General features: G+C 64.5%; 56 protein-coding genes, 1 tRNA gene and 1 riboswitch (2 of these 58 only partly in view). Of the genes, 23 read left to right on the forward strand and 34 right to left on the reverse strand.

Features of this window, described 5'->3' with window-relative positions; all coding sequences use genetic code 11:
* A protein-coding gene (gene leuS, locus NLM33_RS30030; protein ID WP_254101569.1) for a leucine--tRNA ligase crosses the window boundary here: on the reverse strand, positions 1-1193 show its 5' end (the start). Its footprint begins 1432 nt before the window's first position; only the first 1193 of its 2625 coding nucleotides appear in the window; the start codon lies at positions 1191-1193; its stop codon lies beyond the left edge, outside the window.
* A 112-nt stretch (positions 1194-1305) separates the two neighbouring features.
* The gene (locus NLM33_RS30035; protein WP_254101571.1) at positions 1306-3003 is read right to left on the reverse strand and encodes a diguanylate cyclase domain-containing protein; all 1698 of its coding nucleotides are present in this window, start codon (positions 3001-3003) and stop codon (positions 1306-1308) included.
* A 109-nt stretch (positions 3004-3112) separates the two neighbouring features.
* On the opposite strand from NLM33_RS30035, the gene NLM33_RS30040 reads away from it, so the two are divergent.
* Positions 3113-3802, forward strand: coding sequence for a YggS family pyridoxal phosphate-dependent enzyme (locus tag NLM33_RS30040; protein ID WP_254105954.1), 690 nt, complete (start codon positions 3113-3115; stop codon positions 3800-3802).
* 153 nt (positions 3803-3955) lie between these two features.
* Here the strand turns inward: NLM33_RS30040 and NLM33_RS30045 are convergent, their stop codons facing one another.
* Both NLM33_RS30045 and NLM33_RS30050 read right to left on the reverse strand, forming a co-directional pair.
* Complete coding sequence (locus tag NLM33_RS30045; RefSeq protein ID WP_254101573.1) at positions 3956-4741, reverse strand: 2-keto-4-pentenoate hydratase; 786 nt, start codon at positions 4739-4741, stop codon at positions 3956-3958.
* A gap of 6 nt (positions 4742-4747) precedes the next feature.
* A complete protein-coding gene (locus NLM33_RS30050) occupies positions 4748-5308 on the reverse strand; it encodes a L,D-transpeptidase (RefSeq protein WP_254101575.1) in 561 nt (186 codons plus the stop codon).
* 199 nt (positions 5309-5507) lie between these two features.
* On the opposite strand from NLM33_RS30050, the gene NLM33_RS30055 reads away from it, so the two are divergent.
* Positions 5508-6194, forward strand: coding sequence for a response regulator transcription factor (locus tag NLM33_RS30055; protein WP_027525091.1), 687 nt, complete (start codon positions 5508-5510; stop codon positions 6192-6194).
* Between the two features lie 59 nt (positions 6195-6253).
* Positions 6254-6697: a Crp/Fnr family transcriptional regulator gene (locus NLM33_RS30060; RefSeq protein WP_254101577.1), complete on the forward strand. Its 444-nt coding sequence runs from the start codon at positions 6254-6256 to the stop codon at positions 6695-6697.
* A 125-nt stretch (positions 6698-6822) separates the two neighbouring features.
* Here the strand turns inward: NLM33_RS30060 and xth are convergent, their stop codons facing one another.
* The 4 genes from xth to NLM33_RS30080 form a co-directional block, all read right to left on the reverse strand.
* Entirely contained in the window at positions 6823-7638 is an 816-nt protein-coding gene (xth, locus tag NLM33_RS30065; protein ID WP_254101578.1) for an exodeoxyribonuclease III, read from the reverse strand.
* 141 nt (positions 7639-7779) lie between these two features.
* Positions 7780-8535 (reverse strand): outer membrane lipoprotein carrier protein LolA, encoded by a 756-nt coding sequence (locus NLM33_RS30070; protein ID WP_371930143.1) that lies wholly within the window; start codon positions 8533-8535, stop codon positions 7780-7782.
* Positions 8536-8717: 182 nt separating this feature from the next.
* On the reverse strand, positions 8718-11186 hold the full coding sequence (locus tag NLM33_RS30075) for a DNA translocase FtsK (protein ID WP_254101579.1): 2469 nt from the start codon (positions 11184-11186) through the stop codon (positions 8718-8720).
* A 4-nt stretch (positions 11187-11190) separates the two neighbouring features.
* Positions 11191-12405 (reverse strand): aminotransferase class I/II-fold pyridoxal phosphate-dependent enzyme, encoded by a 1215-nt coding sequence (locus tag NLM33_RS30080; RefSeq protein WP_254101580.1) that lies wholly within the window; start codon positions 12403-12405, stop codon positions 11191-11193.
* 300 nt (positions 12406-12705) lie between these two features.
* Between NLM33_RS30080 and NLM33_RS30085 the strand changes: the two genes are divergently transcribed.
* Entirely contained in the window at positions 12706-13491 is a 786-nt protein-coding gene (locus tag NLM33_RS30085) for a GGDEF domain-containing protein (RefSeq protein ID WP_254101581.1), read from the forward strand.
* A gap of 24 nt (positions 13492-13515) precedes the next feature.
* Here NLM33_RS30085 and NLM33_RS30090 read toward each other — a convergent pair whose 3' ends face one another.
* From NLM33_RS30090 to NLM33_RS30120, 7 genes are all read right to left on the reverse strand, one after another.
* On the reverse strand, positions 13516-13920 hold the full coding sequence (locus NLM33_RS30090) for a GFA family protein (RefSeq protein ID WP_254101583.1): 405 nt from the start codon (positions 13918-13920) through the stop codon (positions 13516-13518).
* Positions 13921-14124: 204 nt separating this feature from the next.
* Entirely contained in the window at positions 14125-15573 is a 1449-nt protein-coding gene (locus NLM33_RS30095) for an ammonium transporter (protein ID WP_254101585.1), read from the reverse strand.
* A gap of 37 nt (positions 15574-15610) precedes the next feature.
* The gene (locus NLM33_RS30100; RefSeq protein ID WP_027525082.1) at positions 15611-15949 is read right to left on the reverse strand and encodes a P-II family nitrogen regulator; all 339 of its coding nucleotides are present in this window, start codon (positions 15947-15949) and stop codon (positions 15611-15613) included.
* A gap of 400 nt (positions 15950-16349) precedes the next feature.
* On the reverse strand, positions 16350-16952 hold the full coding sequence (locus NLM33_RS30105; protein WP_254101587.1) for an ATP-dependent Clp protease proteolytic subunit: 603 nt from the start codon (positions 16950-16952) through the stop codon (positions 16350-16352).
* 40 nt (positions 16953-16992) lie between these two features.
* Positions 16993-17346, reverse strand: coding sequence for an SRPBCC domain-containing protein (locus NLM33_RS30110; protein ID WP_254101589.1), 354 nt, complete (start codon positions 17344-17346; stop codon positions 16993-16995).
* A 44-nt stretch (positions 17347-17390) separates the two neighbouring features.
* Positions 17391-17705, reverse strand: coding sequence for a helix-turn-helix transcriptional regulator (locus tag NLM33_RS30115; RefSeq protein ID WP_254101591.1), 315 nt, complete (start codon positions 17703-17705; stop codon positions 17391-17393).
* Positions 17706-17999: 294 nt separating this feature from the next.
* The gene (locus tag NLM33_RS30120) at positions 18000-18338 is read right to left on the reverse strand and encodes a P-II family nitrogen regulator (protein WP_254101593.1); all 339 of its coding nucleotides are present in this window, start codon (positions 18336-18338) and stop codon (positions 18000-18002) included.
* 244 nt (positions 18339-18582) lie between these two features.
* Here NLM33_RS30120 and NLM33_RS30125 point away from each other — a divergent pair, with 244 nt between their 5' ends.
* Positions 18583-19482, forward strand: coding sequence for a DUF4339 domain-containing protein (locus tag NLM33_RS30125; protein WP_254101594.1), 900 nt, complete (start codon positions 18583-18585; stop codon positions 19480-19482).
* 3 nt (positions 19483-19485) lie between these two features.
* Here the strand turns inward: NLM33_RS30125 and tesB are convergent, their stop codons facing one another.
* Positions 19486-20349 (reverse strand): acyl-CoA thioesterase II, encoded by an 864-nt coding sequence (gene tesB / locus NLM33_RS30130; RefSeq protein WP_254101596.1) that lies wholly within the window; start codon positions 20347-20349, stop codon positions 19486-19488.
* A gap of 223 nt (positions 20350-20572) precedes the next feature.
* On the opposite strand from tesB, the gene NLM33_RS30135 reads away from it, so the two are divergent.
* Positions 20573-21793 carry a ubiquinone biosynthesis hydroxylase gene (locus tag NLM33_RS30135; RefSeq protein ID WP_254101598.1) on the forward strand — a complete coding sequence of 407 codons (1221 nt, stop codon included), beginning with the start codon at positions 20573-20575 and terminating at the stop codon, positions 21791-21793.
* A 213-nt stretch (positions 21794-22006) separates the two neighbouring features.
* Here the strand turns inward: NLM33_RS30135 and NLM33_RS30140 are convergent, their stop codons facing one another.
* Positions 22007-22204, reverse strand: a complete 198-nt coding sequence (locus tag NLM33_RS30140) for a Trm112 family protein (RefSeq protein WP_254101600.1) — start codon at positions 22202-22204, stop codon at positions 22007-22009.
* Between the two features lie 257 nt (positions 22205-22461).
* On the opposite strand from NLM33_RS30140, the gene NLM33_RS30145 reads away from it, so the two are divergent.
* Both NLM33_RS30145 and NLM33_RS30150 read left to right on the forward strand, forming a co-directional pair.
* Entirely contained in the window at positions 22462-22809 is a 348-nt protein-coding gene (locus tag NLM33_RS30145; protein WP_256570566.1) for a cupredoxin domain-containing protein, read from the forward strand.
* A gap of 10 nt (positions 22810-22819) precedes the next feature.
* Positions 22820-23650: an FTR1 family protein gene (locus NLM33_RS30150; RefSeq protein ID WP_254101602.1), complete on the forward strand. Its 831-nt coding sequence runs from the start codon at positions 22820-22822 to the stop codon at positions 23648-23650.
* A gap of 31 nt (positions 23651-23681) precedes the next feature.
* Here the strand turns inward: NLM33_RS30150 and NLM33_RS30155 are convergent, their stop codons facing one another.
* Positions 23682-24239 (reverse strand): TetR/AcrR family transcriptional regulator, encoded by a 558-nt coding sequence (locus NLM33_RS30155; protein ID WP_254101603.1) that lies wholly within the window; start codon positions 24237-24239, stop codon positions 23682-23684.
* Positions 24240-24345: 106 nt separating this feature from the next.
* Here NLM33_RS30155 and NLM33_RS30160 point away from each other — a divergent pair, with 106 nt between their 5' ends.
* The 3 genes from NLM33_RS30160 to NLM33_RS30170 are packed head-to-tail and all read left to right on the forward strand — an operon-like array spanning position 24346 to position 25981.
* Positions 24346-24696, forward strand: a complete 351-nt coding sequence (locus NLM33_RS30160; protein ID WP_254101604.1) for a hypothetical protein — start codon at positions 24346-24348, stop codon at positions 24694-24696.
* A gap of 10 nt (positions 24697-24706) precedes the next feature.
* On the forward strand, positions 24707-25165 hold the full coding sequence (locus tag NLM33_RS30165; RefSeq protein WP_254101606.1) for a PaaI family thioesterase: 459 nt from the start codon (positions 24707-24709) through the stop codon (positions 25163-25165).
* A gap of 3 nt (positions 25166-25168) precedes the next feature.
* Positions 25169-25981, forward strand: a complete 813-nt coding sequence (locus NLM33_RS30170) for an SDR family oxidoreductase (protein WP_254101608.1) — start codon at positions 25169-25171, stop codon at positions 25979-25981.
* A gap of 10 nt (positions 25982-25991) precedes the next feature.
* Here the strand turns inward: NLM33_RS30170 and NLM33_RS30175 are convergent, their stop codons facing one another.
* Both NLM33_RS30175 and trxA read right to left on the reverse strand, forming a co-directional pair.
* Positions 25992-26669 (reverse strand): LON peptidase substrate-binding domain-containing protein, encoded by a 678-nt coding sequence (locus NLM33_RS30175; RefSeq protein ID WP_254101610.1) that lies wholly within the window; start codon positions 26667-26669, stop codon positions 25992-25994.
* Between the two features lie 127 nt (positions 26670-26796).
* Positions 26797-27720 carry a thioredoxin gene (trxA, locus tag NLM33_RS30180; protein ID WP_254101612.1) on the reverse strand — a complete coding sequence of 308 codons (924 nt, stop codon included), beginning with the start codon at positions 27718-27720 and terminating at the stop codon, positions 26797-26799.
* 275 nt (positions 27721-27995) lie between these two features.
* On the opposite strand from trxA, the gene NLM33_RS30185 reads away from it, so the two are divergent.
* Positions 27996-28070: transfer RNA gene (locus NLM33_RS30185), tRNA-Gly, on the forward strand.
* Positions 28071-28253: 183 nt separating this feature from the next.
* Here the strand turns inward: NLM33_RS30185 and NLM33_RS30190 are convergent.
* Entirely contained in the window at positions 28254-28652 is a 399-nt protein-coding gene (locus NLM33_RS30190) for a helix-turn-helix domain-containing protein (RefSeq protein ID WP_254101614.1), read from the reverse strand.
* A 95-nt stretch (positions 28653-28747) separates the two neighbouring features.
* On the opposite strand from NLM33_RS30190, the gene NLM33_RS30195 reads away from it, so the two are divergent.
* The 5 genes from NLM33_RS30195 to NLM33_RS30215 all read left to right on the forward strand — a co-directional run bounded on the left by NLM33_RS30195 (position 28748) and on the right by NLM33_RS30215 (position 33624).
* Entirely contained in the window at positions 28748-29773 is a 1026-nt protein-coding gene (locus NLM33_RS30195; protein WP_254101616.1) for a zinc-binding alcohol dehydrogenase family protein, read from the forward strand.
* A gap of 80 nt (positions 29774-29853) precedes the next feature.
* Positions 29854-30303 (forward strand): heme-binding protein, encoded by a 450-nt coding sequence (locus tag NLM33_RS30200; protein ID WP_254101618.1) that lies wholly within the window; start codon positions 29854-29856, stop codon positions 30301-30303.
* Between the two features lie 10 nt (positions 30304-30313).
* Positions 30314-31300, forward strand: coding sequence for an NAD(P)-dependent oxidoreductase (locus NLM33_RS30205; protein ID WP_254101620.1), 987 nt, complete (start codon positions 30314-30316; stop codon positions 31298-31300).
* Positions 31301-31579: 279 nt separating this feature from the next.
* Positions 31580-32854, forward strand: coding sequence for a sorbosone dehydrogenase family protein (locus NLM33_RS30210; RefSeq protein WP_254101622.1), 1275 nt, complete (start codon positions 31580-31582; stop codon positions 32852-32854).
* A 170-nt stretch (positions 32855-33024) separates the two neighbouring features.
* Entirely contained in the window at positions 33025-33624 is a 600-nt protein-coding gene (locus NLM33_RS30215) for a c-type cytochrome (RefSeq protein WP_254101624.1), read from the forward strand.
* A 175-nt stretch (positions 33625-33799) separates the two neighbouring features.
* On the opposite strand, the gene panE is transcribed toward NLM33_RS30215, so the two are convergent.
* The 3 genes from panE to NLM33_RS30230 all read right to left on the reverse strand — a co-directional run bounded on the left by panE (position 33800) and on the right by NLM33_RS30230 (position 36116).
* A complete protein-coding gene (panE, locus tag NLM33_RS30220) occupies positions 33800-34723 on the reverse strand; it encodes a 2-dehydropantoate 2-reductase (protein ID WP_254101626.1) in 924 nt (307 codons plus the stop codon).
* Positions 34724-34822: 99 nt separating this feature from the next.
* Positions 34823-35428, reverse strand: a complete 606-nt coding sequence (locus NLM33_RS30225; RefSeq protein ID WP_254101628.1) for a 2-hydroxychromene-2-carboxylate isomerase — start codon at positions 35426-35428, stop codon at positions 34823-34825.
* A gap of 103 nt (positions 35429-35531) precedes the next feature.
* Positions 35532-36116 (reverse strand): DUF2239 family protein, encoded by a 585-nt coding sequence (locus tag NLM33_RS30230; protein WP_254105962.1) that lies wholly within the window; start codon positions 36114-36116, stop codon positions 35532-35534.
* Positions 36117-36269: 153 nt separating this feature from the next.
* On the opposite strand from NLM33_RS30230, the gene NLM33_RS30235 reads away from it, so the two are divergent.
* Complete coding sequence (locus NLM33_RS30235; protein ID WP_254101630.1) at positions 36270-36935, forward strand: glutathione S-transferase family protein; 666 nt, start codon at positions 36270-36272, stop codon at positions 36933-36935.
* Positions 36936-37105: 170 nt separating this feature from the next.
* Here the strand turns inward: NLM33_RS30235 and ggt are convergent, their stop codons facing one another.
* On the reverse strand, positions 37106-38857 hold the full coding sequence (ggt, locus tag NLM33_RS30240; RefSeq protein WP_371930000.1) for a gamma-glutamyltransferase: 1752 nt from the start codon (positions 38855-38857) through the stop codon (positions 37106-37108).
* Between the two features lie 115 nt (positions 38858-38972).
* Between ggt and NLM33_RS30245 the strand changes: the two genes are divergently transcribed.
* Complete coding sequence (locus NLM33_RS30245) at positions 38973-40358, forward strand: MFS transporter (protein ID WP_254101632.1); 1386 nt, start codon at positions 38973-38975, stop codon at positions 40356-40358.
* A 271-nt stretch (positions 40359-40629) separates the two neighbouring features.
* Here the strand turns inward: NLM33_RS30245 and purH are convergent, their stop codons facing one another.
* The 3 genes from purH to NLM33_RS30260 all read right to left on the reverse strand — a co-directional run bounded on the left by purH (position 40630) and on the right by NLM33_RS30260 (position 45611).
* Positions 40630-42222 carry a bifunctional phosphoribosylaminoimidazolecarboxamide formyltransferase/IMP cyclohydrolase gene (purH, locus tag NLM33_RS30250; RefSeq protein WP_254101633.1) on the reverse strand — a complete coding sequence of 531 codons (1593 nt, stop codon included), beginning with the start codon at positions 42220-42222 and terminating at the stop codon, positions 40630-40632.
* 24 nt (positions 42223-42246) lie between these two features.
* Positions 42247-42328, reverse strand: a riboswitch (ZMP/ZTP riboswitch).
* 60 nt (positions 42329-42388) lie between these two features.
* A complete protein-coding gene (locus NLM33_RS30255) occupies positions 42389-44107 on the reverse strand; it encodes a heparinase II/III family protein (protein WP_254101634.1) in 1719 nt (572 codons plus the stop codon).
* Between the two features lie 157 nt (positions 44108-44264).
* Entirely contained in the window at positions 44265-45611 is a 1347-nt protein-coding gene (locus NLM33_RS30260; RefSeq protein WP_254101635.1) for an RsmB/NOP family class I SAM-dependent RNA methyltransferase, read from the reverse strand.
* A gap of 189 nt (positions 45612-45800) precedes the next feature.
* Between NLM33_RS30260 and NLM33_RS30265 the strand changes: the two genes are divergently transcribed.
* Both NLM33_RS30265 and NLM33_RS30270 read left to right on the forward strand, forming a co-directional pair.
* Positions 45801-46001 (forward strand): DUF1674 domain-containing protein, encoded by a 201-nt coding sequence (locus NLM33_RS30265; RefSeq protein ID WP_254101636.1) that lies wholly within the window; start codon positions 45801-45803, stop codon positions 45999-46001.
* Positions 46002-46051: 50 nt separating this feature from the next.
* Positions 46052-46645 (forward strand): thermonuclease family protein, encoded by a 594-nt coding sequence (locus NLM33_RS30270; protein ID WP_254101637.1) that lies wholly within the window; start codon positions 46052-46054, stop codon positions 46643-46645.
* A gap of 46 nt (positions 46646-46691) precedes the next feature.
* On the opposite strand, the gene NLM33_RS30275 is transcribed toward NLM33_RS30270, so the two are convergent.
* From NLM33_RS30275 to acs, 3 genes are all read right to left on the reverse strand, one after another.
* Positions 46692-47207, reverse strand: a complete 516-nt coding sequence (locus NLM33_RS30275) for a L,D-transpeptidase (RefSeq protein WP_254101638.1) — start codon at positions 47205-47207, stop codon at positions 46692-46694.
* Between the two features lie 343 nt (positions 47208-47550).
* Positions 47551-48492: a transposase gene (locus NLM33_RS30280; RefSeq protein WP_254098909.1), complete on the reverse strand. Its 942-nt coding sequence runs from the start codon at positions 48490-48492 to the stop codon at positions 47551-47553.
* Between the two features lie 249 nt (positions 48493-48741).
* A complete protein-coding gene (gene acs, locus NLM33_RS30285; protein ID WP_254101639.1) occupies positions 48742-50694 on the reverse strand; it encodes an acetate--CoA ligase in 1953 nt (650 codons plus the stop codon).
* A gap of 391 nt (positions 50695-51085) precedes the next feature.
* Here acs and NLM33_RS30290 point away from each other — a divergent pair, with 391 nt between their 5' ends.
* A complete protein-coding gene (locus NLM33_RS30290; RefSeq protein WP_254101641.1) occupies positions 51086-52255 on the forward strand; it encodes a DNA topoisomerase IB in 1170 nt (389 codons plus the stop codon).
* 6 nt (positions 52256-52261) lie between these two features.
* On the opposite strand, the gene NLM33_RS30295 is transcribed toward NLM33_RS30290, so the two are convergent.
* Positions 52262-52720 carry an SRPBCC domain-containing protein gene (locus tag NLM33_RS30295; protein WP_254101643.1) on the reverse strand — a complete coding sequence of 153 codons (459 nt, stop codon included), beginning with the start codon at positions 52718-52720 and terminating at the stop codon, positions 52262-52264.
* Positions 52721-52834: 114 nt separating this feature from the next.
* On the opposite strand from NLM33_RS30295, the gene NLM33_RS30300 reads away from it, so the two are divergent.
* A complete protein-coding gene (locus NLM33_RS30300) occupies positions 52835-53917 on the forward strand; it encodes an adenylate/guanylate cyclase domain-containing protein (protein ID WP_254101645.1) in 1083 nt (360 codons plus the stop codon).
* 126 nt (positions 53918-54043) lie between these two features.
* Here NLM33_RS30300 and NLM33_RS30305 read toward each other — a convergent pair whose 3' ends face one another.
* A complete protein-coding gene (locus tag NLM33_RS30305) occupies positions 54044-54457 on the reverse strand; it encodes an EVE domain-containing protein (RefSeq protein ID WP_254101647.1) in 414 nt (137 codons plus the stop codon).
* A 2-nt stretch (positions 54458-54459) separates the two neighbouring features.
* A protein-coding gene (locus NLM33_RS30310) for an NAD(P)H-dependent glycerol-3-phosphate dehydrogenase (protein ID WP_254101649.1) crosses the window boundary here: on the reverse strand, positions 54460-54527 show its 3' end. The gene runs 913 nt beyond the window's last position; only the last 68 of its 981 coding nucleotides appear in the window; the start codon falls outside the window, past its right edge — the gene reads right to left on this strand; the stop codon is at positions 54460-54462.

Consider the following 54527-nt stretch of genomic DNA (forward strand, 5'->3'; position numbering starts at 1 on the left):
CCGTCGAGGAAGCGCGAATTGATCATGCGGCCGTCACCGTCATAGGCGGTGTCGGAGATCACGAACGTCTTCGGATCCTGGCCCTCGGGGCACACCACCGGAATGTTGCCGAGATTGTACTTGTTGACGAAGTCGAGGTCGCGCTGGTCGTGCGCGGGGCAGCCGAAGATCGCACCGGTGCCGTATTCCATCAGCACGAAGTTCGCGACATAGACCGGCAGCTTCCAGGAGGGATCGAACGGATGGACGGCGCGGATGCCGGTGTCAAAGCCCTGCTTCTCGGCGGTGTCGATGATCTCCTGCGCGGTGCCGATCTTCTTGATCTCGGCGATGAACTCCGCGAGCTTCGGATTCTTGGCGGCGGCCGCGATCGCCAGCGGATGATCGGCCGAGATCGCCATGAACTTCGCGCCGAACAGCGTGTCGGGGCGCGTCGTGAAAATCTTCAGCTCGCTCTCGCCGGCAGGCGTCGTTGCCTGATCCAGCGCGAAGCGGACCAACAGGCCCTCGGAGCGGCCGATCCAGTTGCGCTGCATCAGCCGCACCTTGTCCGGCCAGCGGTCCAGCGTATCCAGCGCGCTCAGGAGCTCCTGCGAGTACTTCGTGATCTTGAAGACCCACTGGTTCATTTCCCGCTGTTCAACCACGGCACCCGAACGCCAGCCACGGCCGTCGATCACCTGCTCGTTGGCGAGCACGGTCATGTCGACGGGGTCCCAGTTCACCTTGCGCTTCTCGCGCTCGGCGAGGCCTTCGTGCAGGAAGTCCAAAAACATCTTCTGCTGGTGCTTGTAGTAGGTGGGATCGCAGGTCGCGATCTCGCGGCTCCAGTCCAGCGACAGCCCGATCGAGCGGAGCTGCTTCTTCATCGCGGCGATGTTGTCGTAGGTCCAGGCCTTCGGCGCGACCTTGCGCTCGATAGCGGCGTTCTCCGCCGGCAGGCCGAAGGCGTCCCAGCCCATCGGGTGCAGCACGTTGAAACCCTTGGCGCGCATGAAGCGGGCCAGCACGTCGCCGAGCGTATAGTTCCGGACATGGCCGATATGGATGCGCCCGGACGGGTAGGGGAACATCTCGAGCACATAGTATTTCGGCCGCGAATCGTCGTTTCGGGAGACGAAGATCGCCTTTTCGTCCCAGGCGGCTTGCCAGCGCGGTTCGGAATCGCGGGCGTTATAGCGTTCGGAGGTCATGGAATCGTTGGGTTTCTAAGGTTCGGCCGTCGTAAAGACGGCGGACTAGGCCATAAAAACCGCTGTGGGGTCAACGTCTAAGGGCTTCAAAACGGCCTGAGCGGGGGCTGTTTCAGCCCACCATCGCCATCTCTGCGGCGCCTTCGCTCTCCTGCACCAAACCGTGCTCGACGACGGTGTTGCGGCCGCGATGTTTGGCGGCGTAGAGCGCAGCATCGGCCGCTTCGATCAGATCGCCCGGACGCAAGGCCTCGTCGGGCCGCGCCGCGGCGACGCCGATCGAGACGGTGACGATCATGTGGCTCGAGGTGATGTGCGGCAGGCACAGCCGCAGCACGGCGGCACGCACGTTCTCGCCGATCTCGATGGCGCGCGTGAGGTCCGTGTTCGGCAGCAGGAGACAAAACTCCTCGCCGCCATAGCGCGCGGCAAAGCCCATGGTGTCGGCAGCGATCCCCGACAGCGTCTCGCCGAGCCTGGTCAGGCAGGAATCACCCTCGAGATGGCCATAGGTGTCGTTGAAGAGCTTGAAATGGTCGACGTCGATCATCAGCAGCGACAGGTTGCTGTCGTATTGCTGCGCGCGCATCCATTCGAAATCGAGGCGGCTCTGGAAGCCGCGGCGGTTGGCAAGGCCCGACAGCATGTCGATCGAGGCCATCACCGTCAGCCGGTCGTTGCTCGCGATCAGCTCGCGCTCGCGCTGGCCGAGCTGGGCTGCCATCGCGTTGAAGGCGCGGGCGAGCGGCACGAACTCGGCGGGCAGGCGGTTGCGCGCGGCGCGGGCCGAGAGGTCGCCCTCGCCAAAGCGCTTGGCCATGTCGGCGAGCATCTCGATCGGCTTGATCACGAGTTTTTCAGCCGCGATCAGCGCGCCGAGCAGGACGAAGACGACGACGAAGGCGAGCTGGAGATAGGCGGTGCGGATGTCGCGGCTGACAGCGGCGGACACCTTGTCCTCGTCGATGCTGGCGATCAGGCGCGCATTGGTGCCGGCGATGCGGATGTAGCTGACCGCGCGGTGCGAGCCGTCGACCGCCAAAAAGGACAGCGATCCCTCGTCCTGATCCGAGCGCAGCGCCATGTCGGCGATCGCCGACATCAGCGGCAGATTGTCGAGCGGGCGTCCGACCGCGCTGGACTGATCGGCGGGCGCGGCCAGCACCGTGCCGGCGCTGTCGACCAGCACGGCCGAAATGCCGGAGCGGCCGCCCAGATTGTTCATGATCTTCGACATCCAGTCGAGGTTCACGGTCGCGAGCACGACGGCGTCAGAGGTGCCCGAGAGTGCGGAGACCGGATAGACCGCCATCACGGTCGGCGTCTGCGCGGGCTTTGACAGCAGGAAATCGGAGAGCACGAAGCGGCCGGTCTCCTGCGCCTGCTGGAAATAGGGCCGGTCACTCAAGTCGAGGCCGACATACATGTTGTTGGTCGAGCACTGGATGCGGCCGTCCTGGCCGGCGATCAGCAGCGTGCGGATCCAGGGCAGGCTGGTCGGCAGGCTCGCGCGCAGCACGTCACAGCTCTTGCTGACGCCGCCGGCGGAAGCGCGGATGAAAGCCTCGGATTTCAAAATCGTCTCGACCGACGAAATCACCTCGCGCTGCGCGTCCGCGCTGTGTCTCGCGACGGTGGTGAACTCGGTTGTTGCCTGCGCGATCTGCTTGACGCGCGCGTCCTCGAGCGAGCGGATGCGCTCCAGCATCAAGGGCGCCACCAGAATCACCGCGAGCAACGCAAGCCGGGCCCGGATTCCGAGAACCTGCTTGAGTTTCGCGCGTTTGCGGTTGAGACTGACGTTGGCCATTTGTGCTACCCACCCCGCGCACAACATAGTTCCAAGGGTTCAAGAAGCCTTTCTTGAACTCGGTAAAATTGGAACTACCTCCGTAGAGACACGGGTCTCGAGCGACGTCATGACAGAAGCCAACGCCTTGCCGCTAACCGGGCATTCACCAAATGCGCTCGCCGCCGTGGAGCAGGAGATCGCGCGCGCCTGCAAGGACGCGCAGCGCGATCACGCTGCGGTGACGCTGATCGCGGTGTCGAAGACGTTTGCTGCGGATGCAATTACACCGGTCATCGCGGCCGGGCAGCGCGTATTCGGCGAGAATCGCGTGCAGGAAGCCAAAGCGAAGTGGCCGGCGTTAATTTCCAGTTACTCGGATCTAGCACTGCATCTGATCGGACCGTTGCAGTCGAACAAGGCGAAAGAGGCTGTCGCGCTGTTCGACGCCATTCACTCGGTGGACCGTCCGAGCATTTGCCAAGCGTTAGCCAAGGAAATCGAATCCCAGAACAGGCACCCGCAGCTCTTCGTCCAGATCAACATCGGCGAGGAGCCGCAGAAGGCCGGCGTCGCGCCCGGCGAGGCCGACGCCTTCATCGCAAGCTGCCGCGACACCTATGGGCTCAACATATCCGGCCTGATGTGCATCCCGCCGGCGAACGAGCCGCCGGCTGCGCATTTCGCGCTCACTGCCAAGATCGCCGCGCGCAACGGATTGAAAAATCTCTCGATGGGCATGAGCGCCGATTTCGCCACCGCCATCATGTTAGGTGCCACGCATATCCGCGTCGGCTCGGCGATCTTCGGGCATCGCTGATCACGAGCAAAGTCGTTTTTGGTCGTCCTGGCGAAAGCCAGGACCCATTAACCCAAGCGTTGGTTTGGCGAAGATCATAGCAACCACCATCGTGCCCATTGCATAGATCACGCGGTATGGGTCCTGGCTTTCGCCAGGACGACATAGAGGCGTCTACACGAATCTCACCGACACCTTCCCAAGCACGCCAAAATCCGCCGCCAGATGATCGCCGGCCTCGATCGGCAGCGGCGGATGGCAGGTGCCTGTCGTCACCACCTCCCCTGCCCGCAACGTGATGCCGAGCGCGCGCAGCTCGTTGACGAGCCAGGCCAGCGCGACATGGGGATCGCCGAGCACGTTCTTGCCATGGCCGACATAGCGCTGGCCGCGCAGCGTGATCTCCGGCCGCTCCTCAACGAGATCCATCGCACGCCAGTTTGCCGTCGCCGGCGGCCCCAGCACGAACAGATGCGCGCAGGCATTGTCGGCGATGAGCTGTGCCTCGCCGGCGCTGACGAAATCGGCAAAGCGCGAATCCGGAATCTCGATCGCGGGATGCAGCGTGTCGACCGCTGCAAGTACCTCCTCGACGCCATAGCTTGAGGATCGCGGCGGCAGATCGCGCGCCATGCGAAAGGCAAATTCCGGCTCGCCCACCCGCATCGCGTTGCCCCTCATCGAGGCCGTGCCGCCATCGGCGATGACGGTGTCGCTCAGGATGCGTCCGGCCATCGGGCCCGCTACGTTGATGTGCTTCTGCCCGGCCTCGCTGGTCGCCGCGATCTTCCAGCCGAACAGCTTGCCGCTTGAAGCGGATTCGAGCGCGGCCTGGATGGCGTAGCCCTCGCTGCGCGTGTGTGGACGCAACGAGCTCTCGAGCGCATCAAGCTTGGTGCCGGCGCGCCAGTGACCCGCGAGCACGCGCGATGCAGCCCTGATATGCTTCTCGTCGAGCATGGTCCCTCACCCGATGATGATCCTGGTCCTTGGCCCCAGGCGCCGCAACAATTGCACCATCGCGGCTTGCCTCATGGAAACACAACCCGCGGTCGGCCCGAAATTGTCGCGCGCCAGATGCAAAAACACCGCGCTGCCGCGGCCCGGTATGCGCGGCCGCGTGTTGTGGTCGATCTCGACGATGAAGTCGTAGAGCTGGTCGGCGCGCGTCAGCCGGTCGCCGCCCTGCTCCGACCCTCGCCGGATCGGCCGGTTGTAATGGCGGTCGCTTGGGTCTTCGCACCAGGCGTCCTCAGGCTGAATGGCGCGGACCGGCAGAAAGGTCTGCGGCCGGCTGTGGCGGTCGCCCCGCCACCAGAGCTGCCGCGGCCGAAAGCTGCCCTTCGGCGTGCCGCCATCACCCTCGCGCTTGTTGGCGCGAATGCCGCCGCGGCCGAGCGCCACGGGAATCGTCAGGGGTCCGGCGGTCAGCCAGCCCCGCCGCGGATTACCGGCCGACGCCCTCACCCGGATCGTGGAAAGCGGTCGGTTCTTGGCGTAAGCAGTTGAGATAGCTCGTGTTTTCATGTGAAGGCGCGGTGTCGGCTTCATTACAGGACATTCATCGAAAAGCCCTGCTATTCTGAGTTAGAGTAGTTCTGGCTTGTGAATCGGTAACAGCCCACTACTTCAAGACGAACAACAATAATAACGGCGACCTCTAACTTACCAATCGCAGCTCTCACGCGGCATGCGCGTCGGAGTTCGACTCCAAAAGGATGACCCCATGGCCAATGCCCGCAAGATCCTGATCGTGGATGACGATTCCGATCTGCGCGATACGTTGGTGGAGCAATTATCGCTGCACGAGGAGTTCGAAGCCTCCGCCGTCGATACCGGCGCGAAGGGTGCGAGCGCCGCAAAGGCCAATTCCCCCGATCTCGTGCTGATGGATGTCGGCCTGCCCGACACCGATGGCCGCGAGGTGGTGCGCAGCCTGCGCAAGGGCGGCTTCAAGGCCCCGATCATCATGCTGACCGGGCACGATACGGATTCCGATACGATTTTGGGCCTGGAATCCGGCGCCAACGACTATGTCGCAAAGCCTTTCCGCTTCGCCGTGCTGCTGGCGCGTATCCGCGCCCAGCTTCGTCAGCATGAAGCCAGCGAGGACGCGGTGTTCTCGGTCGGGCCCTACAGCTTCCGCCCGGGTTCAAAAATGCTGACCGCGGCCAACGCCCGCAAGGTGCGGCTGACCGAGAAGGAAACCGCCATCCTGCGCTTCCTCTACCGCGCCGGCCAGATGCCGGTCTCGCGCGAGACGCTGCTTCAGGAGGTCTGGGGCTATAATTCCGGCGTCACCACCCACACGCTGGAAACCCACATCTACCGTCTCCGCCAGAAGATCGAGAAGGACGCCGCCAACCCGGAAATCCTGGTCACGGAAGCCGGTGGCTACAAGCTGGTGCCGTGATACGCTCCGAAGGCCCTGCGAATCGTTTTAGATCGCGGGCCCTTGAGCCACGGACCTGAATGTCAATCGACGACGACGTAGCGCTGCTCGAGCGTGTCCCGACACTGCGCCTGTTGGGAGACGCCTCGCTGCGCATGTTGGCGATCGGCTCCGAGCAGCGCGATTTCGTGCGCGGCGATGTGCTGTTCAACCTGGGCGAGGATGCGGACGCCGGCTTCGTGGTTCAGCGCGGCGCTTTTCGCGTCGAGGATGGCGCCGGCGCCGAGATGATCGCCGGCCCGGGTACCCTGATCGGCGAGCTTGCGCTGGTGGTGCCGATGAAGCGTCCCTCGAGTGCGATTGCGCTGGAGCATTCCTCCGTCATCCGCGTCGCCCGCAGCCTGTTTCAGCGCGTGCTGGAGAGCGATCCGGCTGCCGCCCTCCGCCTGCGCGACGAGTTCGCGATCCGGTCGAGCCAGATCGCGAGCGACATTCTGATGGCGGGCTCGAAGCTGAATTCGTAGTTGCTCCTCATGATGAGGAGGCGCGTAGCGCCGTCTCGAACCATGAAGGCCCGGATCTCGCCCCGCCGCCATCCTTCGAGACGACCGCTTCGCGGTCTCCTCAGGATGAGGACACAGCTTCGCGGTCACACATCCAGCGTCACCGTCACCGGCACGTGGTCGGACGGCCGCTCCCAGCTCCGCGCATCGCGAAGAATCCTGAAATCGCTGACCGCATCCTTGAGCGCGCGCGAGACCCAGATGTGGTCGAGCCTGCGGCCGCGGTCGCCGACGGTCCAGTCGGCGGCGCGGTAGCTCCACCACGTATAGACCTTCTCCGACATCGGAATGCGCTCGCGCGCGACGTCGACCCATTCGCCGGCGTTCAGTGCCGCCAGCAGCTTCTCGGTTTCGATCGGCGTGTGCGAAACCACCTTCAACAGCTGCTTGTGCGACCACACGTCGTTCTCATGCGGCGCAACGTTGAGATCGCCGACCAGGATGTGGCGATCCTCCCCGCGCGGATGCAGCGGCTCACACGCCTTCAGCTCGTCGAGGAAGCGAAGCTTGTGGTCGAACTTCTCGTTCAGCGCGGGATCGGGAATGTCGCCGCCGGCGGGAACGTAGAAATTGTGCAGCACCAGCGGCTTTGCGATCTGCGCCTTCTCGCCGAACGACACCGAGATGTGGCGCGAATCGATCTTGTCGCAGAAGGTGCGGATGTCGGTCGCCTCGAAGGGAAGTTTCGAGACGATGGCGACGCCGTGATAACCCTTCTGCCCGTTCAGTGCGACGTGCTCATAGCCGAGCCGCTTGAATCGCTTCAGCGGAAAGGCATCATCGATGCACTTGGTCTCCTGGAGGCACAGCACGTCCGGCCGCGCGCTCTTGAGGAATTTGGCGACGAGATCGATGCGCAGCCGCACCGAATTGATGTTCCAGGTTGTCAGGGAGAGACGCATGAGGGATGCGTCATAGCAAGCTCTCGTAGGGTGGGCAAAGGCGCAAAGCGCCGTGCCCACCGTCTTCTCTCAACTTCTTCTCTCAACTTCGTGCAAAAATGGTGGGCACGCTTCGCTTTGCCCACCCTACGACACCGCGGCTCAACCCGGCGACGGGACGTTGTAATTGGTGAAGTCGATCTTGAACATGTTCGGATCGAGCTTCTTGGTGCTGTCGAGATTATAGACCGCGAATGTGGTGTCGTAGCCCTGCGGGTCGGTCACCGTCCATTGCTTCAACTGGCCGTCCTTGGCGCCGATCATCAACAGCAGGCGGCTGGTGCCGATCAGCGCCTGCTTCTCCTCGATGGTGACGCTGATGAACAGATCGTCCGCGGTGACGCTGATGACGTTGGTGTCCTTCATCAGGTCGATGCGGTCCGAGAGCAAGAAGCGCAGCGGCGTCTGCGACAGCGGATAGACGTCCTGGGTCGCGAGCTTGCGGTCGCGCACCACGAGCGAGGATCCGTCGGCGATGATGTCGATCGGATTGGGCGGATCGTATTCGACGCGCATCTTGCCGGGCTTCTGGATGTAGAAGTCGCCTTGCGTCTTGCTGCCGTCGGGCCCGACCTGCACGAAATTGCCGACCAGCGTCTGCAACGACGACAGATAGGTGCTGACCCTGGCGGCCTGCGCCTTCTGCTTGTCGTCAAAGGTCTGGAAGATGCTGCTCGGCACGTTGCGGCGCGGATCCGGAATGATCGGATTGGGCGGTGTCTGGGTGGCGCCGGTCGTGGCGGGTCCGCCGCTCATCTGCCCGCCGTCGCGGCCCTTCGGCGCGGGTTTCGGAACGGGCACGGTCTGCGCGAACGACGTCGCGCTGGCGGCAGCCATCGACGCCGTGATGACGAGCATGCGCGCCAGGCGCGCGCTGCGCGCGGCGAAGGAGGCAGCAAATCGAATATCTGGATTTCCGGTCAACGCGTCATCCTGTGTGGCTGGACGCCCTTTTACCGTGGTTTCGGGCAAAAGCGGATATCGTTTTTGCGTGAAAAACTCATTGTGAGGGCCGGTTCGGCGCTTTGCGCCTTTGTGCCTCACATATGGCTGTCCTCTTCCTCGACCAGAATCTCGCGTTTGCCGGCATGATTGGCCGGTCCGACAATGCCTTCCAGTTCCATGCGCTCCATCAGCGAGGCGGCGCGGTTGTAGCCGATCTGGAGCCGGCGCTGGATGTAGCTGGTGGAGGCCTTGCGGTCGCGTTTGACGATCGCAACGGCCTGCGCGAACAGGTCGCCACCGCCGTCCGCCCCCATGCCGGTGGCGTCGAAAACCGCGCCGTCTTCGTCCTCGGCAGGTTCTTCCGCGGTGACCGCTTCGAGATATTCCGGCTGTCCCTGGGTCTTGAGGTGACGCACTACCTTCTCGACCTCCTCGTCGGAGGCGAACGGGCCGTGCACGCGGCTGATGCGGCCGCCGCCGGCCATGTAGAGCATGTCGCCCTGGCCGAGCAGCTGCTCGGCGCCCATCTCGCCCAGGATCGTGCGGCTGTCGATCTTGGAGGTGACCTGGAAGGCGATGCGGGTCGGGAAGTTCGCCTTGATGGTACCGGTGATGACGTCGACCGACGGACGCTGCGTCGCGAGGATCACGTGCAGGCCGGCGGCGCGCGCCATCTGCGCGAGGCGCTGCACCGCACCTTCGATGTCCTTGCCGGCGACCATCATCAGGTCGGCCATTTCGTCGACGATGATCACGATGTAGGGCAGCGGCTCGAGCGAGAGCTTCTCTTCCTCGTAGATCGCCTTGCCGGTCTCCTTGTCGAAACCGGTGTGCACCGTGCGCGTCGGCTCCTCGCCCTTGGCCTTCACTTCGAGCAGGCGCGCATTGTAGCCGTCGATGTTGCGCACGCCGAGCTTGGCCATGTTCTTGTAGCGCTCTTCCATCTCGCGCACGGCCCATTTCAGCGCGACCACCGCCTTCTTCGGATCGGTCACGACGGGGGTGAGCAGATGCGGGATGCCGTCATAGACGGAGAGTTCGAGCATCTTCGGATCGACCATGATCAGCCGGCACTGGTCCGGGCGCAGCCGGTAGACCAGGCTGAGGATCATGGTGTTGATCGCGACCGACTTGCCCGAGCCGGTGGTGCCGGCGATCAGCATGTGCGGCGTGCGCGCCAGGTCGATGATGACGGGATCGCCGCCGATGGTCTTGCCGAGGCAGAGCGGCAGTTTTGCAACCGTCTCGGTCGCCTCCTTCGCCACCAGCAGCTCGCGCAGGTAAACTTTCTCGCGATGGGCGTTCGGCAATTCGATGCCGATGGCGTTGCGGCCGGGCACGACGGCGACGCGCGCCGACAGCGCGCTCATCGAGCGCGCGATGTCGTCGGCAAGGCCGATCACGCGCGACGACTTGATGCCGGGTGCCGGCTCCAGCTCGTACAGCGTGACGACCGGACCCGGATTGGCTTTGACGATCTCGCCGCGCACACCGAAATCCCCGAGCACGCCTTCAAGCGAACGCGAATTGGTTTCCAGCTCGGCCTTGCTGAGCGGCTGGCGATCGCCAGCCTTCGGCGCGGCCAGCATGGAGACGGATGGAAGGTCGAACTTGTCTGAGGATTTCTTCGACGACGCTTTCGGTGCAGCCTTCTTGCGCGGGGCGCGCGCGGCCGGCGCCTCTTCCTCCTCCTCGTCGCCCTCTTCCTCGTCTTCCTCCTCGTAATCCTCGTCCTCGGCGTGCGGCGAGATCGAAGGCGCTGCGCGGCCGCCGAGACTGGGTTCCTGGCGATCGAACGATGCGGTACGCGGTTTCGATCCGCTCGAGACCAGCGAGCGATAGGCGGCACCACACAGCCAGACGATCCGCGCCTTCGTGCTCATCAGCGCATGGAACAGCCAGCCAAGCGACACCGAGCCGCGATCCTCGCCCCCTTCCTCGAACGGGGTGTCGTCATCCTCGATCGGCGTCAGCTCGTCGTCACGCTCGCGTGCGCCGAGGCCGCAGGCGATCAGGAACGTCGCGGCCATCGCGACGAACAGGATTGTTCCGAGCACCATGCGATAGATGGCGCCTGCGGGTCCGAAGATCACGGCCGGTGCGCGCACCAGCGCGTCGCCGACCACACCGCCGAGCCCTGTCGGCAGCGGCCATGCGCCGCCATGCGGCCAGCAGCTCGCAAAACCCGCCGCGATCACCGTGCAGAGGATCCAGCAGCCGAGCCGCAGCGCCTCGCGATCGAACGGGCGGTGGGTCATCATGCGCCAGCCCCACACCGCGATGGTCAGGATCAGCATGATCGCGCCGAGACCGAGAATCTGCATCGCGAGATCGGCGCCGATCGCGCCGGCATAGCCGAGGATATTGCGGATCGGCCGCGAGGTGGCGTGGCTGAGGCTGGGGTCCTGTACCGACCAGGTCATCAGCGCGGTTGCGGCGACGCCGGACAACGCGACCAGGCCGAGACCGGTCAGCTCGCGCACACGGCGCGTCAGCGCGTCACGGATCGACGGCGGCAGGTGTGCGACCAGGGGGATGACACGTTCGATTGCCGACATGCTCATCCGCCTAACCCAACGTCGCGACCAGCCGGTGCAGCGCCTCGGCGGTGACCTCGCCGTTCTGCACCAGCGCCAGGCGAATGAAGCCTGCGCCCGGATTGAAACCGTCCGGCTGGAGGCGCGCCAGGTAGCTGCCCGGCACGACGCGCACGCCGGCTTCCTTCCAGAGTTTCAAGGTCACGGCCTCGTCGCTGCCGAGTGGCGAGGTGTCGAGCCAGACGCAGAAGCCGCCGTCGGGCCGGCGATAGCCGTAGCGGTTGCCGAGGATCTGGTCGGCGAGATCAAACTTGATGCGGTAGAGCCTGCGGTTCTCCTCGACATGCGCCTCGTCGCCATAGGCAATGGTGGCGACATGCTGGAGCGGCACCGGCACCTGTGGCGCCGCCACGCTGCGCAGCTCGAGAAACAGGCTGATGAATTTCCGGTCGCCGGCGGCAAAGCCGACGCGAAGGCCCGGCAGGTTCGAGCGCTTGGAGAGCGACTGGAAGGCGACGACGCGGGTGAAGTCGGGGCCGGCGTATTCGAGCGCGCTGCCCGGCGCTTCCCGCGTATAGATCTCCGAATAGCACTCGTCGCTGAGGATGACGAAGCCATAGCGGTCGGCGAGCTGCTTCAATCGCTTGAAATAGTCGGGAGAGGCGACCGAGCCCTGCGGATTGGCGGGCGAAGCCAGATAGAACGCCACCGTGCGCGCCAGCGTCGCCTCGTCGATCGCATCGAGGTCGGGCAGGAAACCATTCTCGACCGTCGTCGGCAGGTAGACCAGCTCGCAAGCCGCTGCGCGGGCACCGGCGCCATAGACCGGGTAGAACGGGTTCGGCATCAGGATCGCAGGCTTGCCGGGGCGCGGGCCGACATAGCGCGCGGCGGTGATCGCCGCGAGGAACAGCCCCTCGCGGCTGCCATTGAGAACGAGGACCTCGCTTGCGGGATCGATCGGCCGGGGCAGGTTGAAGCGATGGCCGAGCCAGGCGGCCGCAGCTTTACGGAACGGCTCGATGCCATTGTTCAGCGGATAGCGGCCGAAATCGGCGATGTGCTTTGCCAGCACCGGGCCGACGAAGTCGGGTACCGGATGCTGCGGCTCGCCAACCGCAAGCGTAATCAAGGACTTGCCCGGCTGGTACGGGGCCAGGAGCTCGTTCAGCCGGACGAAGGGCGAGCGTTCGGAATCAGAGCTTCCACTGCCCTGCGGCGCACGGGATGAAGCGGTCATAGCCATACGTTGGGGCGCCAGCACTCTTGGAACTGCCGGTTGCAGGTCGCACCGGCCGGAAGCGGTTCAGTTCACCATAGATAGGGCGAGGTTAAGACGCGATTAACCATCGGTCGGTCCCCCCGTCCAGAGCCGAATAATTGCCGCCGTGAACAAGGGGATGCGCGGCCATCCCCGGTTCCGTTTCCCGGCATTTTAGGCAAGCTCGTCGCACCCCATTAACCCCCTCCTCCAAGAAGGCTTTCGGCTCGGCGATTCGCTGATCCCGCCGGTGTTATGGCTCTCAGCAACAAGCGGGGGCGGCGGGTGACCATTCAGATTGCAACACATGGCGATGTGCTTCGCCACACGGCGAGGCGCGCGGCGATCGCGGCCAGCCTCACCATCGTGATGACCGCATCGACGCTGCTGCTGCATCTCGGCACCGACTTCAGTGCGACCGTGAGCGTCGGCTACATCATCGGCTTCAGCCTCTGCATCGCCACCGGGATCTCGGCCTCGCTGTCCGGCGCGCTCAGCTATCGCTCGGCGCTTCTGATGCAGGAACTGACGCTGACCCGCAGCGAGCTCGCGCGCATCTCCCAGACCGACCAGCTCACCGGCCTCTTCAATCGGCGCGGCTTCGATGATGCGGCGGCGCTCGCGCTGACCTCGGCGCGCAAGCGCAGCGTGCCGGTGACGGTGTTCCTGTGTGACATCGACCATTTCAAGTCGATCAACGACCGCTTCGGCCATGACGCCGGCGACAAGGTGCTGGTCGAGGTCGCCGACGTGCTGCGGCAGCTGGCGCGGACCGAGGGCGTGCTGGTCGCGCGCTATGGCGGCGAGGAATTTGCCGGCCTCATGGTCGGCGTCACCCGCGACCAGGCCGAGCGGCATGCCGAGGCGCTGCGCACGACCTGCGCGAGCCGCGAAATCCCGATCGGTGAAAATCTCGAGCGCGTCACCATCAGCCTCGGCTTCACGGTGTCCTGTGCGGACGCCGAGCTCGCCGAGCTGATCCGGATCGCCGACCGCGCGCTCTATGCTGCCAAGCGCCGCGGCCGTGATCGCGTGGTCGAGGCCGACGAGCGCGCGCTCGTGGCGGCGTGATCACGCGTCCATCGAGGCGATGTTCTACCGCGCCGGCAGCTTCTCGAATGTCGGAATGCCGGCGGGGATCTGGTGGAATTCCTGCTTGTCGCAGGTGTAGATCGCCAGCTGCGGATGGAACTGCGCCGGCTCGTCCAGCGTGCCGACCTTCACGATCGCGGCTGGCAGGCCCGGCACTTTCGTCACCAGATGCGTGCCGCATTCGGCGCAGAACTCCCGCGTCACCGCGTGCTCGAGGTCCTTGCGGGTGAACTGCTTGGGCTGGCCGGTGATGTAGGTGAAGCCGGCCGCCGGCATGGCGATGAACGTGTTGGGTGCGCCGCCCGAGATGTACTGGCATTCGCGGCAATGGCATTGCGCCTGCATCATCGGATCGCCCTCGGCGACGTAACGCACCTCGCCGCAATAGCATCCACCTTCGAGCCGCATGACGACCTCCCTTTTGTTGTTCGTTGAGGCCGCTATTTCGGCGCCGGCCGGCTTACTTGGCAAGTTTTTCTTTTGTGACACCGCCAAAAGAAAGGGGCTCCAGCTTGCGCTGGAGCCCCTCAACGGTCGGGGCATTGCCGGGTATGTGCCCAAACCGTAGTTCTGGATGCGATCCCCGAAGAGATCGCATCCGGGAGGAGAGCGTTACATGTTGTAAGCGCGTTCGGTGTGCTCGGTGATGTCGAGGCCTTCACGCTCGGTCTCGACATTGGCGCGCAGGCCGACGATCACGTCGACGACCTTGTAGAGGATCGCCGAGCCGATGCCCGACCACACCAGCGTGGTGCCGACGCCCCAGACCTGGGAGGTCATCTGCGCCACGAGGTCGTAATCGGCGACCTTCGGCGGGATCGCCGTGTAGTCGATGATGCCCGCACCACCCAGCGCCGGGTTGACGAGGATGCCGGTGCCGAGCGCGCCGACGATGCCGCCGACGCAGTGCACGCCGAACACGTCGAGCGAGTCATCGTAGCCGAGGGCGTTCTTCACCACGGTGCAGAAGAACAGGCAGACGATGCCGACGACGAGGCCGAGAACGATCGCACCCATCGGGCCGGAGTAGCCGGCCGCAGGCGTGACCGCCACGAGGCCCGCGACGGCGCCCGAGAGCGCGCCGAGCACGGAGGGATGCCCCTTCACGATCCACTCCGCGAACATCCACGCGAGCGCAGCGGCCGCGGTGGCGACGAAGGAGTTGGTCATGGCGAGCGCAGCGCCGCCGTTGGCTTCGAGGTTGGAGCCGGCGTTGAAGCCGAACCAGCCGACCCAGAGCAGCGAGGCGCCGATCATGGTCATGGTCAGCGAGTGCGGGGCCATCAGCTCCTTGCCGTAGCCGGTGCGCTTGCCGATCAGGAGCGCACCAACGAGACCGGCAATGCCGGCGTTGATGTGCACCACGGTGCCGCCCGCGAAGTCGATGGCGCCCTTCTTGAAGATCCAGCCGGCGTCGGCGTTGATCTCGTCGAGCTTGGCCTGGGCCGCCGTCTTCGCCGCAGCATCACCCGCAGCAGCCAGCGCCTTGGCAGCGTCCTGGATCAAGTCCGGACCCGGCCAGTACCAGACCATGTGCGCAATCGGGAAGTAGATCAGCGTGACCCAGAGCGGGATGAACAGCGCGACCGCCGAGAACTTCATGCGCTCGGCAAAGGCGCCGACGATGAGGGCGGGCGTGATCGCCGCGAAGGTCATCTGGAAGCAGACATAGACGAGCTCCGAGATGTTGGCATCGACGCTGAAGGTCGCCGCCTTCGAGTCCGTCGTGATGCCCATCATGAAGGCCTTGGAGAAGCCGCCGATGAAGTCGGAACCGCCGGTGAAGGCGAGGCTGTAGCCGTAGAGGGCCCAAAGCACGGTGACGACGCAGACCGTGTAGAAGACCTGGGCGAGAACCGAGAGCATGTTCTTGGAGCGGACGAGGCCGCCATAGAACAGCGCAAGACCCGGGATCGTCATCAACAGCACGAGCACTGTCGATGTCAGCATCCAGGCGTTATCCCCCTTGTTGACCGTTGGCTCGGCGTAGGCTGCGGTCGCAGCGAACATGCCGACTGCGAGGGCGGCCAGTCCCGCGCCATAGGGACGCTTAAACGTCATTTCATTTTCTCCTGATTCGATAAGGTTGAGCGCGAAATCAAAGTGCCGCGGCGTCGGCCTCGCCAGTGCGGATGCGGACCGCATGGTCGAGGCTGATGACGAAGATCTTGCCGTCGCCGATCTGTCCGGTTTTCGCAGCCGACGTGATGGCGTCGATGGTCTTGTCGACCTGGTCGGAGGCGACGGCGACCTCGATCTTGATCTTGGGCAGGAAGCTCACGGCGTATTCGGCGCCGCGATAGATTTCCGTATGGCCTTTCTGCCGGCCGTATCCCTTGACTTCCGTCACCGTAAGACCGTGAACGCCGATGGCGGTCAGGGCGTCACGGACTTCTTCCAGCTTGAATGGCTTGATAATCGCCATAACAATTTTCATGGGTCCTATCCCCGCTTGGGCCCGGTCCGGACGTGGCCGGGCGTTCTCGACTGGTTCACCACGACGAGAGCGTCACACCGCGGGCACAGCCGGGCCCCTTAGAATCAAATGCCGTGCCAGATCGAAGGCGTTGCCTAACGGATTATGAATGCGAGGCTTTTCCCGCTTTGCGGGTGTCGCGCTGCACTGCGCTAATACGCCGCGCCCAAAACGTAGTCACGCCTGCTCAAAATGAATGCACATCAATCTGCCGGCACAATGTTGCTCACGTGTCAGGCAGCGAAAAGGTATTTCGATACGGATGACCGCTTACTGGAGCACCTCGCCGTGCTGTGACATGTCGAGACCTTCAGCACTGGGCCAGCCGGACGGTATCCGGCTGAACGGCCCTATCGGTCGATCAGGCGGCGTCGCGTTCCGCAAAAACCCGGTCGATCAGTCCCCATTCGACCGCTTGCTGCGCGGTCATGAAGTGGTCGCGGTCCAGGGTTCGTTCCACCTCCATCTCGGGGCGCCCGCAATGTTGCGCATAGAGCCGGATGATACGCCGCTTGGTTTCCTGCATTTCGTTGGCATGGATCAGGATGTCAGACGCCTGGCCCTGAAAGCCGCCCAGTGGCTGATGCACGTGGAGGCTTGCATTGGGCAGGGCGGCGCGGTGACCGGGCTCGCCGGCCATCAGCAGGAACGACCCCATGGAACGCGCGGTGCCCATGCATAGCGTGTGGACCGGCGCCTTGATGAACTGCATGGTGTCGTACATCGCAAGCCCGCTGGTGACCACGCCGCCATAGGAGTTGATGTAGAGATTGATCGGCTTGTTCGGGTTCTCCGCTTCCAGGAACAGCAGCTGCGCGCAGACGAGCCCCGACATTGCATCATTGACTTCGCCGTTGAGGAAGATGATGCGCTCGCGCAAGAGGCGGGAGTAGATATCGAAGGATCGCTCGCCGCGCGCGGACTGTTCGACGACCATAGGCACGAGTTGCAGCATGTCGCGCATCTGCGACCTCCGTTTCTGCAGGTGATGAAGTGTTTTGCTGTTAGGCGGCGCGCATCAGGCAGCAGTTGGTGTTGGCCGCCTGCGGCCGCTTTCCTCCGATGTCACAGGCTTCCTGGATGATGCGAAACCGGGTGCCGCCGGCTTCGTTCGGTTCGATCCGGAAGATGACGCGGCTTTCGCGAAACGGTGGCTCGGAATCGCGAAGCCGGTAACGCACCTCTTCGCCCGCGACCGATGATTCGGGCTCGGCGCCGGCGAGATCGCAATCCGGCAGCCAGCGTTCGCGCAGCGCCGGAATGGTTACAGCACGCCAAACTTTTTCGGGCGGCGCGTCGAAGTCATATTCAAGCACCAGGTCTGTGTCGGCGTGATCAGGCTTCGCTGCGTCGCTCATTGATCCAGATCCTTACTGATCCAAGTCCTTGCTGATCCATGTCTTTACTGATCCATGTCCTTCAACAGGTCGCCGAGCGCTTCCATGCGCTTCGGCCAGTAGGCGCGATAGCGCGCAAGCCATGTCCCGATGGTGGCGATGCCGTCCGGGTCGACCTCGTAGTTCACAAATCGGCCCTGCCGCTGTTCGCGCACGAGACCTGCTGCACGCAGAACCGCGAGGTGCTGCGACATCGCCGGTTGGCTGATCTCCAATCCGTCGCGCAAAGCGCTGGCATTCAGGCTTCCGCCAGCGAGCTTTTCAAAAACCTTTCGGCGCGTCGGGTCGGCCAGCGCCTTGAAGATGTCGGCTTCGATCATGACAACACATAAGCATACACTTATGTGTTGCGCAAGCCCGAAGCGACCTGAAGCTGTCCGGTGCTTCGAGCGAGCCGCAAGGCGCGGACTGTCCTACTGCAAAGCCTCGCCGTGCTGGGAAATGTCGAGGCCTTCCAATCCGTGCTCACGCGAGACGCGCAAAGGCACGACGCGTCTCGAAGGATGGCTGCGAGCGAGAGCTTGGCCTTCATGGTTCGCCCGGCGATGCGGAGCATCGTCAGGAGACGCGCGTTCCGCGCTCCTCATCATGAGGGTCTAGCGACGCAGCAGAATTCAGAGTGCGTCGCTGTCGGTCTCGCCGGTGCGGATGCGCAGCGCGTGGTCGATCGGCGTGACGAAGATCTTGCCGTCGCCGATCTGCCCGGTGCGCGCCGTCGAGGTGATGACGTTGACGGCCTTCTCGGCGATGTCGGAGGGGACCGCGATTTCGATCCTGAGCTTGGGCAGGAAGTTCACGACATATTCGGCGCCGCGATAGATCTCGGTGTGACCCTTCTGGCGGCCGTAGCCCTTCACTTCGGTGACGGTCATGCCGTGCACGCCGATCGCCGTCAGCGCCTGGCGGACCTCATCCAGCTTGAAGGGTTTGATGATCGCGACGACGAGTTTCATGGTCAGGCCTGTTTCCCCGGAGCTTCGCCATACAAGACGCAGATGGCGCTGCGTCAATTTGGCATCTTTCTGGGCAAATGGCATAAAAATGTTGCAGGTTGAAGAGGGAAAAAGGCGTGCGCGCGATGGTTGTCGCCTCTGTACAGAGCAGCCGGTCGTCCTCCACAATGCATTTTTGGCATGGAAGCGGTGAACCGAACCGTTCCAGCCGGTACAAAAGTATGTTTGAGGCAGGGGGCGCATAATGGCGAGTTGGTTCTACGCAGCCGAGGGCAAGCAGCAGGGGCCCTATCCGGACGGTCAGTTCCGCGATCTCATTGCCCAGGGCGTGGTCCGCCCAGACACGCTGGTGTGGACCGAGGGCATGGCGGGCTGGCAAAAGGCTGCCGAAATTCCGGGATTGATGGCTGGCGGCGGCGCGCCGCCGATCGTTCCGGCGGGCGGTCCGCCGGCGATGGCCTCCAGCGGGGGCTATAGCGGCGGTGGCGGTTACAGCGGCGGTGGCGCCGCGCTCTCGGTCGATTTCGGCATCCTGGAGTTCACCTGGCGCAGCATCGTCATGCTGATCGGCATGATCCTGGTCATCCCGGCGCCGTGGGTGTTCGTCTGGTACACGCAATGGATCGTGTCCTGCGTGAAGGTTCCGGGACGGCCGAATCTCAGCTTCACCGGCAATGCGATGACGCTGGTGCCCTGGTATTTCGGCTTCGTCGTTCTGTTGATCGCCGTCAACTTCATTGGCATCCAGTTGCTCAACACCCTGACCTCCATTCTCGAGATCGTGCTGGCTTGGCTGCTGATCAAATGGATGGTCGCGAACCTCGCCTCCAACGGGCAGCCGATCGGCCTCAGCTTCACGGGCCCGGTCTGGACCTATATCGGCTGGAACCTGCTGTTCGCGATCTCCATCATCACCATCATCGGCTGGGCATGGGTCGCCGTGGCACAGATCCGCTGGATGTGCCGCAACATCGAGGGCACGCGGCGCGACATCGTCTTCAAGGGCACCGGACTCGAGATGCTCTGGCGCGGGATCGTGACCGCCATCCTCTGCTTCTTCATCATCCCGATTCCCTGGGTGTATCGCTGGATGATGGGCTGGATGGCGTCGCAGACCGAGCTCGCGCCGAAGGGATCGGTCTAGCTCTCAGGCCTTCCGCTCGCGCACGGAGCCTTCCTGCGCGACGGAGGCCACCAGCGTGCCATCGGGCTTGAAGATCAGGCCGCGGGTCAAGCCGCGGCCTGATTGCGCACTCGGCGAATCCTGCGAGTAGAGCAGCCATTCGTCGGCGCGGAACGGCCGGTGAAACCACATCGCGTGATCGAGGCTCGCCGGCATCATGCGCTTGTCGAACAGCGTGCGGCCGTAGCGCGCCATCACCGCATCGAGCAGCGAGAAGTCCGAGGCATAAGCGAGCGCGCACATGTGCAGCGCCGGATCATCCGGCAATGTCGCCGCGGTCCTGATCCAGACGTGAATGCGGCCGTCCTCGATCTTCTGGCCGAAATAACGGCTGAGCTCGACCGGGCGCAGCTCGATCGGACGATCGGATTCGTAATAGCGGCGGATGAATTCCGGCATCTCGCGGAAGATCGGCTGCTTCGACACTTCCTCCGCCGTCAGCTTCTCCGGCGGTGGCACATCCGGCATCTTGTCCTGGTGGTCGAAAGCGCCCTCCTCCTCGGCATGGAACGAGACCATGATCGAGAAGATCGCATTGCCATGCTGGATCGCGGTGACGCGTCGTGTCGAATAACTCTTGCCGTCGCGCAGGCGTTCGACCTGGTAGATGATCGGCACCTGCGGGTCGCCCGGCAGGATGAAATAGCAATGCAGCGAATGCGGCAGCCGGCCCTCCACGGTGCGGCAGGCCGCGACCATCGCCTGCCCGATCACCTGTCCGCCGAACACCCGCTGCCAGCTCGTCTTCGGGCTGTTGCCGCGGAACAAATTCACCTCGAGCGGCTCGATATCGAGGATGGAGATGAGGTCGATCAGGCTTTTGGACATGGTGACGCTTTCGGATTGTCGTCATTCCGGGGCGCGCGTTAGCGCGAACCCGGAATCGCGAGCCAATAATCTCTGGATTCCGGGTTCGATGCTCCGGGTCGCGCTCGCGCGATCCCGTCGCATCGCCCCGGAATGACAAAGCGGGAACGGCCCTTGTTTCACCGCACTGTTTCGCCCAGCTCAAGTCTGCTAGCAAGACCAAGAGTTAGCCGGGAATTAGGGTATGTCAGTACAGGGTAGCATTGTCATCGGCGGCGGCGCATTTGCGGGCCTCGCCCTCGCGCTCGCATTGCGCCAGGGCCTCGGTCCAGAGATTCCCGTGATCGTCGCCGATCCGGCGCTGGCCATACGGCCGAGCCGCGACCCGCGCGCTACCGCCATCGTCGCGGCCTGCCGCCGCCTGTTCGAGGCGATCGGCACCTGGGACGACGTCAAGGGCGGCGCGCAGCCGATCCTCGACATGGTCGTGACCGATTCCAAGCTGGAGGACGCCACGCGTCCGGTGTTTTTGACCTTCGCCGGCGATGTCGAGCCCGGCGAGCCCTTTGCTCACATGATCGAGAACCGCCAGCTCATCGACGTGCTGGTCAAGCGCGCTGAGGCCGAAGGCGTCGATCTTCGCGCCACCACTGTTGCGTCCTACGATGCGCGCCCCGATGGCATCGATGTCACGCTCGGCGATGGCAGCGTGGTCGCGGCGAGCCTGTTGATCGCGGCCGATGGCGCGAAGTCAAAGCTGCGCGAGCGCGCCGGCATCGCCACCCATGGCTGGGAATACGATCAATCCGGCATCGTCGTCACGGTCGGCCATGAGCGCGATCATGAGGGTCGCGCCGAGGAGCATTTCTTGCCCGCCGGCCCGTTCGCGATCCTGCCGCTGACAGGAAAACGCTCTTCGCTGGTGTGGACCGAGGGCCGCACGGAGGCCGCGCGCATCACGGCGTTGAGTGAGGACGAATTCCACAGCGAGCTCGAGCAGCGCTTTGGCCTGCATCTCGGCGAGATCAAGGCGCTGGACAAGCCGCGCGCCTTCCCGCTGTCCTATTTCGTCGCGCGCTCCTTCATCGCCGAGCGCCTCGCGCTGGTCGGCGATGCCGCGCATGTCATCCATCCCATCGCCGGCCAAGGCCTCAACATGGGCCTGAAGGACGTCGCAGCCCTCGCCGAAGTGGTCGTCGATGCCGCGCGGCTCGGCATGGATATCGGCCAGAGCGACGTGCTCGAGCGCTATCAGCGCTGGCGGCGCTTCGACACCATGGCGATGGGGGTAGCGACCAATTCGCTGAACTTCCTGTTCTCCAACAGGTCGACGCTTCTCCGCACCGTGCGCGACATTGGCCTGGGCATCGTCGACCGCGCCCCGCCGCTGAAGAATCTCTTCATCCGCCAGGCCGCCGGCCTCACCGGCGAAGTGCCGAAATTGTTGAAGGGCGAGGCGTTGTAGGGTTCGCTGGCGCCAACTCCTCCCTCGTCATCCCGGACAAGCGCCGTGCAACGGCGCGCAGATCCGGGATCCATAGCCACAGGGAGAAGTTTGGCGAAGACTCGTGGTTACCAACTCGCCCCACAACCCCTCCCCGGGGTTATGGGTCCCGGCCTTCGCCGGGACGACAGCGAGATTGTTGCGCAGCCATCGCGCAAATCAAATCGTTCGGCCTCAATCAATCTTCCGCGCCTCTTCCGGCAGCATGATCGGGATGCCGTCGCGGATGGGATAGGCGAGCTTGGCGGAGCGCGAGATCAGCTCCTGCTTGGCGGCGTCGAATTCGAGCGGCCCCTTGGTCAGCGGGCACACCAGGATCTCCAAGAGCTTGGGATCGACGGTGGCTTCGGGGCGTTCGTTTGGCGTGGTCATGAATGGTCTCCGGCGGTGGTCCAGCCCTTAGCACAGAAAGCTGCGGCGTGTCGCCGCACACGGGTCTTGGATGCTCCGCGAACCCTGGCGCGACAGCACTTTTCGCGCGTCGTCATAACTTAGAATAGCTTTAGAGTAAGTCCTTTTGCGAGGGCACCGCCTAGCCGCCAGCGCCGATTTTTGGTTTGCAGGACATTAGCCAGCGCGGCCTGCGCTTGCCGTCGATCTTGACCATTTAGCCGAGGACACGCCGATCCATGTTTGCTTCGCTCACGACAAGGACTTTCGCCTTCGCCGCGCTCTGCGTCGCCGCGATGCTGCCGCTCTCTGCGGCGAACGCGCAGCAGGCCACCGAACTCCAGATCACCTATGACGGCGCGTTCCAGCCGAGCGAGCTGCGCGCCCCGGCCGGCAAGCCGATCACCGTCAAGGTCAAGAACAACACCGCCAAGGCGATGGAGTTCGAGAGCAAGACGCTGAAGGTCGAGAAGGTCATTCCGTCGAAGGGCGAAGCCGTCGTCAACGTCCGTGCCCAGAAGGCCGGCCGCTACGAGTTCTTCGACGAGTTCAACGAGAAGGCGCGCGGCAACCTCGTCGTCGAATAGGGCTTGGCTCGTGCTCGCCGCGCTCATCATCGTCTTCCGCGAGGTTTTCGAGGCCGGTCTGATCATCGGCATCGTGCTCGCGGTGACGCGCTCGGTTAAGCATCGCAATCGCTGGATCGCCGGCGGCGTGCTGGCGGGCGTTCTGGGCGCATGCGTGGTCGCGGCGTTCGCGGGTGCCCTGTCGCAGCTCTTCGAGGGCATGGGGCAGGAACTGTTCAACGCGGCGATTCTCGGCGTCGCTGTCATCATGCTGACCTGGCACAACGTCTGGATGGCGCGGCACGGCAAGGAGATGGCGGGCGAACTGCGTGCCGTTGGTCAGGCGGTCGCCGAAGGCTCCAAATCGCTGCTGGCGCTCGCTGTGGTCGTCGGGGTCGCGGTGCTGCGTGAAGGCAGCGAGGTGGCGCTGTTTCTCTATGGCGTTGCCGCATCCGATGGCGGCACGGCGATGAGCCTGTTTTCGGGCGGCCTGCTCGGTCTCGTGCTCGGCGGCGCGGTGTGCCTCCTCACTTATTTCGGCCTCTTGCGGATTCCGCCGCGCGCGCTGTTTACGACCACGACGGTGCTCATCACCCTGCTCGCGGCCGGCATGGCCGCGCAGGCGGTCTCGTTCCTCGAGCGTGCCAACTGGCTCACCGCGCTCGACACCGTGGTGTGGGACACGAGCTGGCTGCTCTCCGAGGACAGCATTTTGGGCCGCACCCTGCACACGCTGATCGGCTACACCGACCAGCCGACCGGGATGCAGCTCGTGATCTACGCCGCCGTCGTCCTGGTCACGATCGCCCTGATGCGCCTGATCGGATCCGAGCCGCCCCGGCGCGCCGTCGCCGCAGGCTGAGCGGCCGTTACGCTACAACCATCCGCGGAGCTCATCGTGCGACAATTCGCAGGAGCTCGTCGAGCGCGGCCTGCTGCTTGTCCGCCGGCAGCATCTGGTCCGAAAGCGCAAAGCCGAAGAACGCCCAGAACAGGATCTGCGCCCGGGGGCGGGCGACCTCCTCAGTGAGCCCGGCCTGCTTCAAAAGGCTCTCGATATAGTCGAGCCTGCGGCGATCGACCGCGACGACCGCGGCGCGCGCCCGCGCATCGTTGGCGGCCCAGCTCCGTACCGCCTTCTCCAGCACGAGCTTGCTGCCGAAGGTCAATTTCAGCAGCACCGCGAGCGGGTCCGCGCTCCTGCCCTCGTCCTCGTTCTCGCTCTTTGCCGCCTCGACGGCGGCGATGATCTGCTCGGTGGCGACTTCGCGCCAGCGGGAGAGGATGGCGGCATGGAATGCGGCGAGATCGGCAAAGTGCCAGTAGAAGCTGCCGCGGGAAACCCCCATCGCCTTCGCCAGCGGATCGGCTTTCAACGCCGTGAAACCACTTTTTGCCAGCGTCTTCAGGCCCAGATCGACCCAATCCTGCGCCGAGAGCTGATCGGCCATCGGTTCCCACCTCCCATGTTGCCGCACCATACACAACTGTATTGACAGGCGCCAGCGGTGCTCTCTATAACCATACAGTACTGTATGGTCAGCGATGGAGGTGCCAATGCGCGACCTACTTCTGCAAGCAGCGGGCGTCATCGCGATCCTGGTCACAATTGGCCATGCCGTGCTCGGCGAGACCCAGGTCTTTGCCCGTGCCACGATCGAGCCGCCGCGGCTGCGAACGCTCATCTGCCTGGTCTGGCAGGCCGGCACGGTGGCGTGGCTTGCCGGCGGCGTGCTCCTGATTGCCGCGCCCCGGATGGAATCGGACGCCGCGCGGCATTGGATCATCGCTACACTCGCAGTGGTGTTCGGCTTTGCCGCTATCGCCAATGCGTGGGCGACGCGGACCGTGCACCCCGGCTGGATCGGGATGAGCGCCGTGGTGGCGCTGGCGGTCGCCGGTTACTAGCGGGGTCGCGATGGAGCAGCGCGACCATTCCGACGCCGGCTTTGATCTCTGGCATCTCGCCGCCATCAATGCCTGGGCCAATTTCAATCTGTGCGCAGGCTTTGAAGTGGTTGCGGCCGCAAACGGTGAAGCTGAAATCCGCATGAAGTGGAACGACAGCTTCACGCAATATTCCGGACATCTCCACGCCGGCATGATCGCGGCGCTCCTCGACACGGCCTGCGGGTTCGCCGCGGCGACCGAGGTCGGTTCGGTGACCGCATCGCACTTCTCCATGAACTGCCTGAGGCCGGCGGTGGGCAGCGCTCTCGTTGCCAAGGGCAGAATGCTGCGCGCCGGGAGCAGGCAGATCTTTGCCCGGGCGGAACTCTTTACCGAGGACAGGCTTGGAAATATTTCCCTGGTCGCAACCGGCGAAACCATTCTCGTTCCCTTCCGTGACCAAGACGGTGACCGAGATGAGGAGTGACACATGCCATTGACGCTCGTTACCGGCGGCACGGGGCATTTGGGCCAGGACATCGTCGATCGCCTCGTCTCCTGCGGGCATCGCGTCCGCGTTCTTGCAAGAACGCCGGGCTCCCGATCAGACGTCGAATGGGCGGTCGGCGATCTCGTAACAGGCGCCGGCTTGAGGGAGGCGCTGCAAGGTGTCGACACCGTCATCAATGCAGCGACCCACTCGCCGATCGCGCGCCGCGGCGGCTTCAGGCCGGTGGATTTCTTCCGCTCTCCCTCCGCCGTCGACGTCGAGGGCACCGAGCGGCTTCTGTCGGTGTCGCGCGACCAATCGATCCGGCACTTTCTCCACGTCTCGATCGTCGGCCTCGACGAGGCGACGTTGCCCTATGCCCGCGTCAAGCTCGCCGGCGAAAAGCTCGTCCGCAGTTCCACGCTGTCATGGTCCGTCGTTCGCGCAATGCCGTTCTATTACCTGCTCGACAAGCTGCTCGCCCGCCAGGCCTGGCTTCCGGCCTGGCCCATGCCGACGACGGTGTTCAATCCGGTCGATACGTCTGATGTCGCCGACTACGTCGTGACCTGTGCCTTCGATGGTGCGCGTGGAGCGCGAGCGGAGATCGGCGGTCCCGAAGGCCTCAGCCTTGCCGAGTTCGCGCGCCAGTATCAGCACGCGCGTGGTCTCCACCGGAAGATCCTGCCGATATCATTGTCGCAAGCGCGAGCCCGCGGCATGGGATTTGTCGTCAGCCAGGGCGTGCGCGGCAAATTGTCCTGGGCGGATTGGCTGCGCCGGCAATATCCGGACGTCCGCCGCGCGGCTTGATGCTAGGTCTCTACTGCAGCGGCGGATCGCCGCTCGTGCGCTTCTTGGCGAGATCCATCTCGGTGACGGCGATCAGGATTTCGGCGCGGGTCTTGAGGTCGGGCGCTTCCAGCATCGCCTGCTTTTCCGCCGGACCATAGGGCGACATCATCGCCAGCGCATTGACCAGCGCCTCGTTGGGCGCGCTCTCGACGCCTTCCCAATCGACCTTGAGGTTGTTGGCCTTCAGGAAGTCGGCCAGCGCCACCAGGAGCGCCTCGCGGTCGACCGCGTCCTCGCCCTTGCGGGCGGTGAAATCATCGGTGAAGGCGAAGAAGTTCACCTTGCACTGTCGGTAGGATGTCAGCACCTCGAGCTCCTGGACCACCTTGAAGCGCGCAATCCCGGTGAGCTCGAGGATGTAGCGGCCGTCGCCGGACTCGGCGAGCTGGGTGATGCGGCCGACGCAGCCGACATTGAATAGCGCCGGCTTGTCGGAATTCTTCGGCGAATGCGCGACATCCGGCTGGATCATTCCGATCAGCCGATGGCCGTCGCGAAGCGAGTCGTCGACCATCGACAGATAACGCGGCTCGAAGATGTTGAGCGGCATCTGCCCGCGCGGCAGGAGCAGCGCGCCGGGCAGCGGAAACACCGGGATGATCTCGGGAAGGTCGCCGGGCCCGCGATATTCGATGTTGATCGGCATACCCCGTCCCCGCTGACTTGATGGTGCTTAGTCCCTAGAGCATGATCCGGAAAAGTGCGAAGCGGTTTTCCGAAAAGATCATGCTCGAACAATAACCTAAAGCGCGATGACGATTCATCATCGCGCTTTAGGAAAACAGGATCGTCGACAGCCGCTTGCGTCCCTCGACGGTCGCATCATCCGCGCCGCCCCAGGCCTCGAAGAACTGGATGAGCTGCTTGCGTGCGCCATCCTCGTTCCATTTACGGTCGCGCCTGACGATCTCGAGCAGCTGGTCGGTCGCGGCCGCCCGGTTGCCTTGCGCATTGAGCGCGGTCGCGAGGTCGAACCGCGCCTGATGATCGAGCGGGTTTGCAGCGACCTTCTGTTCCAGTTCAGTGACCGGTCCGAGCGATTCCGCCTGCTCGGCGAGATCGATCGCGGCCTGCACCGCCTTCACCGCGGCCTCGCCCTGCTTGGACTCCGGCACCATGGCGAGCGTCTGCTTGGCCTGCTCGATGGCGCCCGAGGTGACGTAGCATTTTGCGAGGCCCGCGAGCGCGGCGATGTTGGTCGCATCGTGCGACAGCGCCTCGGCATAGATCTGCGCGGCGGCCTCGACGTCGCCCTCAGTGAGCACGGCGTCTGCTTCCTTCACGATCTCTGCGACATTGACCTCGCCCGGCGCGGTCACGCCCTTGGTCAGGCGCTCGATGAAGGCGTTGACCTGGCTCTCGGGCACCGCGCCCATGAAGCCGTCGGCCGGCTGGCCGTTGACGAAGGCGATCACGGCCGGGATCGACTGGATGCCCATCTGGCCCGGAATCGCCGGATGCTGGTCGATGTTCATCTTGACCAGCTTGACCTTGCCCTTGGCCGCCTTGACGGCCTTTTCCAGCACCGGGGTCAGCTGTTTGCATGGGCCGCACCACTCGGCCCAGAAGTCGATCAGCACCGGCTGGCGCTTCGATTCCTCGATGACGTCCTTCACGAAGGTCTGGGTGGTCGTGTCCTTGATCAGATCGGGCGCAGCCTGGCCCGCCGCTCCGTTGCCCTGGTCAATGATCGTCACGGGAGTCCCTCATCTGATATCCGGAAAGGCGGCTCTTTAGCACGACGCCGTCTTATATGCTGCTGTCCCGGCTCCTAAATTGGGCCGGGACGGCCGAATTTCAATCCATGGCCACTGATTCGGTGGTTCCCAGGCGTTTCGGGACGCTTTCGACCCGATTCGAGCCCATATGGGGTGCCCGAAAGCGAATTGATGCCGCCGGTAGCTGTTGCATTCGTCGCCCGCTTTTGGCATACGACAGCCGTTGCCGGCGCGTCACGCGACCGACACAGGACGCGGGTGTAGCTCAGTGGTAGAGCACGACCTTGCCAAGGTCGGGGTCGAGGGTTCGAGCCCCTTCGCCCGCTCCAATTTTCTCTCTTGGCAGATTTCGGGGTGCTAGAGGTCGGTGGAGCCGAGCCTCCGATCAAGCCATCCCGCGAACACCATGGGTGCGCGGACTGCCTGAACGACCCTTCGTTGAAGATTGTGCGCACCGACGTCCGGCTTTTCGTCCCCGCCGCGACGGCGGCACGCGGCGTCGTAGGGCTCTCTCACGAGTTCATGGCAAGAGTCGATTGTGGGTCCGGCACAGGATGCGACGGTTTCTGTCGTTGAAAGAGATCCATGTGCTCGGTGCCCCACGTCCCCAATGCTCGAATAATCGGCTCAAGGGTCCGGCCGAGGTCCGACAGGCTGTACTCCACCTTCGGCGGCACCTGCGCATAGACCGTCCGGATCACCAGCCCGTCGATCTCGAGATCACGGAGTTGGTGCGTGAGGATGCGAGGCGTCAAGGCAGGAACCAGCCGGCGAATTTCATTGAACCGTGCAGTCCCCTTCAGCAGGTGATGCAGGATCACGCACTTCCATTTGCCATCGATGAGGCTGATCGCAGCCTCCACGGCGCAACCCGGATTGCAGTCGAACCGGGAATGCCGGCGCTTCGCCATGGGTAGTATCCTTTCTGTCACTATGTGCAACGCTTGTGCATATGACGTAGGCTGACCCTATGCGCTAATCAGGGCTCCAACAAGGAGATCTACCGATGCGTGCAATTGGCTATCAAAGACCCTCGCCGATAACCGACGAAGCCTCCCTCGTTGACATCGAATTGCCCAAGCCTGCACCCGATGGGCATGACATTCTGGTCGAGGTGAAGGCCGTCTCCGTCAATCCCGTGGACTACAAGGTCCGTCGCAGTACGCCACCGCAAGGGACGGACTGGAAGGTTCTCGGCTGGGATGCTGCAGGTATCGTCCGAGCCGTCGGCAAGGACGTGACGCTTTTCAAACCGCACGACCATGTTTTTTACGCCGGCTCGATTATCCGGCCCGGCAGCAATGCCGAGTTTCACCTTGTCGATGAACGAATCGTCGGTCCCAAGCCCAAAACGGTGGACTGGGCTGAAGCCGCGGCTCTGCCGTTGACGGCGATCACGGCCTGGGAAGCTCTCTTTGACCGGCTCGACGTGAAGAAGATGGTCCGGGGGGCTGCTCCCGCCATTCTGATCGTCGGCGGTGCGGGCGGCGTTGGCTCGATCGCCGTCCAGATCGCCCGTCAGCTCACCGATCTGACCGTCATTGCGACCGCCTCTCGACCCGAGACGCGCGAATGGGTCGAGCACCTCGGCGCGCACTACGTGATTGATCATTCGAAGCCGCTTGCAGCGGAATTCGCGACGCTCGGCATCGGCGCGCCGGCGTTCGTGTTTTCCACGACGCAGACCGGGCAGCACGTCAAGGAGATTGCGGACCTGATCGCGCCACAGGGTCGCTTCGGATTGATCGACGATCCCGGTGCGTTCGACATCATGCTGTTCAAGCGCAAGTCGGTGTCGATCCACCACGAACTCATGTTCACTCGACCGATCTACGGCACGCCAGACCTGGCGGAGCAGGGCCTGCTGCTGAAGGACGTATCGCGTCTGGTTGACGAGGGCCGCCTGAGGACCACGCTCACCAAGCGCCTCTCGCCAATCAACGCGGCAAACCTGAAGACCGCCCATGCCTTGCTGGAAAGCGGCTCCGCCCGCGGCAAGATCGTGCTCGAGGGCTTTGCCATCCAAGGCTGACCAACAAAGGCTGACGAATCCCGGGGCTGACCAACCCCAAGGCGGAAGCCATCATCCCTGCCCCCGCGAAGGAGAACAGCATGAGCAACACCACGCCATCCCAGAAATCGATCGCGATGGCTTCGATCAATCGTGACGCGGCCGTGGCCCTGATCGACGCATCGATCGCCGCTGCCAAGGCAATCGGCATCGACGCAGCCGTCGCGGTGATCGACGCGACCGGAAACCTCCGGGCCTTCGAGCGGACCGACGGCGCGCCGTTTCTCACCGTCGATGTCGCCATAGATAAGGCATGGACCGCTTCATCCTTCGGCTTTCCGACGCATGTCTGGAACGATTATGTGACCAAAGACCCGAAGGTCGCCCCGCTTGCGTATCGACCCCGGATGGTTGCCGTCGGGGGCGGATATCCTATCATCGAGAATGGCAAGCTGATCGGCGGCGTCGGCATTTCCGGCGGCACCTATCAGCAGGATCAGGACGCATGCGTAGCGGCGCTGGAGAAGCTGGGTTTCGAGGTTCCCGCTTGATGGACGTGCAATGACAATCCTGGTCACCGGCAGCGCAGGCCATCTCGGGGAAGCCATTCTCCGGACGCTGCGGGCGCGCGGGTCTACTGTGCATGGGGTTGATTTGAAGAAATCGGAGTTCACCGACCAGGTGGGCTCGATCACCGACCCCGGTTTCGTGCGGGCCGCGATGGCACGCGTCACCGCCGTCATCCATACCGCGACCCTGCACAAGCCGCATGTCGCCACGCATTCCAGGCAGGACTTCATCGACACCAACGTCACCGGCACGCTCAACCTGCTCGAAGCGGCCGCTGAAGCCGGCGTGAAGAGCTTCGTCTTCACCAGCACCACCAGCGCGTTCGGCTCGCAGCTTCGGCCCGAGGCCGGGAGCGCCGCGGTGTGGGTCACCGAGGATCTGCCGCCGGTGCCGAAGAACATCTACGGCACCACCAAGCTGATGGCGGAGAATCTCTGCGAGCTGTTCTTCCGCGAGCACGGGCTTCCCGCCATCGTGCTGCGAACCTCCCGCTTCTTTCCGGAGGAGGATGACGATCCCTCGGCGCGCGCGAGCTTTGCGGCCGAGAACGCGCAGGCCAATGAGCTGCTTTATCGCCGGCTGGATATAGCGGATGCGGTGAGCGCGCATCTGCTCGCCGTCGAGCGCGCAGCTCACATCGGCTTCGCGCGCTACATCGTGTCGGCGACCAGCCCGTTCACGCCAAGCCACCTCGCCGCCCTGGCTGAGGACGCCGCGCGCGTCGTGCATACGCTCTATCCCGATTGCGCAAGACTCTACGCTGCGCGGGACTGGCGCCTGTTTCCGACCATCGACCGCGTCTACGTCAACGAACGCGCGCGCCGCGAACTGGGCTGGCGGCCCGCATTCGACTTTGCCCACGTGCTGAGCAGCCTGCGCGGAGCCAGCGATTTTCGCAGCGCGTTGGCGCGTCAGGTCGGCTCAAAGGGCTACCATGACACGGTGTTCGATCGCGGGCCTTATCCCGTAGTCTCATAATTCTCATCGCGTGCACGCGAGTGCGTGCCTGCGAAACAGTCGCCTGCCACGTGATTCCGCGTTGCAGCGAGAACGCGCGCATTCGCATGCCATGCATGCGGAGAAACCGTCTCTCAATTTTTATTGAGGCTGATCGCGATGCGCGCTGGCTCCTTCTCAGCGCTTGCAGATGTGCTAACCTTTTCGCGTCTGCCTCCATCGACAGACTCCGAACTTCGCCTCTCGAATAGCAAAACAATAACGGTGTGGCCGCCACGGCCGCCTTAGGGGAGTGACGCGATGACATCCATATTCCATCGATCCATCTTTGCTTTTGCGGCGGTTGCCCTGCTCGCGGGGACAAGCGTCGCGAATGCGCAGCAGCAGGACAAGAACCGGGCGCTGAAGAAATACGAATCCGGCACCAAGGAATTCTGGACCCATCCGCCGGATGACTGGTTCCTGGGAGATGAGACCGAGGCGCAGAAGGGTCTTGCGCCGCCGTCCGGTCCGCCGACCGGCGCATCCGAGGCCGAGCTCGCCAACATCGTGAAGAAGATCAAGCTGCCTGCGGGCTTCAAGATCGAGGTCTGGGCGCCCGGCGTTCTCGCCGCGCGGCAGATGGCGTGGGGCGACAAGGGCACGCTGTTCGTCGGCTCGTTCGGCCTCGGCAACGTCTATGCGATCAAGGACAATGGCGGCAAGCGCGAGGTCAAGACCATCCTCAAGGGTCTGAACATGCCGACCGGCCTCGCCTTCAAGGACGGCGCGCTCTACGTCATCGCCGTCGACAAGCTGATCCGCTACGACGACGCCGAAGCGAATCTCGACAATCTCGGCCAGGGCAAGGTCGTCTATGACGACATGCCGTCCTATGCCGCGCATGGCTGGAAGTACATCGCCGCCGACAAGGACGGCTGGTTCTTCCTGCCGTTCGGACCGCCCTTCAACGTCGGCATTCCGCCGACGAGCGTCTCGCAGATCCGGCGCGTCGATCCCAAGACCGGCAACGCCGAAGTCTGGGCGCTCGGCGTTCGCAACTCGGTCGGCGGCGACGTCGATCCGCGCAGCGGCAAATACTGGTTCACCGAGAACGCGCGTGACTGGGTCAGCGATGATCTGCCCTCAGACAAGCTGAACATGATCTCGAAGATCGGCGAGCACTTCGGCTATCCCTATTGCCACCAGGGCGATCTGCCGGATCCGAAGTTCGCGATGGGCCACAAGTGCTCGGAGTTCACGCCGCCCGTGCTGAATCTCGGCGCCCACGTCGCTCCGCTCGGCATGAAGTTCTATACCGGCGACCAATTCCCCGCCGAGTACAAGAACAACATCCTGATCGCCGAGCACGGCTCCTGGAACAGGCACAAGTACCAGGGCGCGCGCATCGTGCGCGTGATCGTCGGGCCCGACGGCAAGAACCCCAAGCAGGAAGTGTTCGCCTCCGGCTGGCTCGAAGGTGACCAGGGCTATCTCGGCCGTCCCGACGACATCATCCTCGCCAAGGACGGCTCGATCCTCGTTGCCGACGACTGGGCCGGCGCGATCTATCGCATCAGCTACAGCAAGAAGTAGCGCGACGTGAGACTGGGGGCTGCGGTTGTCCGATGGGCAGCCGCAGCCTTTCGTTTGAAGTTACACGCTCGTCATTCCGGGGCGATGCGAAGCATCGAACCCGGAATCTCGAGATTCCGGGTTCGCCCTTCGGGCGCCCCGGAATGACGAGCAAATCGGAATCTCCCGTCATGCACAGGCAATCTGTTTCGCGCCCACTCAGCGCGCTCGCTGTTTCGCTCGCAGCGCTCCTCAATCACCCCGCCCCCTTCGCGCACGCTGCCGACGTCAAGGAGAAGGCCGCGGTCTGCGCCGGCTGTCACGGCGACAACGGCATCTCGCAGACCGAGAACATCCCCTCGCTCGCCGGCCAGCCGGATCAGTTCCTGCAGTGGCAGCTCGTGTTCTTCCGCGCCGGCTCGCGCAAGAACGAGCAGATGCAGCCGATCGCGGAAGAGATCACCAACGAGGATATCCGCAGTCTCGGCGCCTATTTTTCGCAGCTCACCCCGCCGAAGGGTCCGGAGGACGGGGATCCCGACCTGTCGAAGAAAGGCAAGGAAGCAGCCGCCGGCCGCCGCTGCGCCTCATGCCACACCGACAGCTATGCCGGCACCAAGGCCGTCGCCCGCCTTGCCGGTCAGCGCGAGGAATATCTTGTGAAAGCGCTGCGCGACTACAAGGCCGGCTTGCGCGTCGGCGGCGGCGTCGCCGCCATGGCCGACATCGCCTATTCGCTCAGCGAAGAGGAGATCACCGCACTCGCGCATTACCTCGCGCATTTGCAGTAGATCACCGCTGTCATCCCGGACAAGCGAAGCGCAGATCCGGGATCCATAACCCCAGGGAGGAGTTGTAGCGCGAGCTGGCAACTCCGAGTCCTCGCCAAACCCAATCCTGTGATTATGGGTCCCGGGCTCGCGCTTCGCGCGCCCCGGGACGACGGCGGTGTGTGGGGTTGCCCAGTTACGCAGCCCGCTGCTTCTCATACGCCTTCAAATGCGTATAGGCGATGCGGAGTTTTGGCACCGGCACTTTCGCAGCATCGGCGCGCGCGATGAGGTCGCCGATGATGTGATCGGCCTCGACCGGCAGGCCTGCCTTGATGTCACGGAACATCGACGCGGTCATCGGTGAGCCCTCGGTGGTGATCAAGCCCTTGACCCGCTCGAAGAACGGCCCGCCGGGCGTGTAGCCCGATGCGGTCGCAGTCGCGCTGGTCTCGTCCAACATGCCCAGGAGAAAATCCTTGCCGCCGGCGACCGCCAGGATGTTGCCGACGGAGGTGCGCATCAGGCTGGTCGACGCCGCGAGCGAGGAGAGGAACACCCACTTCTCCCACATGTCCTGCATGATGTTGTGGCTCGCGGCCGCGCCCGCGATGCCGCTCGTGAAAACTTCCTCGATCGCCTTCACCCGCGCCGAGAGTTTTCCGTCGCGCTCGCCGTAATTGATCGACTGCATCGGCTGGAGCTGCACCACCTCGCGCCTCTCGTTCAGCGTCGCGGCGATGGCGCAGAGCCCGCCGAGCACGCGCTCGGCGCCGAACTTCTGGTCCAGCACGTCGAGATGCCGCATGCCGTTGAGCACGGGAATGATCGTGGTGTTCGGCCCGACCGCCGGCGCGAACGACTTAACGGCGTCGTCGAGGTCGAACGCCTTGCAGCTCAGCAGCACGACGTCGAATTTTTCGGAGAGCTTGTTCGCCTGCACCGCCGGCGGATTCGTCAACGTCGCATCGCCGTTCGGGCTCTTTATGACGAGGCCGGCGCTCGCAAGCTCGTTCGCGCGCCGCGACCGCACCAGGAAGGTGACGTCGCGCCCAGCCTGCAACAGCCTGCCACCAAAATAACCGCCGATGGCGCCGGCGCCAACTACGAGAATGCGCATGAAAGATGCTCCGTTTGTTCTTGCTCTTGTCTCGGTGTCGTCGTGGCTTTCGCCAGGACGACACGGGGGAGATACCTCACTTCGCTCGTTGGGCCGGAATCACTTTCCCGACACCGTCTCCTCGACCTCGCGCAGCTGCTCCTTGCCGAAGAACATCTCGTTGCCGACGAAGAAGGTCGGCGAGCCGAATGCGCCGCGCGCGACGGCCTCCTCGGTGTTCTTGATCAGCCTTGCCTTCACCTCGCCCTCCTGGGCGCGGGCGAACAGCTTCTGGGCATCGAGGCCCGATGAGGCGATCGCCTTCATCGCGACTTCCGGATCGTCCATCTTCTTCGGCTCGCGCCACATGTGGTGGAACGCGGCCTCGACATATTGTTCCAACACGCCCTCGATCTGCGCCGCGATCGCCGCGCGCATCAGGTTCAGCGTGTTGACGGGAAAGAACGGGTTCCACACATAGGGCTGCACGTTGAAGCGTTTGAGGAAGCGCTCGGTCTCGACCGCCTGGAATTCGCGCTTGTTCTTGATGCCGGCGAGCGTCTCGGCCGGCGACTTGTTGTTGGTCGCCTTGAAGATGCCGCCGAGCAGGATCGGCACATACTCGAATTTCACGCCGATCCGCGTCTCGATCGCAGGGATCGCCTCATGGCTGAGAAACGCGTTGGGACTGCCGAAATCGAACAAGAATTGTGGGGCATGCGTCAAAACGTCCTCCCGTGAGTCTCGCTTTGCGTATATTTTGGCGCAGCAGGCGCGGCAGGTCCACCTATTTGATGATGGTCATAATACCTTGCAGGGCGTGTTCCGCCTACGCGCGGTCGCTGCTTGCGAGTTTCAGGACGTGGTCGCGGATGTCGGCGGGCCAGTCGGCGATCTCGGTCGCAAAACGGCGGCGGTCACCTGCGAACAGCGCGCGCGAGGCCTCTTCGAAATGCGCAAGATTCCCCGCCATCGCCGACATGAAGTGGTAGGCGGCATCGCGCGCCTGCCGCTCGCGGTCGCGATCGCCGCTGGCACGGCGCGCCTCGTCGACGAGCTTGCGCAGCGCGACCGAGGCGCCGCCCGGCTGCGCGTTGAGCCATTCCCAGTGCCGCGGCAGCAGCGTCACCTCGCGCGCCACCACGCCGAGCTTCGGCCGGCCACGGCCGCGCGGCGCACTCGGCAGCTCAATGCCCCCATCGGATTGCGCCGGCGCGATCGCCGCCAGCCGGGCCAGCACCTCCTGGTCGTCGCCGCGCAGATCGAAATCGACCGCCCGCCCGGTCAAGTCGTTGAAGATCACGATCGGCGAGCCCGCCCACGCATCCGCGCGCTTGACCGCCAAGGCCACATCCGCGATCGGCCCCGAGGCCAGGCGCCGTTGGCCGACAAAGGCTGTAAAGGTATCCTGCATTGAAATCGCTGTGTAATCTGACACGGTGGTGGGATTAATATCCGGGTGAAATAGAAGCGTCAATATGCCCGGGTAAAAATGGCGACCGTCCGGCTCGACATTCGCCCGCCGGGCTGGCACCAACACGCCCGAGACCAGCTGGGGACCTCAAAAATGCTGACCGTTCATCACCTCAACAATTCACGCTCGCAGCGCGTGCTGTGGCTGCTCGAGGAGTTGGGCGTACCCTACGAGATCGTGCGCTATCAGCGTCAGCCGGACATGCGCGCGCCGAAGGAGCTGCGAGCGATCCACCCGCTCGGCAAGTCGCCCGTGATCACCGACAACGGCAACACCATCGCCGAGTCAGGCGCGATCGTCGAATACCTCGTCGGCACCTATGGAAACGGCCGCCTGATCCCGCCGCCGGACACGCCGGAGCGGCTGCGCTACACCTATTGGCTGCACTATGCCGAAGGCTCAGCGATGCAGCCGCTGCTGCTCAAGCTGCTGTTCACGCTGATGCCGAAGCGCGCGCCGGCGCTGCTGCGTCCCCTGGTGCGCAAGGTCTCGAACCAGGCGCTGACGGCGCTGGTCAATCCGCAGATCAAGCAGCACATGGATTATTGGGAAGGCGAGCTCGGTAAAACCGAGTGGTTCACTGGGCCCGAATTCACCGCGGCCGATATCCAGATGAGTTTTCCGCTGGAAGCGGCGCAAGCCCGCGGCGGGCTGGAGCAGGGCCATCCCAAGGCGATGGCGTTCCTCGAGCGCATCCACGCGCGCCCGGCCTATCAACGCGCGCTGGAGAAGGGCGGGCCGTACCAGATCGGGCGGTAATTTTCGCTGTCATTCCGGGGCGCCCGAAGGGCGAGCCCGGACTCTCGAGATTCCGGGTTCGGCTCTTCGAGCCGCCCCGGAATGACGGCTTCTAGTTTACGGCTGCGATCAACGGAATGCCCGCACGACGACTCTCATGGGGCGCATCTGCGGCTACCGGGTAGAGAGGGCTATTGCCCTACTGCCGCAGCGCCCCGTGTGCGTGGGTCGGGCGCGCCGAACGGCCCGTTCGGCGTCACCGCGATCGAGTTGGCCGATGTCTGGCCCATCGGTTCGACGACGAGGTGACCCATCGCCTTCAGCTCGAAGAGGACGTCGTCGGAAAAGCCACGCTCGACGCGCACCTCATCCGGCAGCCATTGGTGATGCAGCCGCGGTGCCGCGACGGCAGCCGCGACATCCATCCTGTAGTCGAGCACGTTGACGATCACCTGGAGCACGGTGGAGATGATGCGGCTGCCGCCGGGCGAGCCCGTGACCAGCACCGGCTTGCCGTCCTTGAGCACGATCGTCGGCGACATCGAGGACAGCGGCCGCTTGCCGGGGCCGGGCAGATTGGCCTCGTAGCCGACGAGGCCATAGGCATTGGAGGCGCCAACCGCTGCGGTGAAATCGTCGAGCTCGTTGTTGAGCAGCACACCGGTGCCGTCGGCGACGAGGCCGACACCATAGCTGAAGTTGAGCGTATAGGTGTTGCTCACCGCATTGCCGCGACTGTCGACGACTGAAAAATGCGTGGTGTTGCTGCCTTCGCGCGGCGGCGTCGCACTCGCCACGATCTCGCTCGCCGGCGTGGCACTATCGGCGTTGATGCCGGCGCGCAGTTTAGCCGCATAGCCCTTGGCGATCAGGGTCTCGATCGGCGCCTTGACGAAAGCGGGATCACCGAGGTAGCGCGCGCGATCCGCATAGGCGCGCTTCATCGATTCGATCAGCAGATGCAGCGAGGCCGGCGAGCCCTGCTTCAGCTCGGAGAGCTGAAAGCCTTCCAGGATGTTCAGCGTCTCCACCAGCACCACGCCGCCCGACGACGGCTGCGGCATCGAGACGATGTCGAAGCCGCGGTAGCTGCCGCGCACCGGCTGGCGGATCACGGGCCTGTATGACCGCAGGTCCTCCGGAGTCATGATGCCGCCGGCATCGGTGACGGCCTTGGCGAGCTTCTCGGCGACCGGTCCCTCATAAAATCCGCGCGAGCCTTGGGCGGCGATGGTCGCCAGGGTCTGGGCCAGATCGCCTTGCACCAGCCGGTCATTCTCTTGCAGCGGCGTACCGTCCGGTCGTGAGAAGATTTTCGCCGACGCCGGCCAGCGCGCGAATCGCTTGTGCGCGCCCGGCAAGGTGTCGGCGGTGTCGTCGCTGATGACGAAACCGTCGCGGGCGAGCGCGATCGCGGGCTCCAGCAATTGCGCCAGGGTGAACTGTCCGGAGCCGTATTTCTCCAGCGCCAGCGCAAGTCCCGCGACCGTGCCGGGCACACCGATGCCGAGCGCGGAATCGCGCGACTTCGCGATATCGGGCTTGCCGTCGGCGCCGAGGAAGATATCTGATGTGGTCGCAGCCGGTGCGGTCTCGCGATAGTCGATAGCGACGTCTTCCTTGCGGTCGGCGGAATGGATCACCATGAAGCCGCCGCCGCCGATATTGCCCGCGCGCGGATAGGTCACGGCCATGGCGAAACCCGTCGCGACCGCGGCGTCCACCGCGTTGCCGCCGCTGCGCAAGATGTCTGCGCCGATCTGCGCGGAGATCCTTTCCTGCGCCACCACCATGCCGTGCTCGGCGGCGATGGCGTGAACGGTGTCGAGCGCGGGCGGCTCGTAGATGCGGCGCGCATCCTGAGCGCGCGCCGGCAACAGGCTGATACCTAGAATCGTGAGGGCAGCTACGACTTTTCGTCGTGTCAGGACAAACGACATCATCAAAATTCCGCCGTGTCTTGTTTCTGCCGTGTCTTGCCGCCACTGCACAGCCGTCACGGCAATGCTATACCGTTTGCGCTAAGGGAGGCAAAACTGTTCGTGCTAAGGAATGCTGATGACGACGATCGCCTCTGATACCGATATCGCCGATGCGGAGCGGACCTATCCGCCGCGCACCGCCGTCGTCAGTTGGATCTTCTTTGACTGGGCCGCGCAGCCCTATTTCACCCTGATCACGACGTTCGTCTTCGCGCCCTATTTCGCCACCAGCGTCGCGCCAGACGCCGCGACCGGACAGTCGTTGTGGGGATTTGCGATGGCGGCGGCCGGCCTGGTCATCGCCCTGCTGTCGCCGGTGTTAGGGGCCGTTGCCGACGCCGCGGGCCGTCGCAAGCCCTGGATTGCTGCTTTCGGCGCCATCCTGGTGCTGGGCTCCTCGGCGCTATGGATCGGCAAGCCTGGCGATCCCGCCATCATCCCGCCGCTCCTGGCGGCCGTGGCACTCGCGAGCGTCGGCGCGGAGTTCGCGACAGTCTTCAACAATGCGATGATGCCGACACTTGTGCCGCCAGAGCGAATCGGCCGGCTCTCCGGCAATGGCTGGGCCACCGGCTATGTCGGCGGCATCATCAGCCTGATCATCGTGCTCGGCTTCCTCGCCGCAAACCCGGAGACCGGGCGTACGTTGCTTGGTTTCAAGCCATTGTTCGGGCTCGATCCGGCCATGCATGAGGGCGATCGCATCACGGGACCGCTGACGGGACTCTGGTTCATCGTGTTCGTGACGCCGATGTTCCTGTTCACGCCGGACTATCCCGCCAAGCGGCCGGTGCGCGCGGCGTTGCGCGCAGGACTCACGCAGCTGAAGCAATCGCTCGGCGAACTGCCGCGGCAGAAATCGCTCGCGACGTTCCTGCTCGCCAACATGATCTACACCGACGGCCTGGTGTCGCTGTTCGCCTTCGGCGGCATCTATGCCGCCGGCACGTTCGGCTGGCACACGATCCAGATCGGCACTTTCGGGATCATCTTGGCGATCGCCGGCACGTTCGGCGCGTGGCTCGGCGGCAAGCTCGACGATCTCCTGGGACCGAAGCGCGTGATTGCCATCAGCATGATGATCCTGCTGCTGTCGCTCGCCGCGATCCTGCTGGTCGACAAGGATTCGATTCTGTTCATCAGCGTGGCGCCGCCCGAGCCGGGCGGACCCATGTTCGCGGGCGCAGCCGAGCGCGCCTATCTCGTACTGGGATGTCTGATCGGCGCCGCCGGCGGCCCACTCCAGGCCGCCTCGCGCACGCTCCTCATCCGTCTCGCACCGAAGGACCGCATCGCGCAGTATTTCGGCCTGTTCGCGCTGACGGGAAAAGTGACGTCTTTCATCGGTCCGCTGCTGATCGGCGCAATCACGGCCGGGACTGCGAGTCAAAAGGCCGGCATGGGCGTGCTGGTGGTGTTCTTCGCCGCGGGGCTGGCGTTGTTGATGCGGGTGCGGGAGTAGCTGCGGCTCGTAGCCCGGATGGAGCGCAGCGCAATCCAGGGCACTATCGCCAGGCATTTCAAGGTCGTCCCGGCGAAGGCCGGGACCCATTACCCCAGGGAGCAGTTTGGCGAAGACTGGCAGTTAAGCAGTCATTCCACGGTACTAAGACTACGCGCTACCGATAGATCACGCGGTATGGGTCCCGGCCTTCGCCGGGACGACGCGTGGAGGGTGCGTGCCCACCGCGACCCGGATTTCGCTGAAGCGCAATCCGGCTACGCTGGATCAGCTAGTGCCGGAAGTGCCTGGTGCCCGTGAACACCATGGCGATGCCGTGCTCGTCGGCGGCCTTGATCACCTCGTCGTCGCGCATCGAGCCGCCGGGCTGAACCACGGCAGTGGCGCCAGCCTCGATGCAGGCGAGCATGCCGTCGGCAAACGGGAAGAACGCATCTGACGCGACGACCGAGCCCTTGGTGAGGGGCTCGGCGAGCTTCAGCTCGTTCGCCGCATCCTGCGCCTTGCGTGCCGCGATCCGCGCCGAATCCACCCGGCTCATCTGGCCTGCGCCGATGCCGACGGTGGCCAGATCCTTGGCATAGATGATGGTGTTGGATTTGACGTGCTTTGCGACACGGAACGCGAACTTGAGGTCGCGCATCTCGGCGTCGGTCGGCGCACGCTTGGTCACCACCTTGAAGGTCATGTCGTCGACCACGGCGTTGTCGGGGCTCTGCACGAGCAAGCCGCCGGCAACGGTCTTGGCGGTGAGACCGGCCGAACGCGGGTCGGGCAGGCCGCCGGCGAGCAGCAGGCGAAGGTTCTTGCGCGCGCCGATGATGGCGATTGCCTCCTCGCTCGCGTCCGGCGCGATGATCACCTCGGTGAAGATCTTCGTGATCTCGCGCGCGGTGTCGGCATCGAGCGCGCGGTTCATCGCGATGATGCCGCCAAAGGCGGAGGTCGAGTCGCAGGCCAGAGCCCTGCGATAGGCGGTGGCGAGATCGGGACCTTCCGCGACGCCGCAGGGGTTGGCATGCTTGACGATGACGCAGGCCGCGGTGCGCTTGGCGTCGAACTCGCCGATGCACTCATAGGCCGCATCGGTGTCGTTGATGTTGTTGTAGGAGAGCTCCTTGCCCTGCAATTGCCGCGCGGTCGAGACGCCCGGCCGCTTGTCGGGCGTCGCATAGAAGGCGGCGGTCTGGTGCGGGTTCTCGCCGTAGCGCAGCGCCTGGATCAACTTGCCGCCGAAGGCGCGGTAGTCGGGCGCGTCGATCTCGAGCTGCCGGTTGAACCAGTTGGAGATCGCGGCATCATAGGCGCCGGTGCGCGCATAGGCCTTGGCGGCGAGGCGCCGGCGCAGCTTCAACGTGGTCGCGCCGTTGTTGGCGGCGAGCTCGTCGAGCACGGCCTGGTAATCCTGCGCCTCGACGACGACGGCGACATCGTCATGGTTCTTGGCGGCGGCGCGGATCATCGCGGGACCGCCGATGTCGATGTTCTCGATGCACTCCTCGAAGCCCGCGCCTTTGTCGACGGTCGCCTCGAACGGATAGAGATTGACGACAAGGAGATCGATCGGCGCGATGCCGTGCGCCTTCATCGCTTCCGCATGTTCCTTGTTGTCGCGGATCGCAAGCAGGCCGCCATGCACCTTCGGATGCAGCGTCTTGACGCGGCCGTCCATCATCTCGGGGAAACCGGTGAGGTCGGAGACGTCCTTCACCTTGAGGCCGGCGCTCGCGATCGCCTTGGCAGTGCCGCCGGTCGACACCAGCTCAACGCCGTGGGCGGCAAGCGCCTTGGCGAATTCGATCAGGCCGGTCTTGTCGGAAACGGAGAGCAGGGCGCGGGTGACGCGGCGGGGGTGGTCAGTCATGAGCAAGATCCTCTGTTCAGGGAGTCCCTATGCCCAGGCGCGCGGCAGCTATGTCCCGCGCTTCCCGATGGTGCTCCATCCAAGGTCGCCAGTCGCGCGAGCGGAGGCTCGTTACCAGCTTTCGGTGCTGTTCACAACGGCTAGATAGGACGGAATCGCGCTGCCTTTACAGCGGAAGTTCCGGCTCCCGCCGGGCGTTGCGGCGGGCATTGGTGACTTGGGGCGAAGCAGTGGAGCGGACAAAGCTCCAGCGGATCGAGGGGGCCTGACGCGCATCCTGCCGGATCACGATCTGCGCGGTGCGGCGCGGCCCGTCATTGCCGGCCAGGAACACGCTGTCCTCGAGATCGACCTTGTCGTCGAGCGCCTCGAAGGTCCAGACGTCGCGGTTCGGCAGCACCAGCATCACGCCGCGGGCGTCCGACAGCCGGCTCGCCTTCACCGCCGGATGCAGGTGGAAGCGCAGCGCGAAATCGGAATTCGCGCCCTTCAGCCGTCCGCTCTGCGGCGGCGACAGCGTATCCTCGCCGTCGAGCCGCGTGCCATCATTGCCGACCATCACCACACGCCGGTGGATCACGCCGAACTTGGCGAGATAGCCGTCATGCGACGTCGTCAACAACGTGCCGTTCGCAACGACCTCGCGAAAATTCTCGACGACGGCCGGCCCGCTGATCACGAGCGCGCCGTGCAGCAGCTTCTTCATCGCCGACAATTCGACGAACTGACAAGACGACGTTTCGCGATAGGTCAGCGTCGAATGCGCCGCGGTGCCGCGCGCGAACGGCCGCCAATTGTCGCGCCCCGTCGTCGGCATGCCGCAATTGGTCACGATGCGGCTCGTGCCTGAGGACAATTCGAATGACAGGCAGCCGGCATGGGCGTCGTGGCTGACATTGGCCGGCGGCGGCGCGCCGGTGTCCATGATCAGCGTCAACGCTCCGGCGTCGAGGCGCTGGAAGCCGGTATGCGGCATCGTCGCCATCGGCGCGCCGTGGGTATCGTCATAGGCCAGCAGCGTGGCGAGCAAATCCGACGACGTCGCGCTCATGCCGTTGAACAGCGCAAAGTTGCCGTCGCCGTGCCGGAAGAAGCGCAGCATCGGCATCATCCGGTCGATCGCGTTGAGCAGCGCCGGCGGCGGCGCGATGTTGCGCGCCGCAAAGGTCTGGCGCAGCGGCAACAGGTCGATCAGGAGCTCGATCAACGCGCCCGGATTGCGGGAGATGTGTCCGCCGTCGGGGAGGATCTGACGCTGCAATTCGTCGGATAGTTTGCGCGAGGCGCTGCGGATGTGGCGCGCCTGGTTGGCAAGGCACAGCGAGGCGTAGCAGAGCGCGATCAACACTTGCAGCCGCGGCACCCCGTCGGGGATGTCGACCATCGTGAAGCGCAGAAAACGAATTTCGCGGGCCAGCGCCCGCAGGTAACGGCGATAGAATTTGTTGTCGGTGTCGCCAAGCACCAATGGGGCCTGCGACAACAGCGAGATCACGCGACGCGCCAGCACGTCGGCGCGGCGGGCCACGGCGCGGCGCTTGTTGGCGGGATTGGAGATCCAGTCCTCGACCAGCGAGCGGGCGTTGGCCCGCGTCAGCGCCGTGTCGGCGGCGCGCAAGTGACGCAGCCAGCCGAAGCCGAGCAGGGCGACCTCCCAGTCCTCCGACGGCGGCTCGAGATCGAAGATCGAGCGGCCGTGGCAATTGACGATCTTGCCGGCGAACACGAAGCGCCCGGCATAGATCTCGGCTGCGCGCGTGGCGTCAGCGGTGCGTAGGTCGTGCGGCGCGATGATCAGCCGGTCGGTGCGGCCTGGCCAGAGCCGCGACACCGCCACCGACCCGCCGCTCGCGCGCGCCAGCATGTTCCGCGCGAAGCGGTTCATGACCAACGTCGAGATGCGTCTGCGTTGAGCGACCGACACGCCTTGCCTTGAAGGGGGAGAGGATTCCTGACGAATCCTTTTAATCCCAAAATCGGCCGGCTGACACCACCTTGAAAGGCGGCGAATCAGCATCAGCGACGCAAAATCCGGTGCAAAATCAGGATTTAACCAGCCGGGCGGCGAAGAATCCGTCGAGCCCGCCGAGCCGTGGGTCGGCGTTTGGCAAATGGCTCGGCAGGGTGCGCAGGTCGCCCTCAGTGGTAATGATCTCGGCCAGGTCCGAGACCTCGGACGGCTGGATGGGCACGCGGCGCAGCGCCGGCTCTTCTGCCAGCAGCGTGGCGATCGCCTGCTCGCCTTCCTCTGGCTCCAGCGAGCAGGTGCAATAGACCAGCGTTCCGCCCGGCTTGAGCAATGAGACGGACTTGCGCAGCAGGCGCTGCTGAAGCGACGTGAGCGCCGCGATGTCGGACTCCTGGCGCAGCCAGGCCACATCGGGATGGCGGCGGATCGTGCCGGTCGAGGTACAGGGCGCATCGATCAGGATACCGTCAAAGCCGTGCTGTGGACCCGCCCATTCCACGGCGTCGGCGACGACGGTTTCGGCCTGCAACGACAGCCGCGCCAGGTTCTCGCGCAGCCGTGCCACGCGCGCCGGCGAACGGTCTACCGCGACAACATTCGCGCCGGCGTGCACCAGCTGGGCCGTCTTGCCGCCGGGAGCGGCGCAGAGATCGGCGATGGATTTTCCCGCGATATCGCCGAACAGCCGGGCCGGCAATGCGGCTGCGGCGTCCTGGACCCACCATTGGCCTTCGCTGAAGCCGGGCAGCATGGTCACCGCGCCGTGCAGCAGCGTGCGCACGGTTGCGGTCGGCAGCACCTCGCCGTGCAGGCGACTCGCCCATTGCGCGGCATCCGACTTCACGGTCAGATCGAGCGAGGGCTCGTGGCCGAGCGCGAGCGCCATCTCGCGCGCGGTGGTCTCGCCATAATGCGCGCTCCAGCGCGCGAGCAGCCAGGGCGGCAGGTCGAGCGATTGCGTCGCGACTTCCTCCAGCAGCGCCTTGCCCTCACGCGCGCAGCGGCGCAGCACGGCGTTGACGAGGCCGGCATAGCGCGCCGCGCGGCGGTCGGATTGCACCAGGCGGACCGAGAGATCGACCGCCGCGTGATCGGGAACATCCATCCAGAGAATTTGCGCAGCGCCGATCAGGAGCGCGCTTTGCGCGCGCGGCGCCTCGCCGGGGATGCCCTTGTCGAGCAGGCGCGACAGCACGTGGCCGAGCGTGCCGAGCCGGCGCAGGACGGTTGCCACCATGCGCCGCATCAGCGCGCGATCGCGATCGGCGAGCGTCTTCAGTCCGGGATGCGCGCCGCCACCGTCGAGCTGGTCGTCCAGCGTGCGGTGCTTGTGCAGGACACCATCGACGATGTCAGCGGCGATCCGCCGTGCCGCGAGGCCGGGCACTTCGGTGGGTGGAGCAAAACGTTGAGACGGCATGCGTAAGGTTCTGAGCGAGCGGCAGTTCCGCCGTGAGGGCGCATGCCTTAAGAAGCGCATCTGTGGCATGCGAATATGCCAAATGTAAGAATCGCCTCTGGTTTTTTCAGCCCCGCCTGACGATCTCTGCCATGGGCGCGGCGTTTTTTCCGATCGCGCGCGGCACGCAGCTGGGCTAGGAAGCCTGAGATGAACGATACTCCGTCCAACCCTCCCCGGCGCAAACCGCTGACGCCGGCCGCCCAGCGCGCGCTGGCGGAAGCCGAGGCACGTCGGCAAGTGGCTGCGGCCAAGGCCGAAGCCGCACCAAAAGAGTTGCAGGGGCCGAAGGGGCCCGAGCCGACGCGCTATGGCGATTGGGAGCGGAAGGGCATCGCCTCGGATTTTTGACACGGGGGCGTCACTTGTTGGTTCAGCCGACTCAGGCCTAGCGTCGGCCGATGCTTCCTCGCGACCGAATCAATTCCTATCGGCCTTCGTTCAGCGGCGCGCCGTTCGGCCGCCGCTTCGCGGGCCTGCTGCCATGGATGTTCGTGGTCGTCGTCGTGACGGCGATCGTGCTCACCTACCGGCATGGCACCAACTGGCCCGTTCCGCATGCCAGAGATGACCGGGCGCAGGACGCCGAGATCATCCTGCAGCAGGCCGGCAATCCCGACATTCGCCAGTCGGTTGACGTCATCCGCACCATCGACGGCGACACGTTTCTCGCGCGCGTGCATCAACACAACGGGCGCGATCTCGTCGCGCGGGTTCGCCTGCGCGGCATCGATGCGCCCGAAATGAAAGCGTCATGTCGGGACGAGTTGGACAAGGCCGAAGCTGCCACCGATGTGCTGCGCAATCTGCTCGGCCAGGGCGGCGTCGTGATCTACAATCTTGGCTCAGAGAAATACGGGCGCATTCTCGCCGATGTTGCCACCAAGCGCACGCCCAACGTGTCGGCAGCGCTGCTCGCGGGCGGTTATGCGCGCAGCTACAATGGCGGCCATCGCGAGGGCTGGTGCGCGCGCGGCTGGCGCTTCTGGCAATAAAAAAGCCGCGTCAAAACGCGGCTTTTCGTCTTGAAGCAGTTCGTTCTCAGCGCGTGACGACGACCGTCGTGCCGACCGACACGCGGCTGTAGAGGTCGCTGATGTCGTCGTTGAGCATGCGGATGCAGCCGTAGGAGACGAAGCCGCCGACCGAGCCCGGCACGTTGGTGCCGTGAATGGCGTATTCGCCGCCGGCCAGCGTCATCGCCGCGACGCCCATCGGATTGCGCGGCGAGCCGCCCGGGATCACGTCGGGAAGCTGCGGCTTGTCGCGCTTCACTTCGGCCGGAGGCGACCAGGCCGGGTTGCGATACTTGCCGTCGATACGGGTGGTGCCGGCCCACTGCTTGCCGGACTTGCCGACGCCCACGGGGTAGCGCATCGCGTGGCCGTCATCGAGGATGAGATAGAGCCGGCGTTCATTGGTTCTGACCACGATGGTGCCCGGCGAATAATCGGCTCCGTGCAGCCCCACCATTTCCGGCCGCGCCTCGGCCGCCGTCGACATCAAGACCCCTGCCCCGATGGTGGCGGCCAATGCCACCGCAATCCTCATCGACATCACTTGCTTCCTTATCCGTTGCCCCGAACGGGTTGTCCGAAAATGTACGCAAAACCCGGAAATCGCCCGCTCGCCCACGCATTCTTAACCGCGCGCATTAACCGGATGGTTTCCACGCGCCGCGCCTTGGGCCCAGCCAGCAGGGGGAACAAAGGAAAAGTTCCAATTAAAGTAAATGACCGGAAAACAACACTCGCCGGGAAAGATACGGGCGTGCCGGCCCACGCCCTGACAAGTGCGTGAGCACACGGGCTTTGCCGACAGGAAATGCTGTTGAAGCGGGACGTTCTCGTGTCCCGGACGCGGCGCGGCACGAAGTGACGCGACGCAGAGCCGGCAACTGTTATGTCGGCGCGGTCTGCAGGTAGGGCTTCCTGTCGCGCATCATGGCGTTGAGGACGGTTAGGAGCTTCCTGGCGACGGCAATGAGAGCGAGCTTGGCTGGTTTGCCGGCCTGTCGCAGTCGTGCGTAGAAGGCCTTGAACGGATCGGCCCGGCGAACCGCGTTGAGGGCAGCCATGTAGAGGGCGTCACGAACGCGCTTTCGACCGCCGGCGATCTTGCGTTTGCCACGGAAGGCGCCGCTGTCGACGTTGAAGGGGGCAAGGCCCGCGAGTGCCGCGATCTGTTTTGCACCAACACGTCCGAGTTCCGGCATCTTCGCGATGAGCTGCATGCAAGCCACGGGACCCACACCCGGCAGCGAGCGCATCAACTTTGCATCGTCCGCGATCTCCGGCTCGGCCTTGGTCAGCGCCTTGATGTCGGCTTCGATCTCGGCAACCTCGTCGTCGAGAACCTCGATAAGGCGGCTGATCCGTTCGGCCATGGCGCGGTCGTCAGCCTCGCTGCGCCGGTTCTTCTCCTGTGCGCGCATGAGAACCAGCTGATCCCGCCGTTTTGCAAGCCTCGACAAGGCGTTGCGGGCGGGATTGGCGGCCTGCTCAGTTGCCGGCTGCATGACCCGGCCAAAGGCCGCCAGCATCCGTGCATCGATCGGGTCGGTTTTGGCAAGTTGGCCGCTGGCCCGCGCAAAATCGCGAGCTCGAGCCGGATTGATCCGGGCGAAGCGGACACCGGCCTGATCCAGGGCCTCGCGAAGCGCGAGGTCATAGGTACCCGTGGCCTCGAAGACGATCAGCGCATCGCATCGCCAACGCGTCACCTGCTGTGTGATGGCCTGTGCCGCGTTGGCGATGCGCCTGGGCACACCGTCAGCTTCATCAAAGATATCGAGATGTTTTTTGGAGACGTCGATTCCGACGTAACGAAGGGGTATGATCACGGTGCCTGTCCCTGTGATGCGAGGTCTGTTGCCGCAGCCTCGTGCAACTGTTCAGGTTGGTAATGGAACGGGCGGGAGGCCGAGCCGGCTCACGGCGTCAAGCGCCAAGGACCCAACGGCTTCCCGCCCAACCCATCCTGACAGACTTCAAAGACACAGGGACCCAGAAACTGTCTGGGGCATGGGCCCCGGCTCTGCAGCGCACCGCTGAAGAAGCGCTGCGCTGCGTCCGGGGCACGAGGCTGTTTCTTACGCCGAAGTCTGCTTCTTGTTCTGGCGGTTCTTGACGAGGTCGTCGACCACGGCGGGATCCGCCAGCGTCGAGGTGTCGCCCAGGCTGCCCGGCTCGTCCTCGGCGATCTTGCGCAGGATGCGGCGCATGATCTTGCCGGAACGCGTCTTGGGCAGGCCGGGCGCGAACTGGATCTGGTCGGGCGAGGCGATCGGGCCGATCTCCTTGCGCACCCAGGTCACGAGCTCTTTCCGCAGATCCTCGCTCGGCTCGACGCCGGCCATCAGGGTGACATAGGCGTAGATGCCCTGGCCCTTGATGTCGTGCGGGAAGCCGACCACGGCGGCCTCCGAGACCTTCTCATGCGCGACCAGCGCACTCTCGACCTCGGCCGTGCCCATGCGGTGGCCGGAGACATTGATGACGTCGTCGACGCGGCCGGTGATCCAGTAGTATCCGTCGGCGTCGCGCCGGCAGCCGTCGCCGGTGAAGTACTTGCCCTTGTAGGTCGAGAAGTAGGTCTGCTCGAAGCGGGCGTGATCGCCATAGACCGTGCGCATCATGCCCGGCCAGGAACGGGTGAGGCAGAGATTGCCCGATGTCTCGCCGTCCAGCACCTTGCCGTCGGCATCGACGATCTCCGGCACCACGCCGAAGAACGGCAGCGTCGCCGAGCCAGGCTTCAGCCTGGTTGCGCCCGGCAGCGGCGTGATCAAGATGCCGCCGGTCTCGGTCTGCCACCAGGTGTCGACGATCGGGCAGCGGTCGTCGCCGACGACGCGATGGTACCACTCCCATGCTTCCGGATTGATGGGCTCGCCGACCGAGCCGAGCAGGCGCAGCGAGGCGCGCGAGGTCTTCTTCACCGGCTCGTCGCCGCCCTGCATCAGCGCGCGGATCGCGGTCGGCGCGGTATAGAAGATGTTGACCTTGTGCTTGTCGATGACGTTCCAGAACCTGGAATTATCCGGGTAGTTCGGCACGCCTTCGAACATCAGCGTGGTCGCGCCGTTGGCCAGCGGTCCATAGAGAATGTAGCTGTGGCCGGTGACCCAACCGACGTCGGCGGTGCACCAGTAGATGTCGCCGTCGTGATAGTCGAACACGTATTGATGCGTCATCGCGGCGTAGACGAGATAGCCGCCCGAGGTGTGCAGCACGCCCTTCGGCGTTCCGGTCGAGCCCGAGGTGTAGAGGATGAACAGCGGATCCTCGGCATGCATGTGTTCGGCCGGGCAGTCCGTCGTCACCATCTTGGCCGCGTCGTGGTACCAGAGGTCACGCGAGGGATTCATGTCGACCTTGCCGCCGGTGCGCTTGACGACGACGACCCAGTCGACGCCTTCGGTCTTGGCGAGAGCGGCATCGACATTGGCTTTCAGCGGCACCTTCCTGCCGCCGCGCAGGCCTTCATCGGCGGTGATGATCACCTTGGATTTGCAGTCGCTGATGCGCTGGGCGAGGCTGTCGGGCGAGAAGCCGGCGAACACCACCGAGTGGATCGCGCCGATCCGCGCGCAGGCCAGCATCGCGTAGGCAGCCTCGGGGATCATCGGCAGGTAGATGGTGACGCGATCGCCTTTCTTGACGTTGCGGGTGCGCAGGATGTTGGCCATCCGGCAGACCTCGTCGTGCAGCTCCTTGTAGGTGATGTGCCGGGACTGCGAGGGATCGTCACCCTCCCAGATGATCGCGGTCTGGTTGGCGCGCTTGGCAAGGTGCCGGTCGATGCAGTTCCAGGCGACGTTGAGGACGCCGTCCTCGAACCATTTGATGGAGATGTTGCCGGGCGCGAAGGAGACGTTGTCGATCTTGGTCGGCGCCTTCATCCAGTCGACGCGCTTGGCCTGCTCGGCCCAGAAGCCGTGCGGGTCCGAGATCGAGCGGCCGTACATGTCCTTGTACTTGGCCTGGTCGACCCAGGCGCGCTTCGCCCACTCTGCCGGCACATCGTAGATCTTCTCGGACATGTTTTCCTCCACCAAGCGGCAAGCTCAACGCCACGCCGACATCATTTGAATGATTATGCGTCGGGCTAACCGCGCCCGACAAGGAGGACAAGCTGGACCTTCGGCGGGCATCCGACCATGCGGGGGATCAAGGTCGGTGAGGGGGCCTGTCGCAAATCTGAAACAACCGGCGCAAAGGCCCTCGCGCCCTTTACCGAACATTGCGGAAGCTGCGACGCAGACCCTCCATGCGCCGAGGAGAGGTATTCAGGAACCGTTCGTCACTGATTCGGGACTCGCAATGCCGTTCGGAACCTCCTAAATGGCCTGACCGGGGTCCGTTGAGGTCCAACGGAACAAAAAACAAAACAACAGCATTGTCCGATAACAGGCGGAGCTAAGGCGTAACACTATGATGGATCAGCAGAATCTCGGGACGATGCGGCCCGCTTCAGCCGATCCCGCCGCTATTGCGCTGGCCAAAGCGCTCGGACAATGGCCGAAACCGACCGGTTTCAGGCGTCCTAGCCCCAAAAAGACCTTTGATACGGCCCCCGCGACCTCGGTCGAGGCGCTGGCTCGGGAGCTTGGTTTGCGGCTTGGCGACCAGAACGAGCTGACCATCCGGCGCATCAAGCGCGGCAAGGGCTATTCCTTCGTCCGCCCCAACGGTGCCCATATCCGCGACGCCCGCACCATCCGCCGCCTGCATGCCATGGCGGTGCCGCCGGCCTATCGCGAGGTGCGCTACTCGGCCGACCCGAGCTCGCATCTCCAGGCGGTGGGGCGCGATGCCGCAGGTCGGCTGCAATATCGCTATCACGCCGATTGGGAAAAGGTCCGCGAGCAGCGCAAGGCGCATCGCCTGGAAAAGCTCGTCGGCGCCCTGCCGAAGATCCGGCGCAAGGTCTCGATGTTCCTCTCCGGCGAGGAGCCGACGCGCGAGTTCGCGCTCTCGGCGGTGATCGAGCTGATCGCCCGCACCGCGATCCGTCCCGGCAATGAATCCTACGCCCGCCTCAACGGCACCCGCGGCGCCACCACGCTGCTGAAGTCCAACGTCACGCTGGAAGACGACTGCTTCGTGCTGACCTTCAAGGCCAAGGGCGGCAAGGCAGTGCGGAAGGAGTGCGACGCAGCCAAGCTCGTGCGCGCCATCGGCATCCTGCGCGGCGTGCCGGGCAAGCGCATGTTCCAGTATCGCGATGCCTCCGGCACGGTGCGCTCGGTGAATACGACGCAGGTCAACGCGTTCCTGCGCGAGATCGCCGGCATCAAGATTTCGCTGAAGGATTTTCGCACCCTGATGGCCTCGGCCGTCGTCGTGGAATCGCTGTCGCGGATCACGCCGGCGACCAGCCAGCGCGGCCGCAAGCGTCAGGTGCTGGACGCGATCCGTGCCGCTGCCGACCAGCTTTCCAACACGCCGGCGATCTGCCGCAGGAGCTATGTCCACGACACCATCGTCACCGCGTTCGAAGACGGTATCCTCGAGCGTTTTGCCGCGACGATGAAGGGGCAGCGCTCGCAGGCCAGGCGCGAGCAGCTTCTGGCGCAGGTGGTGGCGACGGCTGCGGTGTAACGCCCGCTACATCTTGCCCTGAGGCTTCATCACATCGGGTCCGGGATCTCGGCCCCCGGCCACGAGGCTCAACCGGCCCAGATAATGAGCCCAGCCCTTGCTATGGGCTTCGCATTGTTCTGCGGTCGGCAGGCCGCTGTGCGTCATGCGCAACAGCGTGCCGCCATCGCGTTCGATCAGGTCAATCTCGATCAGGCTCGAGCCGGGCGGCACTTCCTGACCGCCCTCCCAACCGAATGTGTAGGCGAGCCGATGCACCGGCACGACCTCGCGAAACGCGCCGCGGGCGACGCCGCCGCGCTGGCCAATACCCTTGAGCAGGTAAAGCCCGCCCGGCTGCGTCTCGAATGTCGCCTCCGAGCCCATCCAGTTCACGATCTTGTCGGGGTCGGCGAGGTAAGCGAAGACAGTGGCACGCGGGGCCGGAATATGGGTCTCGCGGCGGACTATGAATGGATCAGTCATCGGCGTCGGTTCCCAGGCTGAACTACGGAGATGGCGCCGCCCAAGCGGCTGTTCAAGGCCCGCCATCGACGATAGGCCGTGACAAAAATGGCGCGCAGACCGCATGATCGCGTCATGCAGTTGTCCTCGACGCTCGCCTGGCTCGTCGATGCCGCCGCCGAGACCAAGGGCGCCGACCGGCTGCTCGCGGATCTCGGCAAGCATCTCGTTACGGATGGATTGCCGCTCGTCGCGGGCAGCCTCACGCTGGACGTCCCGCATCCCTTGATCGCACAGCGAACCTGGCTGTGGCGCGCCGAGAGCGGCGAGGTCGTCGAAGCACTCGGTTTTGCGCCGGGGGCAGCCGCGCTCGCGCCACGCAACGATGCCGGCCGGCGCTGGCTGAGTGCAACCGCGACCGGCGCCGTCCACGAAGACGTGATCGGGCGGCGGCAGGACGGGCCGTTGCTCGGCTGGATCGGGCCGCGCCCGTTCACGCCGCGCGAGATCGACGATCTCCAGCAAGCCGCGCGCTTCGCCGCCGCGCCGCTCGCCGTGCTCGCCGCGCGGGCCACGCTGGCGGCCGCGCTCGAAGCCTATCTCGGCCGGCGCAGCGCAGAGCGCGTGCTGGCGGCGCCGCTGCGCCGCGACCTCGGCGAAACCATCCAGGCGGCACTGCTCTATGCCGATCTGCGCGACTTCACGGCGCTGTCCGAAGCCAACCCGCCGGCCGCGGTCATCTCGGCGCTCGATGCCTGGTTCGATCGCATCGCGGGCGCGGTGCACGCCTTTGGCGGCGAGGTGCTCAAATTCATCGGCGACGGCGTGCTGGCGATCTTTCCCGTGGTTGATGATTCGCCGCGTCGGGCCTGCGACGCCGCGTTGCGCGCGGCGACCGCGGCGCGCGCCGGCATGATGCATCTGGATGACGAACGGCGCCGCCAGGGATTGCCGTCGCTGTCGTTCGGCGCCGCGCTTCATCTCGGAGAGATGCTGTGGGGCAATATCGGCGCCGCCAATCGGCTGGATTTCACCGCGATCGGTTCGGCCGTCAACCTGGTGAGCCGGCTCGAGGGATTGTGCAAGCCGCTCGGCAAGTCGGTTCTGGTGTCGGGTGCGCTCGCCGCGGAGACCGACACGCGATTGCTGCCGCTCGGGATGCATCCGCTGCGCGGCATCGCCGCGCCATGCGAAGTGTTCGCACTACCGGAAAGTTGATGGAGTAGTCGGCTGCCGTAGGGTGGGCAAAGGCGCGCTCTTCGCGCGCCGTGCCCACCATCTCTCAATGAATGCAAAAGCAGAGGTGGGCACGCTGCGCTTTGCCCACCCTACAATTCTGGCCGGCTACACCCCACCCATCTTGCAGACGAGCTTCCATTCGTCCGCCGTCACCGGCTGCACGGAGAGGCGCGAATATTTCACCAGCGCCATGGAGGCCAAGCTCTTGTCGGCCTTGACCGCGGCCATCGTCACCGGCGTCTTCAAGGGCTTGTCGGCCTTGATGTCGACGCAGACGAACTTGCCGGTCTTGTCGGTCGGATCGGGATAGGCCTCCTTGATGATCTCCGCGATGCCGACGATCTCCTTGCCCTCGTTGGAATGATAGAAGAACGCCTTGTCGCCCTTCTTCATGTTCACGAGATTCTGCCGCGCGGTGAAGTTGCGCACGCCGGTCCACGCCTCGCCCTTGGCACCCTTGGCGACCTGCTGGTCCCACGACCAGACGGACGGTTCGGATTTCACCAGCCAGTACGCCATGTTCATTCCTCTGCCTTGAAGGGGCGCGTCAAAAGTCCGGATATTGCGGCATCGATCGTGCTCTTGCCGC

The sequence above is a fragment of the Bradyrhizobium sp. CCGUVB1N3 genome, from assembly GCF_024199925.1.
Taxonomy (GTDB): domain Bacteria; phylum Pseudomonadota; class Alphaproteobacteria; order Rhizobiales; family Xanthobacteraceae; genus Bradyrhizobium.

Excerpts from the sequence above, each read along its gene's own strand:
- NLM33_RS30105 (WP_254101587.1), bottom strand. The coding sequence starts at position 16,952 with ATGCGCGACATGCTGCAACTCGTGCCTATGGTCGTCGAACAGTCCGCG.
- NLM33_RS30265 (WP_254101636.1), top strand. The coding sequence starts at position 45,801 with ATGAACGATACTCCGTCCAACCCTCCCCGGCGCAAACCGCTGACGCCG.
- NLM33_RS30115 (WP_254101591.1), bottom strand. The coding sequence starts at position 17,705 with ATGATCGAAGCCGACATCTTCAAGGCGCTGGCCGACCCGACGCGCCGA.
- xth (WP_254101578.1), bottom strand. The coding sequence starts at position 7,638 with ATGCGTCTCTCCCTGACAACCTGGAACATCAATTCGGTGCGGCTGCGC.
- NLM33_RS30155 (WP_254101603.1), bottom strand. The coding sequence starts at position 24,239 with ATGGCCGATCAGCTCTCGGCGCAGGATTGGGTCGATCTGGGCCTGAAG.
- NLM33_RS30145 (WP_256570566.1), top strand. The coding sequence starts at position 22,462 with ATGTTTGCTTCGCTCACGACAAGGACTTTCGCCTTCGCCGCGCTCTGC.
- NLM33_RS30075 (WP_254101579.1), bottom strand. The coding sequence starts at position 11,186 with ATGAGCATGTCGGCAATCGAACGTGTCATCCCCCTGGTCGCACACCTG.
- NLM33_RS30120 (WP_254101593.1), bottom strand. The coding sequence starts at position 18,338 with ATGAAACTCGTCGTCGCGATCATCAAACCCTTCAAGCTGGATGAGGTC.
- NLM33_RS30160 (WP_254101604.1), top strand. The coding sequence starts at position 24,346 with ATGCGCGACCTACTTCTGCAAGCAGCGGGCGTCATCGCGATCCTGGTC.
- NLM33_RS30200 (WP_254101618.1), top strand. The coding sequence starts at position 29,854 with ATGAGCAACACCACGCCATCCCAGAAATCGATCGCGATGGCTTCGATC.
- NLM33_RS30190 (WP_254101614.1), bottom strand. The coding sequence starts at position 28,652 with ATGGCGAAGCGCCGGCATTCCCGGTTCGACTGCAATCCGGGTTGCGCC.
- NLM33_RS30275 (WP_254101638.1), bottom strand. The coding sequence starts at position 47,207 with ATGTCGATGAGGATTGCGGTGGCATTGGCCGCCACCATCGGGGCAGGG.
- NLM33_RS30290 (WP_254101641.1), top strand. The coding sequence starts at position 51,086 with ATGATGGATCAGCAGAATCTCGGGACGATGCGGCCCGCTTCAGCCGAT.
- NLM33_RS30035 (WP_254101571.1), bottom strand. The coding sequence starts at position 3,003 with ATGGCCAACGTCAGTCTCAACCGCAAACGCGCGAAACTCAAGCAGGTT.
- NLM33_RS30095 (WP_254101585.1), bottom strand. The coding sequence starts at position 15,573 with ATGACGTTTAAGCGTCCCTATGGCGCGGGACTGGCCGCCCTCGCAGTC.
- NLM33_RS30270 (WP_254101637.1), top strand. The coding sequence starts at position 46,052 with ATGCTTCCTCGCGACCGAATCAATTCCTATCGGCCTTCGTTCAGCGGC.
- NLM33_RS30040 (WP_254105954.1), top strand. The coding sequence starts at position 3,113 with ATGACAGAAGCCAACGCCTTGCCGCTAACCGGGCATTCACCAAATGCG.
- NLM33_RS30245 (WP_254101632.1), top strand. The coding sequence starts at position 38,973 with ATGACGACGATCGCCTCTGATACCGATATCGCCGATGCGGAGCGGACC.
- NLM33_RS30230 (WP_254105962.1), bottom strand. The coding sequence starts at position 36,116 with ATGCAGGATACCTTTACAGCCTTTGTCGGCCAACGGCGCCTGGCCTCG.
- NLM33_RS30165 (WP_254101606.1), top strand. The coding sequence starts at position 24,707 with ATGGAGCAGCGCGACCATTCCGACGCCGGCTTTGATCTCTGGCATCTC.
- NLM33_RS30125 (WP_254101594.1), top strand. The coding sequence starts at position 18,583 with ATGGCGAGTTGGTTCTACGCAGCCGAGGGCAAGCAGCAGGGGCCCTAT.
- NLM33_RS30060 (WP_254101577.1), top strand. The coding sequence starts at position 6,254 with ATGTCAATCGACGACGACGTAGCGCTGCTCGAGCGTGTCCCGACACTG.
- NLM33_RS30260 (WP_254101635.1), bottom strand. The coding sequence starts at position 45,611 with ATGCCGTCTCAACGTTTTGCTCCACCCACCGAAGTGCCCGGCCTCGCG.
- NLM33_RS30050 (WP_254101575.1), bottom strand. The coding sequence starts at position 5,308 with ATGAAAACACGAGCTATCTCAACTGCTTACGCCAAGAACCGACCGCTT.
- NLM33_RS30170 (WP_254101608.1), top strand. The coding sequence starts at position 25,169 with ATGCCATTGACGCTCGTTACCGGCGGCACGGGGCATTTGGGCCAGGAC.
- NLM33_RS30255 (WP_254101634.1), bottom strand. The coding sequence starts at position 44,107 with ATGAACCGCTTCGCGCGGAACATGCTGGCGCGCGCGAGCGGCGGGTCG.
- NLM33_RS30140 (WP_254101600.1), bottom strand. The coding sequence starts at position 22,204 with ATGACCACGCCAAACGAACGCCCCGAAGCCACCGTCGATCCCAAGCTC.
- ggt (WP_371930000.1), bottom strand. The coding sequence starts at position 38,857 with ATGATGTCGTTTGTCCTGACACGACGAAAAGTCGTAGCTGCCCTCACG.
- NLM33_RS30235 (WP_254101630.1), top strand. The coding sequence starts at position 36,270 with ATGCTGACCGTTCATCACCTCAACAATTCACGCTCGCAGCGCGTGCTG.
- NLM33_RS30045 (WP_254101573.1), bottom strand. The coding sequence starts at position 4,741 with ATGCTCGACGAGAAGCATATCAGGGCTGCATCGCGCGTGCTCGCGGGT.
- NLM33_RS30300 (WP_254101645.1), top strand. The coding sequence starts at position 52,835 with ATGCAGTTGTCCTCGACGCTCGCCTGGCTCGTCGATGCCGCCGCCGAG.
- NLM33_RS30100 (WP_027525082.1), bottom strand. The coding sequence starts at position 15,949 with ATGAAAATTGTTATGGCGATTATCAAGCCATTCAAGCTGGAAGAAGTC.
- NLM33_RS30110 (WP_254101589.1), bottom strand. The coding sequence starts at position 17,346 with ATGAGCGACGCAGCGAAGCCTGATCACGCCGACACAGACCTGGTGCTT.
- NLM33_RS30070 (WP_371930143.1), bottom strand. The coding sequence starts at position 8,535 with ATGCTCGTCATCACGGCGTCGATGGCTGCCGCCAGCGCGACGTCGTTC.
- NLM33_RS30295 (WP_254101643.1), bottom strand. The coding sequence starts at position 52,720 with ATGACTGATCCATTCATAGTCCGCCGCGAGACCCATATTCCGGCCCCG.
- acs (WP_254101639.1), bottom strand. The coding sequence starts at position 50,694 with ATGTCCGAGAAGATCTACGATGTGCCGGCAGAGTGGGCGAAGCGCGCC.
- NLM33_RS30135 (WP_254101598.1), top strand. The coding sequence starts at position 20,573 with ATGTCAGTACAGGGTAGCATTGTCATCGGCGGCGGCGCATTTGCGGGC.
- panE (WP_254101626.1), bottom strand. The coding sequence starts at position 34,723 with ATGCGCATTCTCGTAGTTGGCGCCGGCGCCATCGGCGGTTATTTTGGT.
- NLM33_RS30175 (WP_254101610.1), bottom strand. The coding sequence starts at position 26,669 with ATGCCGATCAACATCGAATATCGCGGGCCCGGCGACCTTCCCGAGATC.
- NLM33_RS30305 (WP_254101647.1), bottom strand. The coding sequence starts at position 54,457 with ATGGCGTACTGGCTGGTGAAATCCGAACCGTCCGTCTGGTCGTGGGAC.
- NLM33_RS30090 (WP_254101583.1), bottom strand. The coding sequence starts at position 13,920 with ATGCGGCTCGAAGGTGGATGCTATTGCGGCGAGGTGCGTTACGTCGCC.
- NLM33_RS30055 (WP_027525091.1), top strand. The coding sequence starts at position 5,508 with ATGGCCAATGCCCGCAAGATCCTGATCGTGGATGACGATTCCGATCTG.
- tesB (WP_254101596.1), bottom strand. The coding sequence starts at position 20,349 with ATGTCCAAAAGCCTGATCGACCTCATCTCCATCCTCGATATCGAGCCG.
- NLM33_RS30195 (WP_254101616.1), top strand. The coding sequence starts at position 28,748 with ATGCGTGCAATTGGCTATCAAAGACCCTCGCCGATAACCGACGAAGCC.
- purH (WP_254101633.1), bottom strand. The coding sequence starts at position 42,222 with ATGACTGACCACCCCCGCCGCGTCACCCGCGCCCTGCTCTCCGTTTCC.
- NLM33_RS30080 (WP_254101580.1), bottom strand. The coding sequence starts at position 12,405 with ATGGCTATGACCGCTTCATCCCGTGCGCCGCAGGGCAGTGGAAGCTCT.
- NLM33_RS30215 (WP_254101624.1), top strand. The coding sequence starts at position 33,025 with ATGCACAGGCAATCTGTTTCGCGCCCACTCAGCGCGCTCGCTGTTTCG.
- NLM33_RS30205 (WP_254101620.1), top strand. The coding sequence starts at position 30,314 with ATGACAATCCTGGTCACCGGCAGCGCAGGCCATCTCGGGGAAGCCATT.
- NLM33_RS30210 (WP_254101622.1), top strand. The coding sequence starts at position 31,580 with ATGACATCCATATTCCATCGATCCATCTTTGCTTTTGCGGCGGTTGCC.